Below are 57,671 nucleotides of genomic sequence, written 5' to 3'. Positions count from 1 at the left end.
CATGATGCCCTGCGGCGCCACTGACCGCAGCCCGCGGCCGGGAAGGCGGGGGCGGACGCGCACACCCTCCCTCAGCTCTTGAGGAGCAGGGAGGTACCCCCAAGCCAGGAGACCGGCCACGGCATCTCACGAACTGATCCACGAGGTGCTGGAGCGTGACCGCCGGATGGCCCTGTCCACCGATACCCCGACCACCCCTGCCCCCGGCGCGTTCCGCTGGCGCCGGCAGGACACCCTGCGTACCGCGGGCCTGATGGCCGTCATAGCCGGGCTGCACGTCGTCGCCTTCGGCGTGCTCTTCCTCCTGGTGGTCCCCGAGCACTACACCGTCGGCAGCCGGGCTTTCGGCGTCGGACTGGGCGTCACCGCGTACACCCTCGGCATGCGGCACGCCTTCGACGCCGACCACATCGCCGCCATCGACAACACCACCCGCAAGTTGATGGCCGACGGCAAGCGGCCGGTCTCCGTCGGCTTCTGGTTCGCGCTCGGCCACTCCAGCGTGGTCGTCGCGATGGCCGCGCTCGTGGCGGGCGGCGCCCAGCTCGCCGGCATCCTGCTCAACGACGAGTCCCGCACGCACCAGATCCTGGGCACGGTCGGCACCACCGTCTCGGGGACGTTCCTCTACCTCATCGCCGCCCTCAACCTCATCGCGCTGTCCGGCATGTGGCGGGTCTTCCGCGGGATGCGCAACGGCCGCTACGACGAGGCCGAACTGGAGCGGCAGCTGGACGCGCGCGGCTTCATGAACCGCTTCCTGGGGCGGTTCACCCGCTCCGTCACCCGCCCCGGCCAGATGTTCCCGCTCGGCTTCCTCTTCGGCCTCGGCTTCGACACCGCGACCGAGGTGACCCTGATGGTGATGGCGGGCAGCGGCGCCGCGGCCGGTCTGCCCTGGTACGCGATCCTGTGCCTGCCGCTGCTGTTCGCCGCCGGCATGAGCCTGTTCGACACCCTCGACGGCACGTTCATGAACTTCGCCTACCAGTGGGCGTTCTCCAACCCGGTACGCAAGGTCTACTACAACATCGCCATCACCGGTCTCTCGATCGCCGTCGCCTTCTTCATCGGCACGATCGAGCTGGTGACGGTGCTGCACGACAAGCTCGCCCTCAGCGACCCGCTGACCGGCTGGGTGTCCGGCCTCGACCTGGACAACGTCGGCTTCCTCATCGTCGGCCTGTTCGTCGCGGTGTGGGCCGTGGCGCTGACGTACTGGCGGCTGTCCGGCGTCGAGAAGCGCTGGACGGAGCGAGCCGAGCGCGCCCGATCCCAGCAGGCACAGCGGACACAACAGGAACAGCAGACACCGCCGGAGGGGCGGACCCGGCCGGACGGTCACGCGGGGCCGGACGCGCGGACGGCGCCCGAGAACCTAACGGCACCGGAGAACCGGGCCCCCTCCGACGTCTGAACCGGGCGCCTTCGGACGCCTGAACCGGGCGCCGTCGAACGCCTGAAGCCCTCGGGCGTCCGAACCCCTCGGGCGTCCGAACCCCTCGGACGCCTGAAACCCTCCGACGTCCGAACCGGCGAGGAAGCCCGAGGCGCCGGGGAAGCCCGATCAGGACCGGGCCACCCCGGCGGACAGGCGCAACCCGTCCCCCCACCACCAGGCGCTCACCTCAAGTGGCAGACCCCGCCGCCGCCCCCGTCGCCAGGTCCGGACCCCAGCGGTCCAGTGCCGCCGACAGATCGAGCGGCAGCAGCCGGTCCGGCTGGTCCGGGCCCGGCCAGTCCTCCCGCGGGACCCGCCACATCACCTCGAACTCGTTGCCGTCCGGGTCCTTGGCGTACAGCGACTTCGCCACCAGGTGGTCGCTGGCGCCCAGCACGGCGCCCCGCTCCGCGAGCCGGACCCGTGTGGCGACGAGTTCGCCGAGCGTGCCGACCTCCCAGGCGAGGTGGTAGAGCCCGACCCGTCCCGCTTCGGGTCCGGGAGCCCCGGCGCCCACGGCGAACAGCCCCAGGTCGTGATCGTTGAGCGAGTCCGGGGCGCTGAGGAAAGCGGCCCGCCCCGGCACCTCGACATCCACCGTGAGCCCGAGGGTCTCGGTGTAGAAGGCGACGGACCGCGCCACCTCACGTACGTAGAGCACCGCGTGGTTGAGACGTCGTACCGACATGACCCTGCTCTCCGCTTCTTCCGCCGCGGCACCACCGTGGTGCCGCCCCGCTCCCCGTTCCCGGCCCGGCTCCCGCTGCCCGCCGGCCGGTGTCACTTCCGGACCATGAGCACCACACCCGCCACGACCACCGCCAGCACCAGCGCGGCCACGCCGCGGACCGGCCGGTGGACCCGCAGACCGGGCAGGAAGCGGTCGGCGGCGAAACGGCCGGGGCCGGTCAGCGCGAGCGCCGCCGCGCCGATGGTCAGCAGCAGCTCGTACTCCACACCCTTGGGCGCGAAGAAGCCCCCGCCCCACTTCACGGCCAGGGCGTTGATCATCGTGCCGACGACCGCCGCGGCGGCGAGCGGGGTGAGCAGCCCGACCGCCAGCCCGAGCCCGCCGAGCGTCTCGCTCAGCCCGGCGACGACGGCCATCGTCCGGCCGGCCGGATAGCCGCTCATCGTGAAGAACTGCCCGGTCCCGTCCAGCCCCGGCCCGCCGAACCAGCCCAGCAGCTTCTGGGCGCCGTGGGCCGCCATGGTCAGCCCGAGCGCCAGCCGCAGCACGAGCAGCCCGGCGTCATGGCCGTACGCGGCGGACTGCTCGCGCCTCGGAACGGCGAGGCGGGAGGACTCAAGAGTGCTGAGGGGGGACGTCATGAAGCGCGCTCTTTCCCGGATCGACGACCGGCCCGCGAACCCACGGACCAGTTACTTGAAACTTCAAGTCACCCTCCCGACGATACACAGCACCCCTGCGGCGAACAACAGTCACTCGGCACACCGGGCGGGCGAAGAGGCGTGTCCGCAGCCCGGCGCGTTCGTTGGCCACCGCGCCGGTGGTGGGGGTGTGGAGTACGTCAGGAGCGTGAGGCAGTGGCCCGTTGGTTCGTGAGCAACGTTCCGGCCTGGTTGCTGCTGACCGGGCTCGTCCTCGTGATCAGCGGCGGCACGGCGGCCGTCCAGGTCCTCGTCCGGCGCCGCTTCCCCCACCTCCGGGCGGGCGGCCGCAACGAGGTGGCCCAGTTCGTCTACCCCGTCGTCGGCCTGGTCTACGGGTTCCTCATGGGCTTCATGGTCCTCGCCCTCTGGGGCCAGGTGACCACCGCGGACCAGACGACCCGGGCCGAGGGCGCCGCGGCGGTGCAGCTGGCCAGGAGCGCCGATGCGTTCGGCAAGCCCGAGGCCGCACGGATCCGGCAGAACCTGGTGGAGTACGGACACGCGGCGACGGCCGAGTGGCCGCGCGCCTCGAAGGGCCGCACCACGCCCGCAGCCGAGGACGCACTCCACCGCCTGCACACCACCTACGAGAGCATCACGCCGCGCAACGACTCCCAACGCGCCTTCCTCACCGGCTCCCTCGCCTCCCTGCGCGACCTCACCGCCGCACGCGCCCAGCGCCTCCTCCAGGCACGCACCAACACCGGCCCGCCCTTGGCCCTCTGGCTGGTGATCTTCCTGAACAGCGGCCTGGTCCTCGGCTTCTCCGTCGTCTTCGACGCCCAGCAACCGCGCCTCCACTACGGCATGGTCGCCGCGGTGAGCATCCTCGTGGCCGCCAACCTCTTCCTCATCGCCGAACTCGCCTACCCCTACCTCGGCGAATTCGCCACGTCACCGGCCCCCTTGGGCGCGGACTTCCCGGTCCTGTCGGCGCTCGGCTAGCCGAGGCGGCCGAACGCCGTGAGCCGGGGCCACGGTGCGGTGTTGCGCTTCGTCGGCCGCGGCCAGGCCGCCCCGAGCCGTACGGGAGATCGTGGACCACAGCCGGATGGCGATCATGGTCCGCGGTCGCGAGGAGCGCGTAGCGGCGCGTCGTGCGAGGCACGCGGCGTGAGGCGGGAGCCGGACGGGGCAGCCGGCGGGGCGAAGCCGGGTTCGACGGCTGCGGCCGGTGGTGTCCATTCCGGAGCGAAAAGACCCCCTACCGTGATCGACAGGGGGTCTTTTTACTGGTGGGCACAACAGGATTCGAACCTGTGACATCTGCCCGGTAAGCATCCGGTCAGGCAGCTGACCTGCATAAACACCGCCTACACCACGTCTGGCCTGGAGAAAAACTCCCCCGTAGTTCTCACACGTTCCCGGTGCTTCCCGCCCTCATGTGTACTGAATCCGTTCCGCGAGGCGCCCCGCCTAACCGGCCTTCACCCGCCATTTGAGGCTCGGCCCTACAAGCCGTGCAGATCGAAGCCCCTGGGCCCGTACCGGCAATCGAGGGATCAACACGTGGCACGGTTGAAGCCTGACGGGCGCATAGATTAGGTTCCTCCCGCCCGCCTCGGAAGCGGCCAGTTCTGGATGCCTGACCCGACCACTGGGCACCGGCAGAGAACCTACGGCGCTTGGCTTTGTCATCTCCTCTGTGCTGTTGCTGTGTCGACATGGGCCTTCGCTGCCCGGATCAGGGGGCGGCTTGGAAGGAGCGCGGCTGCGCCTCCGCGCACTTCAACGCTTTGACCAACTGGCCCCTGTCGCTTCTGCGGACCAAGCCATGCTCGACGCCATGCTCCTTTCGAAGCTGGGCGCGGTGGACGGGCAGCCCCTGCCGTTCGGGGTACAGGCGGCCCAGTCCGTGGACAAGGACCTGGTGCTTCGCGTAGAGCGGGCCGAGGACGTGCAGGCGTTTTTGGGCTCCTGCCGTACTGCACGAAGAAGGAGCCATGGCGCAGAGTGCGCGGACTGTTTGCGCAGACAGACGGTGCACGGTGCGGTTCGGGTTCCGCACCTGGCTGTACCAGGCGGTGCTGTCGCACGGAGGCGACGAAACCGGAGCCGAGATCAAGGGCGCAGCATGCCGCTTCCGGAAGGGCATGCCGCTTTGGGGAGACAGGAAGTCCTTCAGTGAGCAGCACTGCGCACGGGCTTGTAATATTCAATCACCGTGATACGAGGGGGAAAGTTGATCGAACTGTCTGAGATGATCCGCGAGTTGAGGCAGCAACTCACCACGGCGCTGGCGGAGGGGGCAACTGAGGCTGTCCGCTTCGAACTCGGCCCCGTGGAGATCGAAGCGACTGTCGCCGTGAGCCGTGAAGCAGGCGCGGACGCCAAGGTCCGACTGTGGGTCGTCGACGCGGGGACGAATGGAAAATACGCGCAGGCGCAGACACAGCGGATCACGGTCACCTTGGCGCCCCAGGTCGTGCCAGCGGAGGGAAGCCCGGCGCGACCGGTCCTGATCGCGGGCGGCGAGGTTGACGGCGAACGCTGATCACAGCCGCCTACACGTCGAGCGTGGGCTGAGGCCGGGGCAGGTAGCGGAGATCATCGCCACCCTTCCCGGCAATGGTTCAGGCCGAAGAGGCTCGGGCTATCGCCTTTCTTCGGGCACGGTGCTGACTGCCGCACACGTCGTCGAGGGCGCGACGAGCGTACGAGTACGGTTTCAGGCGCACCGACCGGGCGAACGAGTCGTCAAGGCAACCGTGGAGTGGCAACACTCTGGCATCGACATCGCCGTCCTCAGGATCCCGGACGATGCGGACACAGGAATCGATCCAGTCTCGTTCGGTCGGGTCGGTGAACAGGACGCGGTGCTGTGTTGCACCGCGCTGGGCTTTCCGCGCTTCAAACTCCGTGCGGACGAGAATGGTTCATGCTTCCGCGACGCGGAGCACATACATGCAACATGTGCCATCCTTTCCAACCGTCGTGAGGGCACCCTCGACCTCGGGGTCACCCCGCCTCCCGCCGCCGTTGCGGATTCCGATACGGATGCCTGGGAAGGGATGTCTGGTGCCGCTGTCTTCAGCAACGGCCACCTCATCGGCGTCGTCACCCGCCACTACCGAGCTGACGGCCCCGGCCGTATCGCGGCGACCCGCGTGGACCGCTGGGTCGAGAAGCTGACCGCGACAGAGCTGGCTGCGCTGGAGCAGACTCTGCGCTGCAGATTGCACCCTGAGGCACTGCATGACGCCGTGCCGGACACCGGACTTGGCCTGCTTCAGGACGCCTATCGCGCTCAGCTTGCCGATATCGCTCCTGAGAAGTTGGAGGACAGGGAGGCCCTGCTCCGTGACCTCGTCGCATTCTGCGGCGGACCAGGCGAGTACCTATGGCTCCAGGGTCCGCCTTGGGCCGGCAAGACGGCAGTCGCGGCGTGGTTCGCGTTGCAGGCGCCCCGCGGCGTTGTTCCCGTCTGGTTCTTCGTTACCGCGCGCTACGCGAGTCAGTCGGACAGCGAGGCGTACACCGGAGCGTTTATAGACCAGCTAGCTGCCGTCGTCGGACGGGAACCAACCAGCCGCAGTTCGCCGCTTGCCCGCGACGGAGAGCGCAGACTGCTCTTGCGAGAAGCTGCCGAGCGCGTGGCGCATAACGGAGGCACACTCCTCCTGATCGTCGACGGACTCGACGAGGACCAGTCTCTACTGCCCAGCGGCAATGGCACGAGCATCGCCTCGCTGCTGCCGGAGCGGCTCCCGTCAAACGTCCGCGTTTTGGTGACCAGCCGTACAAGCCCCGACCTCCCAGCGGACGTCAAGGGTGATCATCCTCTGCGCCACTGCCCCGTTGTGAAGCTGTCCGCCACGGAGGCGGCCAAACACACCGAGTTCGAAGCCAAATTCGACCTGTATCAGGCGCTCTCCGGGGATCAGTTGCAGCGAGACCTTGTCGGTCTGCTCGCCGCCGCGCGTGGCACCCTCACCGTCGATGACCTGCAGGAGCTCACCGGCGAGCAGAGCTATGAGCTGCGTCAACGGCTCGGCAGCGCCTTCGGTCGTATCCTGCGCATGCGCGGTGGATTCGAAGATAGCGGCGGCGATGCGTCACTCTATCTAGCGAGCCGCGGTTACCTATTCGCGCACGAAACCCTACTCGCCACCGCCCAAAACGAACTCGGGCCGGACATAGGCGCTTACTCGGAGCAGCTGCACGTGTGGGCTGCGACGTACAAGCTCCGGGGCTGGCCAGCTAGCACCCCGGCCTACCTTCTCCAGCCGTACGGACGCTTGCTCGCCCTCCTGCGGGACACGTGCCGTTCCACCAACCTCGCGACAGATGCTCAGCGGCGGGACCGACTGCGAGAGGTGACCGGCAGCGATGCCGCGTGCCTCTCCGAGATCGCATCAGCGCGGCAGATCGTTCAGCGTGCGACCCCTGACGACCTAGGCGCGCTGGCGGCACTCGCGGCCGTTGCAGATCTGGTGGCTCGGCGCAACGAGTTGCTCCACCCGGACATCCCGGCCGTCTACGCCCGCCTCGGCCGCACCCGTCACGCCATCGGTCTTGCCCGCAGCGTTTTCCGACCAATGGACCGTGCCCAGGCGTTGGCGGGAGTCTCTCGCGCCCTGGCCGAAGCGGGCGACCCGCGGGCCGTGGGGTTGGCGAGGGAGTCGCTGCAACTGACCGACACGGCCCTGTCGGAGGACCGGGGGATCTACGACGACTCATATGCCCTGGTCGCACTCGGTAGGTTGGCCACCGTCCTGGCTGCTACAGGGAGAGAGAGCGATGCAGTAAGCCTGCTCAGCGAATTGCCCTCACAGGACTACGATCTGGGCATCGAAGTGATCGTTGAGGCGTTTGTTGCGACTGCCGCAGCGGTCCGGGACCCGGTGCGTGCCGCCGACTTGTTGCATCAAGCAGAGGAGTCTGCGCAGAAGATCTCGTTCCTGCCGGATCGTATCCGCACTCTGGCGTCAATCGCCGAGGCGCGGGTGGCTGGCCCCGGCAGTACGGGACGGCTATACGATGCCGTCACCACGCTCGCCCAACAGTACGCGGACGGCCCCACGAACGTCCCCGCAGCCGCCGCGGAGGTCCTCCACCAGATCCGTCCGCACGATGCCACACGCATGGTCCGACTGGCCGTGGCCCATGCGGGCGAGGTCCTGCGTGAACCCCAGAGCCCGACCAATTGGGGTAAGGCGGACGGCGCCGTGCGTGCGCTTGCCGCGACGGGTCAGATGGACGATGCCCAGCTACTCATGGAAGCGCTGCGGGAGGCGGTTCCCTCGGAAATGCAGGGTCCGTGGAACCGGGCGTGGCTGGCGATCGCCGTAGGGTGGGCTCGCGAGGGCCAAGTAGCCGAAGCTTGGGCTGCCCTTGAGGCTTCCTGGGAGGCCGAGGATCACCATGACGAGCGCGACCGCTCCGCAGCCTACGTTGCCAGCCTGCTTGCGGCAGCCGGGGCTGCTGAGCAGTTGGAGACTCTGCTGCTCAACACGCCGAACTCATGGCAATGGGTTGTTGCCGAAGCGTTTGCCGCTCTTGCCCTTCACTTCTGCGCTGACGATCCGGACCAGTCCTTGCGGCTGCTTCACCAGGCCGAGCACGGACGGCACTCGGCAGACGGATCGGTATTCCAGAATGAGCGCCTCGCCGTCTTCGCAGGCGCGCTCGCCACTGCCGGCTGGCCTGATCAGGCCGAGCGTCTCATCGAGGCTATTTCCCAGCCTGACGTGCGTGTCTGGGGGTGCGCTGTCGTATCCGTAGCCGTCGCGCACCACGACAGCCGCCGGGCGCTGGATCTGGCCGAACGAGCAGTCGACGCGGCGCCTGCGATCGACCACTGGCCAACGCTTGTCAATACGCTGACTGTCGCCGTGCAGGCACTCGCATATGCGGGTGCTGTCGACCGTGCTGCGGAGGTCATTGAGCAGCTCTCAGGCAAGGTTCAAGACCGTGAGTCAAGCTGGCGCTACCTCGACTGCGCTCGCACAGAGGCAGCGGCTGGTATATGGCTCCACGCTCCCGAAAGAGCTGGCCAGTTGGCGGATTCCCTGCTCCAGGAGATGCACCGTTCCGTGCTGGGATTCGCGCGCCTGCTCGTCGCTGTGGGCCCCTATGATCAGGTCCGTAGCGCCCGCGTCAGGAAGATGCTTCGTAGCATGGAAACGGCTGCCTTCGCGAATCATGGGTATGACGACCTGGCACTGCTCGGCCTGTTGACTGGGACCACAGACCCGGACGGAGCTCGTCGGCGCATTGACCAAGTTATGTCGGACTACCGGCGGGTATGGCCGTATTCCCAGCCAGGAACCATGATGGCCGTCGCGTATGCCGCACTCGGTGATTTCGAAACGGCTTGTGCCATCGCCCAGCGCATAAGAGACGAGACGGAGCGCTCAGAAACACTCGCCGATCTTGCCGCGTATGTTGCTTGCGTACCTGGCGATCCCACGGCCACCCCGCTATTTGGAGACCACGGATTCTCCCGCTCGACTCTCCGGCGCCTCGTTGCGCTCCTCTTCCCACCCGCGTCCGGCCCGAACCTCCCCCACGCGAGAGTCCTCCTTGCGGACGCCCTCACCCCGGAAGGCTGGCACCATGCCACCCCGGTCCTCGCTTCGGTCGACGCCGCCGCCTTTCTCCGTGTACGGGACGTCGTATTCGCCCACCTGGGCCTGCCCTGACAATCCCCGCCTTGGAAGGCAGTGGACCATCCCTGGCCACGGTGCTGCGCGTGCTGCTGCGGGCGACCGCGTGCGGCTGTAGGTAGTGGATCCGTTGTGCTGTTGCCAGTAGTGTGCGCACACGATCGCCGGTCTTGGGGGGCATGTGATCGAGCTGTCAAATACGGTCCGCGAGTTACATCGTGAATTGACGGCCGAGGTATCCGAAGGAGATGGGGAGCGACTCCGCTTCGAGCTTGGACCAGTGGAGATCGAGGCGTCCGTGACCATCAGCAAGGAGGCCGAGGCAGAAGCCAAGCTGCGCTTTGGACCACGGAAACTGGAGCTGCCAGGAAACTCGCACGTACCGACACCCAACGCATCGCCTTCACGCTGCATCAGCAGCTGACGCACTTCGGCGCCTCACCACTGATCTCCGGCGACGATGTTTCCCACGAGCGCTGAACCGTATGCCGGGTGCGCAGCCGGTCTGGACGCCAGCCGTGTAGCCGGGGTCATCGTCTCCTACGCAGATGAGGCTGGCTGCCATGGGTCGGGACACCTGGTCGCCATGGGCGAGTTCTGACAGCAGCCCACGTCATCACCGGCGCCCGCAGCATCCAGGTGAGGTTCGACGCCGATCCGCCAACAGAACAGACCCACCTCATCGAGGTCGTGTGAGCCGACGCTCAGATCGGCATCGCAGTCCTGCCAGCCTTGGGAGAGCAAAAACGAGTCAGTTGGGCCGACTTCGGCCTTGCCACCGAGCGAGATGCCGTCCTGCAATGCAGCGCCATGGGATTTCCCGACTTCAAGATGCGCAGCGACCACGAGGGCACCAAGTATCGGGATGCCTGCCACGTAGTTGGCACCTGCGCGGTGCTGTCCAACCTTCGAGAAGACACCCTCGATCTCCGAGTCGCACCCCCGCAAGCAGACACTGTTTGCGAACGCTCTCCATGGGAGGAGATGTCCGGCGCTGCCGTGTTCAGCGGCGGAAGCATCATCGGCCTAGTAGCCCGCCACCACCGCTTCGACGGACCTGGCCACCTTGCCGTGCTCCGCGCGGACCGCTGGCACGAGCAGCTCTCTGCCGCTTCTTGCGCACAAGCAGCTAGTCGACAGCGGCCCGCGGCTCACACTGGCTGCCGCGTCAACCGGAGGTCACATCACCCCAGTTCCTCGCCAATGCGCCGGAACTGATCCATCGCTACCAGCAGACGCTCCCTCCAGCACGAGCCGTGGCTTGGGCAGGCATAGACGTCCGACGCTTTGGCCACGGCCCACGTCTACCAAGGCAATTCCTCGAAAGAGCGGCGCCTGCCTACCTCACCAATGACGAATGGGATGCCCTGGATGACGCGTGGTTTGATCAGGCAATGGCGTAGTTGTCCGAATCTTGTCGTGGAACAAGGGGCAGCTCAGCACAATCCGCCCACACCCGGGTACCGGTGCCTCTGACGGTCCGCACTACCGGCTCTCTGACTATCTGGAGCAGCACGGCGCTGCCGAACGACGGCTGATGACGCCACCAGCCGGATTCTGGGAAGTCGGCGTTCATGCCGCAACTGCAGAAGACACCCGGCACCTTGCCGATTCCGCCCGCCTGCGCTGGCGACTGGCCCATGCCGATTATCTCTACGCCCACGCTGCCGGGAAAGAGGATACGCAGGCCCTGCAGGAACTCGTTCAGCTGCGAGACCGCAGGGGCTGGGACCCGAACGCCGACCGACTTCTCGAAGAAGAGGGTGATCATCGGCTGGCGCACGGTCTCGTGCAGCACGTCCAGAACGCGAGACTTGCCGCAGCCGTTCGTCGGACTCACTACCGCCAGGCGGGGCGCGTGCTGCAGAGCAGTCTGGATATGCGTTGCCGCCACCCACAGGGAGACTGGTTCAGCGCCTCCTCGCTGGGCAGCGCCAGACGTGCGCCCGGATTCGCTGTCCAGTCCCGCCGTCTCGCCTTCAACCCAGCGACGGGCGTGCCTCTGCCGGACCTCGGCCCCGCCGACCACGTCTATCTGGACGAGCTGCAGGTCGGGCGCTCGGTGAGGCCGCAGGCGCCTATCGCGCGTTCATCCTCCTACTCGCCTAGACCGGCTTGCGCTGGGGCGAAGCGTCTGCGGTCAAGGTCGGCCGTGTCGACATTGAGACGCGCCGAATCCGCATCGTGGAGGCGTACGGCGAGGACAAGGGCAGTCTGTACCTCGACTCCCCCAAGAACCACGAGCTGCGGACGGTGCCGATCCCCCAGTTCCTCGTCGAGGAGCTACGGCCGTACGTCGACGGCCGCGACGCGGACGCTCTGCTGTTCATCACCCCGCAGGGCGGCGCGCTACGCGCGAACAACTTCCGGCGCCGCGTCTTCGCTCCGGCGGTGAAGGCCGCCGGCCTCGGCACACTCGGCGTGACGCCCCACAAGCTGCGGCACACCGCGGCCTCCATGGCCATCGCCAGCGGCGTCGACGTCCACGTTGTCCAGGCCATCTGGGCCACAAGTCGGCGAAGGTGACGCTCGACATCTACGGAGCCCTCTTCCCCGACCGCTTGGACGAGGTGTCCGAGAAGATGCACAAGCGCCGCGCCCGCGTCCTGGCCAAAGCGAAGGCCAAGGCCAAAAAGGCGGAGAAGAAGGCGCGCAAGGCAGCCAAGGCACTCGCCGAGCTGGAGCAGGAATCGGTGCTGGAAGCGGCGGCCTGACCGCGCCGACGTGTACAGAATGTGTACCGCACACGCAGAGGCCCCTTCGCACATCCGCGCAAAGGGGCCTCTGACCTGCTGCCTTTTGTGGGCACAGACGGATTTGAACCGCCGACATCTGCTTTGTAAGCCTGGTGATAGTCCACCGGCCGCATCCGCTGGTCGATGTCCGTCTCGTCGGCTCCAGCCCGGGCGCGGTGCCGACTCCTCCGAGCGCCCTCATTCGCCCTGGTTGACCGTCCGTTCTGGCATGTATATGGCACGTGCAGCGTGACCACTGACTTGCCAGTTCGATCGCTGATCCGTGGCAGCAGTACCTATCGAGCCCGCAGATGCCGCTCCGGTTCGCTCGATACTGCCACGGTCCATCGGTGTCGATGTCACCCGTGGATGTCAGTGCCACCCTGTTGCGAAGCCACACACGGCTCCGGAGGGGGCTTCAGTCCTGGACGTCCGTACAGGTCGTGTACCTCTAGCCCGCCAAGAGGCCCTTCCTCGTCCACGGATGGTCCACACGTTGCGGCAAACCAAAGGGATGGCGACCCACAGGACGGAGGGGGAGCGTGAGGCTGGACACGGAAGCGAGAAGGCACGTCAACGGCTTCGGCAGACGCCCTGAACCAGCCTCCTCCCGGGAGGCTGGTCCCTTCGTATCGCCCACCCCTCAAAAGGTGAAGTAGGGGTGGTTTAACTGTGAAGATGTTGTAAGATCCACGCACCGTCAGGGAGTAGACATCTTCGATGGCGGTACTGAGGAACGTTCTCTTGGTGGGGGCTGGGGGCGGTGGCAAGAGGCAAGACGTTGCTCCGTAGCGCGTCCACACTGGTCGGTGACAGGTGGCAGAGGCTGCCTGAGTGGGCCGCATGGTTCTCGGAGGTCGGGTACTGGGCAGCAGACCTGCGCGAGGGGGGCTCAAACTCGGTAGTGGCGCTGTCCGTTCCGACGCGTGACTACCTTGCGGTGCTGCTGGCCTATGGGGTGGTGAACCAAGCCTCCCAGGCCGAGATGGTCCCTGCCGAGCCGGAGCAGGACTTCGAGCAGGCCAAGTGCCTGCCTGTCGGCGCCTGCGTCCGGGTCATCCCGGTCAAAGGTCCCGACCACAAACAGCGCGTGTATACGGGAGTGTTCGGCGGGGCGTTTTCGAACCATCACGGGCAGGTCTACGAGCTCGCAGGCAGCAGGAGCCCTGGCAGACGCCCTGGACCGGTCTCGTGGTTCCCGGCGGACGACTACCGGCTCCAGTTGCTGCCCTGGCCGGACCTGCCGGATGCTTACGCGGGCCGACACCGCTTTAGCGAGGCTTTTGAGATCCCCGCTGGTGCCGGGGGGCTGGTGGCCGGTCAGTTGGCCGACTTTTACGGACGCTGCTCTCTCCACAGTGTGGTGATTGGGGCAGTGAACACGGTTCTGGCCGACGCCCAGGTCGTCGTTGCGGCACCCGGTGGAGCGGGACTGACCCTGCAAGGGCTGCTGCGCATGCGCGCAGTCCACTCGCCTGGATCCCACTACCGCAGTGTGGTGCTGTCGAGCCGGGGGGACCCCGAGAAGTACCGCCACGTGGTGCGGTCCTGCCAACCAGTCGCGGTCGTGCTCGACGGCGCGGCGGCGGTTCGGCGGTGGCTTGGAGCCGGCCTCGCGGGCGTGACGGTGGCCGTGGTCGAGCGCACCAGCCCGACCGCTTTGGCGGCCGTGGACGTGCTCTACGAAAACCGGAGGCGCAGCGTAACCGACCTCGGTGTGCCCAGAGACCTCGCCAATCGGATCCCTCCGGGAGTCGAGCTGCTGGCCTGGAGGAGCAGGGGGACGGCGCGGTGAGTTTGTGGGATGCGGGCAGGGTCTACCAGCGTGCGGGCGGCGTCATCGAGGAGCAGCCCGTGCACCACTCAGGGGTGCACTCGTTCATGCGAGCGGCGGCGCAATTTCTGCGTTCAGTGGGCGAGTTGGAGAGTTCTGGCCTGTGGCGCCAGGCCTGCTCCGACATCCGGCGTGTCAGGTGGCTCCTCGGTACCGTGCCGCTGCCCTTCAACAGCTGGCAGTTAAGGATTCAGGAGGCGGCACGCAGTTTGGCGGGTACTAGCGCTTATTTGCAGCAGGCTGCGGATGCCGGCCTGGTGGGCCAGCTGTCCGCCGTCGCACAGGATCTGACCCGCCTGGGGGAGGACCCCTCCAATCCGCTGGCCGCCGGGGCCATGGCATTCCTCTCGTCTGACCGCAGGGGCAGGTCGCTTGTAGCGGTGACCAACCGCTCCTACCAAGATGCTGTTGTCCAGACTTTTGGCGCGATCGGCTACCCGGTCGAGATCGGCCTGGTCAGTGACCTGCTGGGCAACGAGGTCTACGACTCGGCCGTGGTCGTGGGACCCGTCGGCTGGCTTCCGCCGGGTGTGCTGAACGCCCCAAGGGCAGCGCGACTCGGACTAGTCCACCATGACTTCTACCGTGAGCCGCTTGACGTACAACCGCTGTTCGACGAGGGCCCGGTGCTGCGCGGCACCATGCCAACGCGCATACGCCGCCGTGAGACGACGGTAGTCGGATCACCGTTCAAGCTCGCGGATCGTACGACGCCTGAGTCGGCAGAGCCCCTGATGACGGATCTTGACGTCGCTTCCCTGGCACAGGACGCTGTCGCTGGACTCCCTGTCGAAGCCCTGCGGGACGGTGCTTCAGGTGGCCACGAGGGGGTGCAGGCCCGTGCGGCCCTCCTCGCCGATGGCTCTTACGTGTTGCTGCCCGTGGAGTCCAGCGTGCACAAGATCCTGTTGGTCGAGCCGGATCCGGACGATGAACCGTCCGTCGAGGCCGTCGACGGGGCCTCGATTTCGGTCGGCGACTACGTCGTGCTTCGCGGCAGCTCCTACTATCAGAGCCTGGTCGAGCGGGCCGATGCCGTACTGGGCGACGACGCGCCTGTGCTGCGGGCGGTACAGCAGGGGTGGAAGGCGCAGCTGGGCGATCGTATTGACCAGCACCCGGGCGGTCGCCGGGGGGTCGCTAAGGAACTGGTGGCGCGCGGTGCAGTGATGACCAATCTGGACTACTGGACGGGCCCGTGGTGCATCAGGACCCGGCGCAAAGATGACTTCGCTGTCGTCATGAACTACCTGGGCCGCGGTGGGGAGACACGGGACGTCTGGGAGGCGCTCGGCCGGATCGACCACGCACACCGTAGTGCCGGGAGGAGCTACGCCGAGGCTGTGCAGCGTGCTGTCTCCGGGGACTTGTGGCAGCAGCTCTGGGTGGAGCGCTGGTGCGAGATCTCCCTGGACGATACGGACTCCGGCGCGCGAGCGGCCTTGGTCGATGCCGTTCTCCCCAGGCAGCTTCGGGTCCCCCCGCATTACCTCTGCCGGCTCCGTACTTCGGAGGTGCCCTGATGGCGCGCATGATCCCGTCGGCCTTCGACCCGGAATGCACCCCAAGTCCCGGGGAAAGGGAAGTGTTCCGGCGGCTTCGCGACGACCCCGGCACGGAGGGCTGGGTGGTGCTGCACTCGCTGGGTATCGCCAAGCATCCGCGGCAGATCCAGGGTGAGGCCGATTTCGTCATCGTCGTGCCAGGGAAGGGAGTCCTGGTCCTGGAGGTGAAGGCCCACCACCAGGTCAGGCGCCTGCCGAGCGGTGAGTGGCGGCTGGGCGGCCACCCGCCAACCCTGAGGAGCCCTTTCCAGCAGGCCGATGAGGCCATGCACGCGGTCAAGGAGAAGCTGATCGGCCAGGGCAGCGGACTCGGAGCTGTACCCATGACGTCAGCGGTGCTGTTCACGCACAGCCGGTTCGCGGTGTCGGGCCCCATGGAGTGGCACTCATGGCAGGCGATCGACACAGTGGCTCTGCACAGCCGTCCCCTTTCCGCGCTGATCGCCGGGGTCCTGGACGCCCACCGCGCGCACCTCACCTCGACTCCCACAGTAGGCTGGTTCAACCCGGCATCCGCCGCTCCCGACGCCGGCCAGACTGACCGGATCGTGGAGGTGCTGCGGCCCTCATTCGAGTTTGCCGAACCGCCCAAGCTGCGACGGCAGCGGATGGAGCGGGAGACGCAGACCTTCACGCAGCAGCAGTACGAGGTGCTCGACATGATCGCCGCCAACCGGCGGTGCTTGGTCCGCGGTGCCGCAGGGACGGGCAAGACGTTCGTGGCGGTGGAGGCGGCACGGCGGTTCGCCGAAAACGGTCTGAGAGTTTTGCTGTGCTGTTTCAACCGGCAGCTGGGCCACTGGCTCAAAGAAGAGACCGCCAGGGTAGAGGGGATCACGGCGGCTCACCTTCACTCCTACATGGCGGGACTGGTTCCCGCTGCACGCCCCGCGGCAAGCGGAGACGACGGGTTCTTCACCGAGGAACTCCCCGACCTCGCCCTGGAAGCCCTGTTGGAGTGCGACGGCCCGCCGTTCGATGTGCTGGTGATCGACGAGGCACAGGACCTGATGCGCGAGTCCTACCTCAACGTCCTCGACTCCTCCTTGCGCGGAGGTTTGTCTAGCGGTCAGTGGCTGGCCTTCGGCGACTTCACGCGCCAGGCCCTTTACGACTCCGGCGGCGAGGGAATGGAAGCCCTCCATGGGCGCACGGCGGGCGAGCCAGCAGTATTCATACTGCGTCACAACTGCAGGAGCGTCCCCGACATCACCTTCTACGTGGAAGCGACGTCCGACCTTGACCCGGGCTACGCCGGAACGCTGCGGCCCTCCAACGACCGGACCGCAGAGCACCTGTGGTGGACAGACGGCGAGGAACAGCAGCGGCTACTGGCGGACAGGCTCACCCAGCTCACCCGCGAAGGGTTCCGGCCCGAGGACATCGTCGTCCTGTCACCGCTGCGCAATGACCAGAGTGCGGCCGGCAGCTGCCAGGACCCCCGCTGGCGGAACCGGCTCGTGCCCTTCGGCTCCCCGCGACCGGGAGCGGTGCGATACGGGACAGTGCACGCGTTCAAGGGCCTGGACTCCCCAGCGATCATCCTCACGGATATCGCTTCTTTCGGGTCGGCGCGCGAACATACGCTCTTCTATGTGGGCGCCTCCCGCGCCAGGGATGAACTCACGGTGCTGATGGCCCAGGACGCACGCCCCGGCTTCCGCAAGCAGGTCTTCAAGGAGAAGTCAGCATGACTACCACCGACCACCTCGGTCCGCGTGAGGACGTTATCGATGCCCTGAGGGCCGAGCTGCTCGGTCCTGCGCCCACCGGCAAGTACCTCAACCCGGAACCGTTCGGCAACTGGGAGGAAGCGCGCGGCCCTTGGGTGGACCCCGAGTCCGGAGAGGAGATCCTCGACCGGGCCCCGCTGGTGCGGTACGGCGTCGGCGTCCTGTACCCCGCCGAGAGCACTGCTCAGCCCGTGGACGAGGATCGCACGGTCGTCGCCGGTCTCGTGGACGGTGAGCTCGACGGAAAGGTCTTCGAGGGCCTGCAGGAGGCTGCACAGCGCACAGTCGGCGGGCCGCCCGAGGACGACGACTTCGACCTTGCCGGTGCGAACGACCGACGTCCCAGCACCATGGGCCTGTCGTTCATGCTGGCGGGCGGGAGCGGTACGGCTCTCCGCACCGTTTTTACAGGAGGCCGCTACCGGCGCCAGAACGTGTCTGTGGCGGGCGATACGCGGCGGTGGTGGGTACGCAGCCCCGTTACGGCGGTCTGGGAACTGTCCGCGGACGAGATCGCCACGGCCAACCGGGTCCTGCGGAAGCCACAGCCGGACGCGGACGCCTCGCGCGGCATTGACGGGCTCGACCTAGAGCTGATCGTCAACGTGCGCAGCCACCAGGACGGCAGGTTGATCACAGTCGCCCTCGTCAACCGGACGGCCCCCGGAACCCAGCCACTTGATGCTGTGAGCCTGTTCCAGGCCGAGATGACCGTCGAGCCGCAGGGTGGGTGGCTTGCCCCCTACCCGGAGGCGGCCGAAGCCGAGACGCACCCTGACGATGCTTCGTTCAATCTGCTCTACCGGGAAGCACGGACCTTTGCCGTGGGGCACGGCTGCGCCGCAGACTGGGCCGACCCCACAGAGAGCCGGGCTGCCTGGGCCAAGGCCGACCCTCTGCCCTGGTACGAGGCACCCAGCATCACCCCCGACATCCGGCAGAACGGCAGCCCGCTCACCGTCTCTATGGAGCGGCTCTCTGGGGACGGCCCTGGCGGTCCTGAGCGCCTGGAGCAGGTCGTCGGCGCGTACGCGGAGTGGATCGAAGGGCTCGAAGAGAAGGCTGCTGGCCTCGATGAGCGGTTCCGGCCGACCGCCGCGCAGCACATCGAAGGCTGCCGCAAGGCTCTAGGCCGGATGCGGGAAGGGCTCGAACTGGTCCGTGACGCCCGGAGTGACGTGGGCCGCGCCTTCCGGATGGCGAACCGTGCCATGTTGCGCCAGGCGCTGCGCTCCGGGGTCGACCTGCGTCCCACGCGGTCCGTCGACGGGCGGTTCCAGGTGGAGGGAGCCCAGCCGGATGAGAACGCGGCTCGTCGCAAGGGCAAGGGGAACTGGCGTGCCTTCCAGATCGCGTTCCTCCTGGCCGCCGTCCCCTCAAGTGCCGATCCCCTCCATGACGGCCGTGAGGTTGTTGACCTCATCTACTTCCCCACCGGCGGTGGCAAGACGGAGGCCTACCTCGGACTGTCTGCCTTCACGATGCTGCTCCGTCGTCTGCGCAACCCCGGCGACACGAGTGTCACCGTCCTCATGCGCTATACGCTGCGTCTGCTGACCGCTCAGCAGTTCCTGCGCGCCGCCGCTCTCGTTTGCGCGCTTGAGGAGCTGCGCGCAGACGAGCCGGGCCTCGGAAGGGTCCCTTTCTCGATCGGGATCTGGGTGGGTGGCGAGACCACTCCCAACCGACGCGCGGATGCGAAGTCAGCACTTGGCAAGCTCCACCGCGGAGAGCAGGAGAACCCGTTTCTGCTGCTGCGCTGTCCCTGGTGCTCAGCTCAGATGGGCCCCGTCCCCAGCCAGGAGCCAGACACCGCACCCGGGCAGCGCCGCCGCAGGACCGGTCGGCGCACCGGAGCAGCGGCCCGCACACCCGTAGCCGGGTACACGGAGTACCGCGGAACCGTGCGCTTCATCTGCCCGGACAATGAGTGCCGCTTTTCCACGGAGGACTCGCCGCTGCCCGTCTACGTGGTTGACGATGACCTCTACGAGCACCGGCCGACGCTCGTGATCGGAACGGTGGACAAGTTCGCCCTTATTGCCTGGCGGCCCAACGCACGGGCCTTGTTCGGCTTCGGAGCCGATGGCCTGGGCTCGGACGGCTCTCGGGCCTACTCGCCCCCTTCCCTGATCATCCAGGACGAGCTGCACCTCATCGCTGGTCCGCTCGGCTCCCTCACAGGCCTCTACGAGGGCGTTATCGAAGAACTATGCACCGACCGGCGAGGCGGCAAGCGCATCCTCCCTAAGATCGTCGCCTCCACCGCGACGATCCGGCGGCACGAGGAGCAGGTCAAGGCCCTTTACGGCCGTGAGCAGGTACATCTTTTCCCGCCGCACGGCATCGACGCCTCCGATTCCTTCTTCGCCGTCTACGACCGCGACCCGGAGACCGGCACTCTCAAGCCGGGGCGGCGCTACATCGGCGTGCACGCCCCTGCCCTCGGCTCCATGCAGACCACACAGGTCCGCACGTTCGCCGCCCTGCTCCAGGCCGCCAAGGACCTTCCCGAAGGCCTCCGCGACCCCTGGTGGACGCTGCTTGCCTTCTTCAACAGCCTCCGTGAGCTCGGCAACTCACTGTCGCTCATGCAGTCCGACATCCCCGACTACCTGAGGACTATCAGCAACCGTTCAGAGACGGACCGTACCGGGATGCGCTACCTCAACTGGGTCGAGGAGATGACCAGCCGCCTCCGTCAGGATCAGATCCCCGAAGCCATCCAGAAGCTCGAGCGGCAGCTCACGGACGAACAGCGGGCCGTAGACGCCTGCCTGGCCTCCAGCCTGATTGAGGTCGGCATCGACATCCCCCGCCTCTCGCTCATGGCCGTTGTCGGCCAGCCCAAGAACACCTCCCAGTACATCCAGGTCACCGGTCGCGTCGGACGACGCATTCCCGGACTGGTCGTCACCCTGTACGGGGCCGGCAAACCCCGCGACCGCAGCCATTTTGAGCGCTTCCGCAGCTACCACGAGCGCCTGTACGCGCAGGTCGAACCGACCAGCTCCACCCCCTTCGCCCCGCCCGCCCTGGACCGGGCCCTGCGCGCAGTCGCGGTTGCCTACATCCGGCAGACCGGATCGGAGGCGCTTGAGCCTCAGCCGTTCCCCGCCGAAGGCTGGGCAGCGGCCAGAAAGCTTCTCCTCGACCGGGTCGACTTCTGCGACTCCGATGAAGCCGACCGTACAGCCAGCATCCTGGACAGGATGCGCAAGGAGTGGGAGGCGTGGCAGCCCGGCCAGTGGGGCGACTTCGGGCCCATGGTCAGCGGCGACCAGCTCCTGCGCCCCCTTGGCCAGTATGCGGACGAGCAGGCGCAGAGTATGACCTGGGCGATCCCTTCCTCTATGCGCGGCGTCGATGCCGAATGCCAGATCGAGGTCACCTCGGAGTACGCGATCCAGGAAGGACAGTCATGATCCGCGGCAAGGTCCGGCGCTCCCAGATGGTCGCTCCGTTTGGCCCCGGGGCCATGCACGTGCTGTCCGACGGGACGTCGGTCATCACGGCAGGCCTCGACCATTGGTTTCCACGCGGAGACGACCGCAACCAGGAAGAGTTCCGTGTCCACGAGTGGCGCCTGGAACAGCATCTCGGTGTCGACGCGCTTTACTCTCCTCCGGACTACCGCACCCGTTCGGAGAACGGGGCCAACACCGGTCTCACCGTCCCGGTCCTCCGGTTCCCCACCTGGGGCTTCTGCCCGCGGTGCCGCAAGCTGGCAAAGGACAGGCTCCACCAGGAGAACCGTCCGGCCTGCAAGGAACATGAGTCCTCCGGCCGCAAACCCTTCTTCGCCCAGGTGCCCTTCGTCGCGATCTGTGAGCGAGGGCACCTCCAGGACTTTCCCTGGTTCGAATGGGCGCATAAGTCAGTGTCGCCCTCCTGCCGGGGGCACCGCCTCTCACTGCGGTCCTCCGGCGGCGGCACTCTGGCCTCCCAACGCGTTTCCTGTTCCTGCAACGCGACCCGTACCCTGGAAGGCATCACATCAACAAGGAGTAGTGCCGAGAGCGGCCCTTTCACGTTCCTCTCGGAAGAGCTCGAGCCGGGCGGGCCGCCGTACCTGTGCCGCGGCGGGGCGCCCTGGCTGGGGATCGACCGCGAAGGGGAGCCGTGCGGGAGTCCTCTCCGCGGCAGCCTGCGCGGCGCCGCGAACGTCTACTACTCGCTCCTGAAGAGCTCCATCTTCGTGCCAGAGGTGGCCGCGTCGACCGCCGACCCAAAGGTCCTCGCTGTCCTCCAAGACGGGGCGATCGTACAGGCCCGGCAGAGGGCAGCAGTCTTCCTTGACAAGGGAGAGGCTTTGCCTGTCTACATGCTCCGGAAAGCGGCCCAGGGTAACGCATTCCTCCTCGAGAACTTCAGCGACGAGGAGATCTCTCGCGCACTGGCCGTGCTGCAACAGTCCCAACCCGAAGCCTCAGAGACGGGGGTGCCCGGCTCCGCGCAGGATCCAGCTCCGTTCCGCGCCACCGAATACCAGACGCTGCGCGGTGCGATCGAGTCTGAGGAGCTGGTTGTACGCGAGCCCCGAGGACAGTACGCCCCCAGCGTTGACTCTGCCTTCGCCCATGTAAGGCTTGTAGAAAAGCTCCGCGAAACTCGGGTGCTGTGGGGCTTCAACCGCGTTTTCGCGGAATCCCCTTACGATGACGCGTCCCGAAAGGCACTGCTGCGTCGCACATCCGCGCGCCCGGGTGGCAACTGGCTTCCCGCATACGCTGTCAGCGGCGAGGGAATATACCTGGAACTCGACACGGCGCTGCTGGGTGCCTGGGAGGAGCGCCGAGCAGTCCTGGCGCAGGCTGAACTACTCACACAGCGCTTCTCGGACGTGGCCGAACAGCGCGGCCTGGCCAAGCGAGAGTTGTCGCCGCGCTTCATCCTCCTGCACACACTGGCGCACCTGCTCATTAACCAGCTCACCTACGAGTGCGGCTACAGCTCGGCCTCCCTGAGGGAGCGCCTCTATGTGAGCTCCGGCCCGGACGGCATGGCCGGCATACTCATCTACACCGCCGCGGGGGACTCCGAGGGCACCTTGGGCGGCCTGGTTCGAATGGGCGGGCCCGGCCGGCTGGAGGGAGTACTGGAGAACGCCCTGGCTCACGCCGCATGGTGCTCCTCGGACCCGGTGTGCATCGAGAGCAAGGGCCAAGGCCCCGGGTCCTGCAACCTCGCCGCCTGCCACAGCTGCGCGCTGCTTCCTGAGACGGCGTGCGAGGAGTACAACCGCTTCCTTGACCGTGCTTTGGTAGTCGGTGGACTCGGGAAGAGCGAGCTCGGTTTTTTCGCTATGAACTAAGAGCAGGTCGATGGTGTGCGTGAGCATCCTGCTTACGCACACCGTCTTCGTCTGACACTGTGGCTGAGCGGTTCCGGAGGGCCTTGCGTTCTCCGACGTTCACGCAGTTCACGGGTCTATAAGCGATAGACGGCGCGCTCTCCGTCCACGTTTGGTCCACGGGCATCTGTACTCCGCAAAGCGTAAGGGCGCCGAAGTCAGCAGCGCTGAGTACGGTTCCGCCGAAGCCTTTGCCGACCGATGGTCTTCACTGAGTCTTGAGAATCCTGTAGTCCAGCGCACGCGCACTAGCGGCCATATCCCACCCGTTCGAGTCTGCCGAACGAACAGGTGACGTCTGACCTGGCGTGCCCTGTCGGGCAGGTGGGAAGCATGTCGCTGCGCCCAAGCCCTATCCGGAGGAGACTCGCGAGGACGTCGTGCGGAACGTGAGGACCCTGGCCCAGAGGTGACGGTCGAGCAGGCGTCTCAGTGTCATCCGTGCCGAATGGCCGCGTGCAGTTCTCGGCGAAGAAGGCGGGCAGCAGGGCGCCGCCGACGCTATGCGCCAGTGGTTGGTGAATCCCCTCTGCGGCACGCTGAACTACACCGTTGGCAACATGCTGGCGCCGTTGCTGACTTGCTCGCACCAGGCGCGGCAGACGTCGACCAGGTCGGTGAAACTCGTCCGTACGGGCGGCGCTGATCTACCAGCACCTTGTCAACGATCGTGATCAAGCGATTGCCGATCACGTGGACGAGCAGATCCGGCGGGCGAAGCCGAGCCGGGGCGGTTCGGACAGGTCATCTGGCACGTAAGTGGCACGGGCCCCTCCGGATCGCGTCCCCAACAGAAAACGATCAAGGCCCAGGAATCCGCATTCACGCCGGATGACCTGGGCCTTTGTCGTTCTGCACAAAGAGTGGGCACAACAGGATTCGAACCTGTGACATCTGCCTTGTAAGTTCACTCGACTGACTGCTGCGCCGCAGGGGCTAGGCTCCGCCCACGACGCTGGAGACCGTCCAGATCTGTCTCGGTGCGTTGCCGTTGATGTCAGCTGCAGATGTCATCCCCCTTACCCGTTATGGCTTGGGGAAGCCCTGCTCCAGCCACTGGCGCACGGCGCTGACGGTAGCCCGCCCATGTTCGCGCAGGGTATCGACTATGTCGCGGCCACAGATGAGGGCAATCGGGTGGCCGTCCTCGTGGACCTCTTCCTGGACTTGCTTGTGGAAGTGCGACGTCGTGACGAGTACCCCGAAGTTGCGGTGCCGCAGTCGGGAAATCAGTCGCGATACCTCCTTCACCCCGACAGAGCTGGTCGCCCCATAGCACTTCGCCTCCAGGGCGAAGTCGATGGCGATTGGATTGGCCTTCGGCCCGAGCATATAGATCCCGACAGCATCCCGCCCGCCGTCACGACTAGGGCGAGTGACGTCAACGCTGCTCGTATTCGGTGCGATCAGGCGCCAGATCGCCACCGCGCAGCTTTCGAAGTCATGCTCGCGGTCGCGGAAGTGCTCTCGGATCAGGCTGAGGATGGCCTGCCCCTCGGCGTCTTCGGGCAGCTGGCCAGCCTTAGACCTGACGACGGTGGTAGACGGCGCCAGCAGGGGACTGTAGGTGCGGCCGGCAACCCAGCGGCGCCACGCCGGAGGACAGTCGCCCACCAGCGGATCACCGCCGGCCAGCACATGCTGAAGCCACTTCCTGGAGACCCGGTCGTGATCGAGCACAGTGAAGCGGGCCCGGTAATTCTGGAAGCGCTGATCATCGGTGGTGCGCCAGATCGCTGCCAGTTCATCATCAGACGTGAGCGTGGGGCCGCCGGGAGCAAGTAGTCCGCGGAATCGTACTGACCGGCCGGAAGTCCCGGCCTTCTCGAAAAGCAGGAAGGGCGGTACACCGGCAGCCCTCTCGGCAACAGTGCCGTGCGAGGCGGCGAAGGCGTCACGTAGCAGCTGGTTGCCAGCCCGCGGAGTGTTGTGCAGGTCCCTTCCCGGCGTCCTGTTGTCCCCGTAGTAGGTGAACGCTCCTGTCTGCGTATCGAGATGGTCAGGCCAGTCCACCTCCCCGCCGTTGGTGTACAGGACAGAGAGGCGGACCGTGCCCTTGGCCGGGGAGCCCTTGTGACGGAACCCGCCCTGGTTGCCCACACCGGGGACCAGCTTGGCAATGGGGTCGTCACCGCTGTTTCCACTGCTGCCGCCGGCATAGAGCGAGTCCACCACCAGGTCGGCGGTGCCCAAGTCTGTGAACGGAACGTGCGGCTCAGGAGCAACAGGAAGAGTCATGCCGCAACATCTACCAGCCCTCTCTGACACTCCCGATTACGCTTCGCATCAGCGGAGTTGTCCGTGCCGGGTAGCTCCTGGGCAGCTAGTGGGACACGCGTTGTCAGTGGCGCGCCATAGGATTTACATATGATGCCTGGTGACGTTCCACGACAACACAGCACGCCCTGGCGGGTGATGGACCTCTTCGCCGGCTGCGGCGGGTTCACAGAGGGCTTCCGGTCGTATGCGAACGCGGACGGAACTACCCCGCACTTCCGCTCCGTTGTTGCCGTGGAGTTCGACCGAGCCGCGGCGGCCACGTATGAGGCGAACCACCAGCCTGACAAGCTCATCTGCGACGACATCGCCGACTTCGACCCGCAGCCGTTCTCCGATGACGTCGACGTCATCACTGGCGGTCCACCCTGCCAGGGCTACTCGGGGCTTGGGCAGGGAAACCCCAACGATCCGCGCAACGCCCTATGGGAGGAGTACCTGAGGGTCGTTGCCGGCGTCTGGCCGAAGATCTTCGTCATGGAGAACGTCGACCGGTTCCTCAAGTCCCGGGAGTATGACCGCCTGCAAGATGCCACGCGACCAGGCGGCCTCCTGGAGGAATACGCCCTGTCGACAAAGACGCTCAACGCGGCCGACTACGGCGTCCCCCAGGCACGCAAGCGTGTGATCGTTCTTGCCACCCGCCGGGATCTCGGCGCCCCGCTACGCCACCCTGTCCCGACACACACCAGGTTTCCCTTGATCAAGAATGACTTCGTGCTCTTTGATGGAACAGCCGATCTGCCGCAGCGGGTGCCAGTGGACGTGGTGTTCGATCAATCAGCACGGCTGGCGATCACCGGTACAGAGCTTCCGGACCGGCGCACACCGGAGGGCTTGCCTGGCCCGTATCGGACTGCCGAGCTGCACTTCGGCCGCACCCCAACGCCGCTCTCTATCGCTCGCTACGCCGCAATCCCCCCTGGAGGAAACCGCCACGACCTGACAGGGAAGTGGGCTGAGATCGAGGGGCGGTCGACCTATCTCAGCACGCAAGCCTGGGACCAGCACCGCAGTGGCTCAGCAGACGTGATGGGGCGGCTCCGCTGGGGCGCGCCCTCCGTAACGATCCGGACCGAGTTCTACAAGCCCGAAAAGGGCCGCTACCTCCATCCTCACGAGAACCGCCCCATCACCCACTACGAGGCGGCCCTCATTCAAGGGTTCCCTGAGGACTACCGTTGGCACGGCACCAAAAGCAGCATCGCTAAGCAGATCGGTAACGCCGTACCCGTGGGCCTCGCCCGAGCCCTCGCCGGCGCCATCCACCAACGGCTTAGCGCCTGAGGGAACGTGGGGGCAGGCCGGCGTTCAGCCATGCCTGCCTCGTTGGATGCTATCAAGCACAGCTTTCTCAGTTCGCGGCTGACCGCGTGCCGCACCATGCTCCCCAGGCCTTCGACTGCCGTGCTGGGCCATGCAGGGAGGCAGAGTGCTGCGACGGCGAAGGAATCGCACCGGGTTCTTCGTTCCGGCCTGTCGGCCGCGTGCCGGGAAGAGCTGATCACCCGCAACGTGGCCAAGCTGGTGGAGGCTCCGAAGGTCGACACGTACGAAGGGCAACTGTGGACGCTGGAGCAGACTCTCGCCTTCACCCTTGTCGCCAGGCGCGACCCCCTGTATGCGGGCTTCATGCTCGCTGTGGGCCTCGGTCTGCGGCGGGGAGAGATCGTCGGGTTGCGGTGGCGAGACATCGACCTCGACAGCCGTACGGTCCAGATCCGCAAGCAGCGTCAGCGGGTCCGCGGTGAGTACTACGAGGACGACACGAAGAACCGCCGCAAGCGGACGCTGCCGCTGCCCCTGCTCTGCGTGGCACCGCTTCGCTGGCAACGGCTGCGGCAGGAGGCGATGCGCGTCAGTGCGGGCGCCGACTGGCACAAGAGCGATCTTGTCTTCACCACACGCACGGGCCGGGCGATCGAGGGGAGCAATGTTCTTCGTTCGTTCCACCGGCTGACGGCCAAGGCCGGGATCCCCCGCATCCGGGTCCACGATGCCCGGCACGGAGCGGCGACCCTGCTCGCGGCCGGCAACGTGCATCCCCGGGTCGCGATGGAAATCCTTGGCCATAGCAAGATCAGCGTGACCATGGACATCTACACCCACGTCCCCGACACCCTGAAGCGGGAGGCCGTGGCGCACATGGACCGGATGCTCGGGCCACGTCGTCGCTGAACGCCCCCGTTGATGTCAAACCCGGATGTCAAAGACCCCCTACCATGATCAGTAGGGGGTCTTTTGACTGGTGGGCACAACAGGATTCGAACCTGTGACATCTGCTTTGTAAGAGCAGCGCTCTACCGCTGAGCTATGCGCCCGGGCCGAGCGGACAGACTACCTTGCCTTCGGGCCTGAACTGCAAACGCGTGGGCGAAGGGCGAACTTACCGGTCGGGGTGTTCGTTCCGGTGAGTGGGACAATGACATTCGGCCTGGGGCGACGCGATCGGGAGAGGGAAGTGACGGCGACAGAGACGCAGCCGCATGAGCAGCGAGGACGCCGTCGCGCCCGTGGGGGTGTCCGGGATGTGGTGGCGCTCGCGCTGCTGCCGCTGCCGTTGCTGGCGGCCATGGCGCCGCTGGCGTTCGCGGGCGGGGGGACCCGGCGCTGGTTCGGGCGCGGGGAGGGCCAGCGGGCCGATGCGCAGGCCGCGAAGGACGCCGCGGCGGAGGCGTTCTACGAGCTGGACACCGCGCAGCGGGACCTGCGGATCTCCATAGAGGCGATCACCGCCGCCGACAACTCGCCGGCCGCGCGGAAGGCCGCGGCGGACTACGAGGGCCTCGGCCGGCGGATCGACGAGGTCAGCGAGGGGTACATCACCGCTGTCGACGCGCACGATCTCGACCGTGACGATCTCGACGGCGCCACCATGGCGCGGGCGCGGGCCGATCTGACGCGGGCCAAGGAGGAGCTGAACCGCGTCAAGGCCGAGCTGGACCGGTTCGCGCAGGGGCTGGGGCCGCTGCTGCGGTCCGCCGAGACGCAGCTGGCACGGCTGGCCCCGGCCGTGGAGCGGGCCAGGCAGGCGCTGCTGGCGGCGAGCAACGGGCTGGACGCGGTGCGTGCGCAGGGCCTGCGGGCCGATGACCTCGCGGGCCGGCTGGCGGCGCTCGGGCCGGAGCTGACCAAGCTCAACCAGGGCGCCGGGCAGCACGGCGTGCAGGAGACGATCCGGCGGGCCGACGAGGTGCTGCGCCAGGCCGAGGCCGTACGGGCCGAGGCCGAGCGGCTGCCGGGCCGGGCCGCGGAGATCGACAAGCGGCTGGTGTCCCTGCGGACCAGGGCGCAGGCGATCACCACGCGTGCGGGGCAGGTCGACCCGGTGCTCAGCGAGCTGCGGCGGCGGTACAGCGCGGCGTGCTGGCAGGACCTCCAGCAGGTGCCGGAGCAGGCCGCGCAGTCCGTCCGGCGGGCCGAGACCACACTGCGGGAGGCGCAGCAGGCGCGGGAGGAGCAGCGCTGGGAGGATGCCACGAGCGGGCTGGCGGCCGTACGGGGGCTGCTGGACAGCACCGACGAGGCGGTGTCGGCGGCCGGTGACCGGCTGCGGCGGCTCGATGCGGTCTCGTTCGACCGGCAGAAGGAGATCGACCGGACCCGCTTCGCGATCCGTGACGCACAGCGGCTGGCGATGACCGGCCGCAACACCCCCGACCCGCGGCACGCCGGCCCCCTGGACGAGGCGGTGGCGCGGCTGGAGCGTGCGGTCGCCGGGCTGGAGGGGCGGCATCCGGACTGGTGGCACTTCCTGATGGAGACCGAGGCCGTCCGGCAGACCGCGGCCGGGGTGGTGCAGGAGATCAGGGACGCCAGGGGCGGGACGGGCAGCGGCGGCCGCGGCTGACCCGGCGGACGCCGCGCGCGGCAGCCCCGGCATGCGGCCCTCCGGCCCGGTGGCGCTGAGGGCCGCACACACCGGGGCCTGCCGCGGCTCGGCTCCGGCACGTGCACGGTGCACCCCGCCCGGGCGCGATGGCGCGATGTACCGCGTGGGCGGATCCTTAAGAGAGGTACGGCCCAGGCGGCACCCCTGCGCGAAGGAGGCCGGACATGGCTACTGGGGTTACTGGCCATCCCCTGCACGGGCCCACGCAACGGTTCCACCGGACGAAGGCCCGGCACACCCGCCTCGACGAGCACCTGCCCATGGACCACCGGCTCAGCAAGGTCTACCGCATCGGCGCGGGGCTGATGGGCCTGGTACTGATCGCCTTCGGCATCCTCGGACTGACGCACCACATCGGCTACTTCGACACCGGCGGCGACACCGTGGCCGGGCTGAACACCAACGGCACCCTGAGCGTGCTGTCGATCGTGGTCGGCGCGATCCTCGTCCTCGGCATGGTGATCGGCGGGAACTTCGCCTCGACCCTCAACATCGTGTTCGGCGGGCTGTTCCTGCTGAGCGGGTTCGTGAACCTGGCGCTGCTCCAGACCGACGCGAACTTCCTCGCCTTCCAGCTCCAGAACGTCCTCTTCAGCTTCCTGGTGGGGCTGTTGCTGCTGATCTTCGGGATGTACGGACGGGTCAGCGGCGGCCTCTCGCACGACAATCCGTACTGGCGGGCCCGGCACCCGGACGAGGCGGAACGGTTCGACCGCGGGCAGCTGCACCCCGTCTCCGGCATGACGGCCGCGAGGCAGGCGGCACGGGTCTCGATGCAGGGCGCCTCGCACGCCGGACGCGGTTCGTTCGGTGCCGGCACCAGCGGGAGCAGACGGCTCAGCCGGACGGCGTCCGCGTCCGCCGGGACGTCCACATCCACCGGCACGGGCGCGCTCGACAGCGGCCAGGACACCGGCAAGACCAGGGGCTGGGGCAGGAGCAGGAGCAAGGACTCCGGCACCGGCACCCGCACCGGCGGCAAGAAGTCCTGAGCCGGGGCGCGAAGCCAAAGCCCCCTGCCGTAGCGAGGCCGGGGCCGTGCGCGGGGCTGTCGGCGGCAGGGCAGCGGAAGCAGGGCGCGGGAAGCAGGGAGCAGCACGATGAGCCGTTCCGGGCATGCCACCTCCGCCGCGGGGCACGGGGTGCACACCATGGCCGTGGAGGCGCTCGCCACGCGGATCCTCAAGGGCACCTACCGGGAGGGCGACAGCCTGTCCGTGCCCGAGGTGATGGCGGAGCTGGACGTGAGCCAGACCGTGGCACGTGCGGCGATCAAGGCGCTGGCCGCCAAGGGGATCCTCGGCGCCGACACCGAACACGGCACGTTCGTGCGCCCCCGGGAGGACTGGAATCTGCTGGACACAGACGTGCTGCGGTGGAAGCTCGCGGCCGGCGTCTCGTCCGACTTCTTCGCCGACGTGCTCGAACTGCGCCGCTCCATCGAGCCGGCGGCGGCCGCGCTCGCCGCAGAGCGCCGTACCGAGGACGATCTGGCGGCGCTGGACGCCGCGCTGCGCGCGATGGCCGCGAGCACCGGCGACCCGGTGATGCTGGTACGCGCCGACGCGTCCTTCCACACGGCCATGCTGGTCGCGTCGAACAACCGCTTCTACGCGCAGCTGCACCGGGTGATCGTGCCGGTGCTCGTCCAGCGTGACCGGGAGGTGCTCGCCGCGGCCGGAGCGCTCACGCCGCCGCACGCGGCCCATGCCGCGGTCGTCGACGCCGTACGGAGCAGGGACATCGACGGCGCCTACATGGCGATGCTCGAACTGCTCGACCTGTCCGCGCGGGAGCATCCGTAGAACGGCGGGGGATTCTGCCGCGCGCCGCGCCGCGGCCCGGTGCGAAGTCCTCGACGGTGAAAGGGACTTCGACCTCGACTTCACGGGGACGTGCACCGAGACGCCCGCGGGCCGGGGCGGCCCGTGGCGGACCCGGCGCGGGACCGGCGGCCGATGGCCCATGACAGTACGGCCGGAGTACGGCTGGTGACGGTGTGGAAGGGGCAGGTGAGGGCGAGGCGGAGGAGATGGGCGGGTGGTGGCAGAGAGCCGTGACGGCTGTGGCGGTCGGGCACGCGAAGGGCCTGCCCGACCGGAATAATCAACCGTGTCACCCGCGCGCCGAACGACCCGGTCGCGCAGCACACACGCGGCGGGGTGCAGCAGAAAGCAGGAAACGCCATGGACCTCAGCGAAGCGCTCCGGACCGAGCGGCTGGTAGCGATCATCCGGGGCAGGGACGCGGAAGCGTCCTTCCGCACGGTCATGGCGCTTGCGGAGGCAGGCCTTCCGCTGATCGAGATCTCGCTCAGCGGGCACGACGCCCTCACCGTCATCCGACGGGCCCGCGCCGAGCTCGGCGACGCGGCCTGGCTCGGCGCCGGCACCGTCCAGACCGCCGCCGACGCCCGGCGCGCCGCCGAAGCCGGGGCGAACCTCATCGTCACCCCCGGTCTCGGGGCCGGCCTGGAGGAGTCCGTCCGCCAGGGCCTGCCGACGCTCGCCGGAGTGCTGACGCCGTCCGAGGTCATCGCGGCCGATGCGATGGGCGTCTCCGCCCTCAAGCTGTTCCCCGCGTCGATGGGCGGACCGGCCTATCTGGAGGCGCTCCGCGGACCCTTCCCCGACCCTGCGTTCGTGCCGGTCGGCGGGGTGGACGCGGCCACCGCTCAGCGGTATTTCGACGCGGGGGCGGTGGCGGTGGGCGTCGGCTCCCCGCTGATCGGGGACGCGGCGGACGGCGGCGACCTCGACGAGCTGCGCAAGCGCGCGGCGGAGTTCCAGGCGGTGTGCGCGGGGTGACGCGGCTAATCTGTGCGCATGCCTCGTTATGAATACCGGTGCCGCCCCTGCGACAGCACCTTCGAGCTGAACCGGCCGATGGCCGAGTCCTCCGCCCCGGCGGTCTGCCCCCGCGGCCACGAGGACACCGTGAAGCTGCTCTCCACGGTCTCCGTCGGCGGTTCCGCCGCCGCGCCCGCGGCCGCCCCCGCCCCGCGCGGTGGTGGCGGCTGCTGCGGAGGCGGCGCCTGCGGCTAGAGGTTGTGCTGTCGCGGCACTTGGGCCGGGCCCGGCGGGCTCAGCGCTTGCGTGCCAGCGTCAGCCCGTCCGCCACGGTCAGCAGTACCGCTTCCATGCGCGCGTCCGCGGCGACATGGTCGTTGAAGGCCCGGATCGCCAGGGCCGAGCCGGTGGCCGCCCGGTCGACGACCTGGCCGCCGTAGAGGACGTTGTCCACGGCGATCAGGCCACCCGGCCGCATGCGGGGCACCAGCTCTTCCCAGTAGGCGATGTAGCCGCCCTTGTCCGCGTCGAGGTAGGCGAGGTCGAACTGCGGGCCGTCGGGCAGCGCGCGCAGGGTCTCCAGTGCGGGGGCGATGCGCAGCTGGATGCGGTCCGCGACCCCGGCGCGCTCCCAGCACTCCCGGGCGTACGCCGTCCACTCCTCCGACACGTCGCAGGCGAGCAGCGTGCCGTCCGCGGGCAGGGCCTGCGCCATCGACAGGGCCGAGAAGCCGGTGAACGTGCCCACCTCGACGATCTGCCGGGCCCCGGTCAGCCGCACCAGGAACGCCAGCAGCGGCCCCTGTTCCTGTGCCGACTGCATGCCCGCCGCGTCCGGGAACACGCGATGGGTGAGGTCGACGATGTCGCGCTGCGCGTCGTTCAGCGGCGGGTTGTGCGCGAGGACGTAGTCGTATGTCTCCGCGGTGATCGGCGTGCTCTTGGACTCGGCCACGAACTCTCCTCCTGCTCAAGGACTGCGGTCGCGGCCGGTCACCGGACGAGGGCGGCCGACCGCCCCGGCGAGACTAGCCGAGGCCGCCGAGCCCGCCGAGGAAGGCGCGGACGATCTCCTCGCCGGCGGCCACCCCGCGTGCCTCCAGCGCCGTGACATGGGGAGCACACCAGCCGGCGTCCGCCAGTTCGCCGTGTCCGGGCCGCCATCCGCGGTCGGCGGCCAGCAGCAGATCGGCGTCGAGCAGGGAGTCACCGGCCGCGAGAATCTCGGCGGCGCCCGTGCGGCGGGCCACCTCCGCGACGGCGGCGCTCTTGGTCAGCGGCTGCGGCACGGCATAGATCTTGCGACCCTGGAGCGACACCGTCCAGCCGCGCTCGGCCGCCCAGCCGGTGAGGTCCTTCACCCAGGTGTCCGGCAGCAGCGGCCGCTCCACGACGAGGTAGACGAAGAGGTCCTCGGCCACCCGCTCCTTGCGCAGCCAGGCCGGGTCGGCGGTGCCGGTGAGACGGTCGCGGACCTCGGCCAGCGGCGCGCAGTGCGCGGCGATCCGCTCGGCGACGGTGCGCTGCCAGTCCGGGTCCGACACTCCCCGTACGAGCAGATGGCCGCCGTTGGCGCAGACGGCGAACTCCGGTTCCGGGCCCGGGAGGTGGATGCGGCCGTACTGCGCGCGGGTGCGGGTGGTGGCCGGCACGAAGGTGGTGCGGGCGGCGAGTTCGGCGAGCAGCCCGGCGGCCGTCTCGGTCAGATAGGACTGCGGTGCGCGCTCGTATGTCTCGACGCACAGCAGCCGGGGGGCCTCGGCGTCGGGCACGGTGAGGCCCAGCGCGGCGGCCGAGTAGATCAGGGTGCGGTCGAGGTCGCTGGCGACGAGGGTGCGCATCAGGAGGCCACCGCCGTGCCGTCGGCTCCGGTGGCGCCGCGGGTGAAGCGGGGGTGGATCAACCCCACGCAGGTGTAGGGCAGCTGGTCGACCTCTTCGACGGGGACGCCGCGCTGCTCCGCCAGGAGGCGCACATGGGCGAGGTCGGCCCCGGCGCCGCGCCGGGCCAGGATCTTCCAGGGGACCCGGCGCAGCAGGACCCGGGTGGTCTCCCCGACACCGGGTTTGACCAGGTTGACGTCGTGGATGCCGTACTCCTCGCTGATCCGCCGGACGGCCTCCCAGCCCTCCCAGGTGGGTGTCCGGTCCGCGGCGGCCAGCTCCTTCACCTCCGCGGCGACCTCCCCGGCGACCTCGTCGAAGCGCGCGGTGACCGCGCCCAGGAAGGTGCCCGACAGATCGGCGCCGGCCAGCTCGCGGTAGAACTTCGCGCCGTGGAAGTCGTCCGGGCCCACCAGGTCGGCGCGCAGGACGGTGCGCGATATGAGGCCGGAGACGGTGGAGTTGAGGCAGGCGGAGGGGATGAGGAAGTCGTCGCGGGTGCCGTACGTCTCGACGCAGCCGCCGGGGTCGGCGAGCACCACGATCCGGGGGTCGAAGCCGGGGAAGTCGGCCAGTGCCTCGGCGAGTTCGCGGGTGATGGCGCCCTTGCCGGTCCAGCCGTCGACGAAGACGACATCGGCCGGGTCGTGCCGGTCGGCCAGCCAGCGCAGTGCCGTGGTGTCGATGCCGCGGCCGCGGACGATCGAGACGGCGTAGTGCGGCAGCTCCAGCCCGTGGGCGTGCCGGGCCCAGCGGCGCATCAGCACCCCGACGGGGGTGCCGGCGCGGGCCAGCGAGACCAGGACGGGGCGCGGGCCGCGTTCGGCGAGCACGGTCTCGGTGACGGTCCCGACGGCCCGCGCGATCCGGCCCGCCGAGGCGTCGAGCGCGCTGTGGAACAGCGCCTGGTACTCCTCGCTCGGCTGGTACTCGACGGGCAGCGACTCGGCGTAGTGGGCGCCGCCGCGCTGGATCGCCTCCTCGCGTTCCTCGGTCGGCGCCTCCAGGGTGAGGCCGGAGAGGTCCTGGAGCAGCCAGCCGACCTCGTCGGGCCCGTAGGAGGAGAAGGCGGGGCCGCGCAGCGGCTCGGGGAGGGGCATGGTTCCGGCCTCCGGTCGGGGCGCGTACGAGGGGACGACGGCGAGCAGCAGCCGGTCGGTGTGCGCGGCGAGGCGGTGCAGCAGACCGCCGTCGGCGTGCAGTTCGGGGCGGTCGCCGGACGAGTCCACGACGGCGACGATCGCGTCGAAGCGGCGCTGCGGTGCGGCGCCGGGCGCCACGTTGTAGGCGTGGCGCTCCCCCGGCCCGTCGGCGGGCCCGTCGTGGGCGGGGAAGGACAGCCGGGTGCGGATCGCGTACCCGGGGTCGTCGACGGCGAGCACCGGCGAGCGGGTGGTGGTGGAGAAGAAGACGCCCGCGCCGCCGCCGTCGGCGGGTGCGGCGTCGCCGTCCCGCGCGGTGACCAGCGCGTCCAGCGCCCCGGCGATCCGCAGCGGCGCGTACATCAGCTCCTCGTTGCCGAGGACGAGGATGCGGCGTGCACCGTCCAGCCGCCGCGCGAGCCGCTCCGCCATGGCGGGCAGTCCGGCCTCCAGCCGCGCGCGGTGCGCGGGGGTGAAGCCGTGCCGCCCGCCGTCCGGCAGACCTGCGGGCCAGCCGAGGTCGATCCGTACGGCGGGGCCGGCACCGGGCGCCGGGTCCGGGCCGCCCGCCGGGGTCCGGGCCGCGAGGGCCTCGTGCCGGGCGACGAGTTCCTGGCCGCGGGCGAGCACCTCGTCGGGGAGGCGGACGCCGCCCGCGGCCAGCGCCACCAGGTCGACGCGCGCGCCCAGCTCCGCCGCGCACCTCTCCAGCCGGTCGCGGTCCTCGCCGGAGCGCATGTCGACCAGGGCGACGACCACGTACCGCTCGCGCGGGAAGCGCGCGTGCAGCGCCCTGATGGTGTTCAGCACGGTCGTGCCGGTGGAGAACTCGTCGTCGACGAGGACCAGCGGTCCGTCCCCGGCCAGCAGCGCGTGGTCCTCGGGCAGCAGCAGGTGCGAGGTGGCGTGGCTGTGCTCCTCCTCGAAGCCGCCCACCGGCGCGACGCCCGCCACCGGCCGCCGGGTGGAGTGCAGATACGGCGCCGACTCCAAGCCGTCGGCCACCGAGTGCCCCAGGCCGGTGGCGGTCTCGGCGTAGCCCAGGACGACGGCGCGGGCGGCGGCCTCGGCGCCCAGCAGCTGCCGCACCCGCCGCCCCAGACCGACGCCGGCCCCGTGGACCACGTCCGGCCGCTGCGGCACATGCTTGCCGAGCACGTTCGACACGAGCAGATGAGCCCGCTTGGGGTTGCGCCGCAGCGCCAGCCCCAGCAGCTCGGGCAGCTCGTCCCCGCCGCTCAGCGAGACCCCGAGCCGCCCGGCGACCCATTCCCCTGTCCAGACCACGTGCCGTGTCTCCTTCGTCGTACCGTCGTGCCGTTCGCCCGTGCCGTTCGCCGCGGTCATGTCTGCGGCACGCTCGCCGTCAGCAGTTCCACGAACCCGACGCCCTCCGCCGCGACCCCGAACGCCTCGGCGCGCAGCAGGGTCCGCTCCGCCCAGGCGCGGTGCGGTTTCACCTCGTTCATCTTGTTCGTGTAGGCCGAGCGCAGGACCCCGCCGTCGCCCCGCTCGGGCCGGAGGATGTCGACCGCGTCGCTGAACTCCTCGTGGCTGACGACCGAGAGGGCGTGCACGGGGGCGACGTGCGAGGGGTGGATGCAGGTCTTGCCCTGGAGGCCGTTGGCGCGGTCGAGTTCGATCTCGCGCAGCAGCCCGTCCATGTCGTGCTCGATCAGGGCGGTCCGCAGCTCCTCGGCGTGCCCGAGGAACGGGCTGCGCCGCAGCTGCGGCTTGAACATCCGCTCGTGCAGCCGGAAGTACTCCCACACCGGGCCGGTGACCGTGAAGCCGCTGCCGTCCGCCCGGCCCAGCACATTGACCACATCGGAGATCACGGACGCGACGATCCGGACGTCGTAGGCGGTCATGTCGGGCGCCCGGCGCAGCCCGTAGGCGGAGCAGAAGTCGGTGACGCCGAGGCGCAGGGCGAGCACCCGGTCACGGTATTTGTCGACGGTCCGGGCGATGCCGCACAGCGTCTCGGTGCGGCTCTCCAGATGCAGCAGCTGCGGGGATTCCAGCACCGGCATCGCGAACAGCCGCCGGTCGCTCGCGGACTCGGCCGCGGTCAGCGCCTCCAGGAACGGGACGCCGCTTTCCTCGGTGAATTTCGGAAGTACAAATCCAGACAGCCTGTGTACGGCGGCTCCCATCCGCCGTACCAGGTCCGGTATCTGTGCGGGGGTGCGGACCCGTATGAACAGCAGCGGAAGGCACTCGCCCGCGGCGGCCGCGGCGTCGAGCAGCGCGAGCTGGCGGACCAGGTTCTCCTCGCCGGCCTCGACGTCCGCGTCCCCTATGGAGTCCTCCAGGCACAGCACCATGGACAGCACGCCGCGCCCGGCCTGCTTGAGGACGTCGGCGGCGAGCTGCGGGCGGGTGGCGGGGCTGTAGAGGGTGGCGCCCAGGGCGACCGCGAGCGTGCGGGCCGGGGAATCGGCGGTGAACTCCACCGGCTCCTGATGGAACAGCGCCTTCCGGATGTCGGGCGCAAGGTACCCAAAATGCTGCATATGACTCCCCGTATACCTGCGGGATCCGGGCCCCCCGCGTGTCTCGCTGTCTGGATCCAGCCGGTAATCGTACGTGCGTGGGGGTGTGGATGGTTCCCGCGTGCGTGAAAATCACGTAACCCCCGCGGGGCGCCCAAGTGTCCGCCGCCCGTGCCGGTGCGCGGCTCGCGGGGCCCCCGCGTTGTCCCCGCGAGCTGAGGGAAGGCAGGATTGCGGCATGACGCACGCGATGCTGAAAGGGTCGAACGTACCCCTCGATGCCACGGCGGTCCGGGCCGTCCTGCGCTGGACGCCCGGCGCCGGTGTGCCCGATGTCGATGCCTCGGCCCTGCTGGTGGGCCCCGGCGGACGCGTGCGCTCCGACGAGGACTTCGTGTTCTACAACCAGCCCCGCCACCCCAGCGGCCTGGTGCGGCATCTGCCCAAGACGCAGGTCGACGAGGCGCTGACCGACACCCTCGAAGCGGATCTGGCCGCGCTGGACCCCTCGGTGGACCGGGTCGTCCTGGCCGCGTCCTCGGACGGCGGACCGTTCGCGGGCGTGACGGATCTGCGGGTCCTGCTGTACGACGCGGCGGCGGCCGACGGCGAGCCGATCGCGGTCTTCGACGTGGTGCCCGAGACCGGCGACGAGACGGCCCTGATCTGCGGGGAGTTGTACCGCCGCGGCGAGGCCTGGAAGTTCCGCGCCCTGGGGCAGGGGTACGCCAGCGGGCTGGTCGGCCTGGCGACCGAGTTCGGGATCTCGGTGGAGGACGGCGAGCCGGACGGCATGGACTCCGGTGCGCCGGAGGCGTCGCAGCCGCCCGGCGCGAAGCCCGCGGCCGAGGACCCGGCCCCCGCGGACGGCCCCGCCGCCTCGCCCGTGACCCCGCCGCCCAGCACCTGGCCCGAGCAGTCCTCGGGCGGGCCGTCCGCGGCGGATCCGCAGGGCGGCGCGGCGGCCGACCCCGATGCGGTCACCCAGCATGTACCGGACGGCATGCCGGAGCCGTTCTCGTCCGCACCGCTGCCGCCGGCCGGCGCCCCGGCGGCCGCTGCCGCACCCACGGGCGGCGGCCACGGCTACCCGCAGAACGTGCCGCCCCCGCCGGCCCAGCCCCCGGCCCAACCCGCGTACGGCTACCCGGGTCCGCCGCCGCAGTACCAGCCGCAGGCGCCGACCGGCTACGGCTTCCCGCCCGCGCCGCCGGCCGGGACGTACGGCTATCCGGTGCCGCCGCAGCAGCAGCCCTTCGTGCCGGACCCGTCCTTCGTCCTGCCGCCGCAGGGCCCGCAGTTCCAGCGCCGTTAGCGGCGGCGCGGCGGGCCGCCGCACCGCGGTGGGCCCGCCGCGCCTCGCTCCGCGGGGGCGGCTCACACCTTCGACTTGTAGCCCCGTCCCCACTGCAGGCCCCAGCCGTACAGCCGGTCGAGCTCCGCCTGGAAGCCGTAGACGTACTTCACCTCGCGGCGCACCGTCAGCTCGCCCTTGACGTTCTCCAGCATGAAGACGGCGCAGGAGCGGGCCTGCGGCGCGCGCTCGTCCAGCTTGAGTTCCACCCGTGGTCCGCTGCTCGGGTAGAGCGTCACGACGGCGTGCGTACGGTCGAACGCCGGGGTGCCGTCGTAGATGTAGACGAAGATCAGCATCCGCTTGATCTCGTCGCGGTGGTCCAGGTTGATGTAGAGCGTCTCGCCGGACCCCGAACCGAAGCGGTCGTCGCCGCTGAGCTTCACGAAGGGCGCGCCGTTGAGGTCGCCGAGGAAGTTGCCCAGCGGCTGCACCACGCCCTTGGTGCCGTCCTGGAGCTCGTAGAGACAGGCCAGGTCCAGGTCGACGTTGACCACGGCCGGCCCCTGCGCCTGCACGACCTCCGGCTTGAACAGCTTCCCCGGATGCCGCAGCAGCCCGCCCCTGCCGTGCCCGCTCCGCTCGTGCAGATCGGAGGTGCGCATCTGCCAGTGCAGATTGACCCGCAGATGCCCGCTGGCCGCCCCCTGCTTGGTCAGTGAGACGACCGGATTCCGCTTCGTCAGCTCGACGACATACGACGCGCCGCCGCTGTCGAAGTCGAACTTCGCAGCGCCACCGCGCCGCAGATTCTCCAGGAACGACACGTTGCCCCACCCCATTGCTCGGCCCCGACGAACGGGGCGGCCCGAGGTCTGCACCCCAGGCCGCCCCGCAGAGAGCGTTCCTCAATCAGCGCCGCGTCACACTCCGGAGGTGACTTCCGACGACTTTCCCGAGGAGTCCCCCGGCTTGCCCTCCCGCCGGTTGCGGACCACGGACGAGGCGAACGAGAGGCCGATCAGCACGATGCCCACCAGGCCGGTGATGACCTCGTTGATCTCGTACTTGATCGTGATGAGCAGGATGACGGCCAGCGCGCCGATGGCGTAGTGCGCCCCGTGCTCCAGGTAGACGTAGTCGTCCAGGGTCCCCTTGCGGACCAGGAAGACCGTCAGCGAGCGGATGTACATCGCCCCGATGCCCAGGCCCAGCGCCATCATGAAGATGTCGTTGGTGATGGCGAAGGCGCCGATGACGCCGTCGAAGGAGAAGGACGCGTCGATGACCTCGAGGTAGAGGAACATGAAGAACGCTGCCTTGCCGGCCAGCCCCACGGCCGCGCCGGTCCCGTTCCGCGCGGGCGCCGCCGGCTGACCGTCCTCTTCGTCGTCGTCCTCCTCCAGCTTGTCCTCGAAGTATCCGGAGATCCCGGCGACGACGAGATACGTGAGGAGGCCCGCGACGCCCGCCAGCAGGACCGTGGCGCTCTTGTCACCGGCGCCGTGCGCCGCGGCGGTGGCCACGGTCATCGAGGTCACCAGCAGGACGACCAGGGCGATGATGACGGACAGCATGTCGAGCTTGCCCATCTTGGCCATGGGCTTTTCGATCCAGGACAGCCATTTGTAGTCGCGCTCCTCGAATATGAAGTCGAGGAAGATCATCAGCAGGAAGATCCCGCCGAAGGCCGCGATGGCCGGATGGGCGCTGGTGACCAGGTGTTCGTAGCGCGTCTTGTCATTGATGGCGAGATTGACCGCCTCGATCGGCCCCAGCTTCGCGGTGATCGCGACAATGACGACCGGGAACACCAGCCGCATGCCGAACACCGCGATGAGGATGCCGACGGTAAGGAAGATCTTCTGCCAGAACGCGTTCATCTTGCGCAGGATGCCCGCGTTGATGACGGCGTTGTCGAACGAGAGCGAGATCTCCAGGATGGACAGGATCCCGACGATCGCGAGCCCCTGCCACCCCCAGAGCACGCCGGCCAAGGCGAGGCCGGCCGCCGTGATGGCGAACGACCAGCCAAAGGTTTTCAGGAGCACTGCCTACCCAATCCTTCGCTGTGTGGGTCCCCCGCGCGCAGTGCGCGGCGCTTTACGAAACGTTGACCCCGAAGTCTAGAGCGATGCCCCGCAGACCCGACGCGTACCCCTGACCCACTGCCCGGAACTTCCATTCGCCGTTGTAGCGATACACCTCGCCGAAGATCATCGCCGTTTCGCCGGAGGCGTCTTCACTGAGGTCGTAGCGGGCGAGTTCGCTGCCGTCGGACTGATTGACGACGCGAATGAAAGCGTTGCTGACTTGGCCGAAACTCTGGCCGCGCGCCTCGGCGTCATGGATCGAGACCGGAAAAACGATCTTGTCGACCCGCTCGGGCACCTGCGTGAGATCGACCAGGACCGACTCGTCGTCGCCTTCACCGTCGCCGGTGAGGTTGTCCCCCGTGTGTTCGACGGAGCCTTCGGGGCTCTTGAGGTTGTTGTAGAAGACGAAGTATTCGTCCCCCAGCACCCGGCCCGACTGGCACAGCAGTGCGCTGGCGTCGAGATCGAAGGGTGCTCCGGTCGTGGACCGCGCGTCCCAGCCCAGGCCGACCATGATCTGCGTGAGATCCGGCGCGGCCTTGGACAGCGAGACATTGCCCCCCTTGGCAAGCGTGACGCTCATCGTTCGCTTCCTCCCCGATGTCGGTGCGGCCGCGCCCGGGCGCGGCCGCATCCCTTTCCTGCCCTTCGAGCGCGTCCGGCGCCGCACTCCCCGGACGGGGGTGTACGGCGCCGGAGGCGGTCATTCCTGTCCCGGGCGGCCACCGCGCGGGCGCCGCCCTGCCGGACGTCGGCGATCAGCTCGCGGCCGCCGCCGCTCAGACGTTGACGCCGAAGTCCTGCGCGATGCCGCGCAGACCCGAGGCATAGCCCTGCCCGATGGCCCGGAACTTCCACTCCGCGCCGTTGCGGTACAGCTCGCCGAAGACCATGGCGGTCTCGGTCGAGGCGTCCTCGCTCAGGTCGTAGCGCGCCAGCTCGTTGTTGTCGGCCTGGTTGACCACCCGGATGAAGGCGTTGCGGACCTGGCCGAAGCTCTGCTGGCGGGTCTCGGCGTCGTAGATCGACACCGGGAAGACGATCTTGTCGACATCGGCGGGGACGGCGGCCAGATTCACCTTGATCTGCTCGTCGTCGCCCTCACCCTCACCGGTGATGTTGTCGCCGGTGTGCTCGACCGAACCGTCCGGGCTCTTCAGGTTGTTGAAGAACACGAAGTTCTGGTCGTTGCCGACCTTGCCCTGGTCGTTCGTCAGCAGGGCGCTGGCGTCCAGGTCGAAGTCCGTACCGGTGGTGGTACGCGCGTCCCAGCCCAGACCGACGACGACGGCGGTCAGATTGGGGGCTTCCTTCGTCAGCGAGACGTTGCCGCCCTTGCTGAGGCTGACTCCCACGAGTCCTCCCAAAGATTCGAGGGGTACGTAAAGATTTGCGCCCCCATCGTGCATGGCATCGGATCAACGAATTGATCCTAGTGACCGGTTCCCGCCGATTGCAGATATCGCACCCGGATCCGTGCGGATGTCCGCCCGGTGGGCGCACCGGCGCCGTGGGAGAGGCGGCTCAGAGGGTGCCGAGCGCCTTGACGTAGTCGTTGAGGTCACGGGCGTCGGGCAGGCCGTTGACGACCGTCCAGCGCACCACGCCCTCCTTGTCGATGATGAACGTGCCGCGCACCGCGCAGCCCTTCTCCTCGTCGAAGACGCCGTATGCCCGCGAGGCCTCGCCGTGCGGCCAGAAGTCCGACAGCAGCGGGTACTCCAGCCCCTCCTGCTCCGCGAAGACGCGCAGCGAGAACGGGGAGTCGTTGGAGACGGCCAGCAGCTGGACGTCGTCGTTGACGAACGTCGGCAGCTCGTCGCGGAGCGCGCACAGCTCACCGGTGCACACGCCGGTGAAGGCGAAGGGGTAGAAGAGGAGGACGACGGCCTTCTCGCCGCGGAAGTCGGAGAGCCTGACCAGCTCGCCGTGCTGGTTCTTCAGCTCGAAATCCGGAGCCTTCGTGCCGACCTCGATCGCCATGGGTGCTTCCCTTCCGCTCACTGTCAACAGGACGCGACCAACCCTACGCGCCGTGGTTCACCACCGGGGAACACGCCGTGAACAGGGCCGAGCCCCCTCCGCAACAGGCGGAGGGGGCTCGGCGGGGACGTCGGGGCGGTGCGGCTCAGCGCTTGCCGGCCTTGGGTGTCACCAGTCGGCTGCCGGCCCAGTCCTTGCCCGCGTTGATGCTCTTGGTCTGGGACAGACCCGCGGTCTGCGCGGCCTCATTGATGTCGCTCGGCTCGACGTAGCCGTCCCGGCCGGTCTTCGGGGTCAGCAGCCAGATCTGCCCGCCCTCGTCGATCAGCCCGATGGCGTCCACCAGCGCGTCCGTGAGGTCGCCGTCCTCGTCGCGGAACCACAGCAGCACGACGTCGCAGACGTCGTCGTAGTCCTCGTCGACGAGATCCTGGCCGATCACGGTCTCAATGCCTTCGCGGAGATCCTGATCGACGTCGTCGTCGTATCCGATCTCCTGGACCACCTGTCCGGGCTCGAACCCCAGCCTGGCGGCAGGGTTGGTCCGCTCCTCCGCGTGGTCCGCGGTCGCGCTCACGGATTGCCTCCTGTCATGTTTCGGAAATGCTCGGGGACCCCGCGCGTGCGCGGAGCATTGGGCGTAGTCCACACGGGCCGGGCGGATCGCGCAAGTACCCGGCGATCCAGACCGCCGAAACGGTGACGTTTGGCGGCGTCTCGCCGCAACCACGACCCCGGCGGGACAAGCCGAAGTGATTCACACCACAGCATTCTGCCGGGTTTGTCGGGTACTCGCGCGAGACTGGTCCCTTCGGGGGGCTCCGGCCGGCTGTGGATCTCATTTCGGGGTCCGGACGTCCGTACGCGAAGCACTTTCGACATGAGCGTATGGTTGCGATTTGGCCGACCCGAGAAATCGGCCTTTTCAGCGCCATCTCTCTACGGATGGGTTACCCATCAGTAGAGGTGACGTATCCCTGTGGCTCGGTACACGATGGAGACGGCGCGACACCAAGGCAGAGACAGCATTCGTCCCGTGCACAGCATCCACATCCTGCACAGCGCGGCACGAACCGAACACGAAGGAACAGCGTGGCTTCCGGATCCGATCGAAACCCGATCATCATTGGCGGCCTTCCCAGCCAGGTCCCGGACTTCGATCCCGAAGAGACCCAGGAATGGCTCGACTCGCTCGACGCAGCCGTCGACGAGCGCGGCCGGGAACGTGCCCGCTACCTCATGCTCCGCCTGATCGAGCGCGCCCGCGAGAAGCGTGTGGCCGTGCCCGAGATGCGCAGCACGGACTACGTGAACACCATCGCGACCAAGGACGAGCCGTTCTTCCCCGGCAACGAGGAGATCGAGCGCAAGGTCCTGAACGCGACCCGGTGGAACGCCGCCGTCATGGTCTCGCGCGCCCAGCGTCCGGGCATCGGCGTCGGCGGCCACATCGCCACCTTCGCCTCCTCCGCTTCCCTCTACGACGTGGGCTTCAACCACTTCTTCCGGGGCAAGGACGAGGGCGACGGCGGCGACCAGATCTTCTTCCAGGGCCACGCCTCGCCCGGTGTCTACGCCCGTGCGTTCCTCCTGGACCGACTGTCCGAGGCGCAGCTCGACGCCTTCCGGCAGGAGAAGTCCAAGGCCCCCCACGGCCTGTCCAGCTACCCGCACCCGCGGCTGATGCCGGACTTCTGGGAGTTCCCGACCGTCTCGATGGGCCTGGGCCCGCTCGGCGCGATCTACCAGGCGCGGATGAATCGCTACATGGAGGCCCGCGGCATCGCCGACACCTCCAAGTCGCACGTCTGGGCCTACCTCGGCGACGGCGAGATGGACGAGCCCGAGTCGCTCGGCCAGCTGTCCATCGCCGCCCGTGAGGGCCTGGACAACCTGACCTTCGTCGTCAACTGCAACCTCCAACGCCTCGACGGCCCGGTCCGCGGCAACGGCAAGATCATGCAGGAGCTGGAGTCGCAGTTCCGCGGCGCCGGCTGGAACGTCATCAAGCTGGTGTGGGACCGCAGCTGGGACCCGCTGCTCGCGCAGGACCGCGACGGCATCCTGGTCAACCGGCTCAACAGCACGCCCGACGGTCAGTTCCAGACGTACGCCACCGAGACCGGTGCGTACATCCGCGAGCACTTCTTCGGCGACGACCAGCGGCTGCGCGCCATGGTCGAGAGCATGACCGACGACCAGATCCTGCACCTGGGCCGCGGCGGTCACGACCACAAGAAGATCTACGCGGCGTATGCGGCGGCCAAGGCCCACAAGGGCCAGCCGACGGTGATCCTCGCGCAGACCGTCAAGGGCTGGACGCTCGGCCCGAACTTCGAGGGGCGCAACGCGACCCACCAGATGAAGAAGCTGACGGTCGAGGACCTCAAGGGCTTCCGTGACCGGCTGCACCTGCCGATCCCGGACAAGGCTCTGGAGGACGGCGCGCCGCCGTACTACCACCCGGGCCGGGACTCCGAAGAGATCCAGTACATGCACGACCGCCGCAAGGGCCTGGGCGGGTATGTCCCCACCCGCGTCGTGCGGGCCGAGCCGCTGCCGCTGCCGGACGACAAGGCCTACGCGGGTGCCATGAAGGGCTCGGGCCAGCAGAAGATCGCCACGACGATGGCGTTCGTGCGGGTCCTGAAGGACCTGATGCGGGACAAGGAGATCGGCAAGCGGTTCGTGCCGATCGCGCCCGACGAGTACCGCACCTTCGGCATGGACGCGTTCTTCCCGTCGGCCAAGATCTACAACCCGCTGGGCCAGCAGTACGAGTCGGTCGACCGCGAGCTGCTCCTCGCCTACAAGGAGTCGCCGACCGGGCAGATGCTGCACGACGGCATCACCGAGGCGGGCTGCACGGCCTCGCTGATCGCGGCGGGCTCCGCCTATGCCACGCACGGCGAGCCGCTGATCCCGGTCTACGTCTTCTACTCGATGTTCGGGTTCCAGCGCACCGGTGACCAGTTCTGGCAGATGGCCGACCAGCTCGCGCGCGGCTTCGTGCTCGGCGCCACCGCCGGCCGTACGACGCTGACCGGTGAGGGTCTCCAGCACGCCGACGGCCACTCCCAGCTGCTGGCCTCGACGAACCCGGCCTGTGTCGCCTACGACCCGGCCTACGGCTACGAGATCGCGCACATCGTCAAGGACGGTCTGCGCCGGATGTACGGCGAGAACGCCGAGGACATCTTCTACTACCTCACCGTCTACAACGAGCCGATCCAGCACCCGGCGGAGCCGGCCGACGTCGATGTCGAAGGCATCCTCAAGGGCCTGCACCGCGTCAAGGCGGCCGAGAAGGGTCAGCACGCCGCCCGGATCCTCGCCTCGGGTGTCGCCGTGCCGTGGGCGATCGAGGCACAGCAGATCCTCGCGGACGAGTGGGACGTCAGGGCCGATGTCTGGTCGGCGACGTCCTGGAACGAGCTGCGCCGCGACGCGGTGGAGATCGAGGAGCACAACCTCCTGCACCCGGAGGAGGAGCAGCGCGTCCCGTACGTGACGCAGAAGCTCCAGGGCGCCGACGGTCCCACCCTCGCGGTCTCGGACTGGATGCGTGCGGTGCCCGACCAGATCGCGCGCTGGGTTCCCGGCACGTACCAGTCGCTGGGCGCCGACGGCTTCGGCTTCGCGGACACCCGCGGCGCGGCCCGTCGCTTCTTCCACATCGACGCGCAGTCCATCGTCCTGGGTGTGCTCACCGAGCTCGCCAAGGAGGGCAAGGTCGACCGGTCGCTGCTGAAGCAGGCGATCGACCGCTACCAGCTCCTGGACGTCTCGGCCGCCGACGCGGGTGAGGCCGGCGGCGACGCCTGACCTCACCGCGGCAGGCCGCCGCAGCGTGCTCCCCGCGCCCCCCGACCGGCGTCCTTCGCCGGTCGGGGGGCGCGGTGCCGTACGGCGGGCGGTGAGGGTGCGCGGGGGCTGCCCGGGCAGGCGGTTCAGCGCTCCCATACCTTGAACGCCCTTACCTGATAAGGGGATCGGGGCACCCAGGTGCCGCCGCCCGGATAGGTGTTGTATTCGCCGGTCTCGTCGCACTTCGCGCTCTGGTAGGTGGTGACCGGCCGCCCGGTGCGGTTGGCGAGCGCCGCGGCGGTGCTGCCCTCGGGCAGCGGGACGCAGCTCTCGATGTCGATGTCGGACAGCTCGTAGGTCCGCCGCTTGCCGCGGAAGTCGGCTGCCGGCCAGACGCAGAACTGGCCGGCGGCGCAGTCCCCCGAGGCGGCGCCCCGGCCGGCGGTGGCCGCTCGCGCGGCCGGGGTGCCGGCGGCGGGCGGCAGGGCGAGCACGGCGGCCAGCGCGGTGAGGCCGGTCAGCAGAGCGGTGGTGCGGGACGTGCGCAGACGCGGTCGCATTGGGAATCTCCCCCGTGGAGTAGGCGATGTGCAGGGTCGCGGCGGGCCGGATGCCCGCGGCGGGTTCTTCGGCATCGAGCTTCGCGAGGCGGCGGCGCGGCTGCCAAGGCCGTGGCGGCCGTCCCACCCGGATCAGGTATGTGGACGAGCGGATCGGTCCGGAGCGGGCCGCCGGTGCGCGGTGTTGACGCGGGACGGGGCGGCGGACGCCGATCGCGGAAACCGTTCTCCCCGGTGCGCACCGGGCGCCCGCGCGGACATGCGCCACCAGGAGGACCGCAGGCGGGGCGCGGGTTCCCACGCCGGCTCATCCGGATGAGGGATTCCGCGCCACGGCCGGGGCCAACTCCCGCAGGCGGTACGGCGGAAGGGGCGGACGGCGGCCCCGTACGGCGGGTTGACGCGGACTGCTGACGTCCGGCGGGTGCGCGGGGCCCGGGCCCGTCGGCCACCGCGCCCGGCAACCGCCCGGCCGCCGCGCCCGACGGCCACCGCGCCGGCGCGCTCCGGATCCGGCTCCGTCGACTCCCTCACCCCGCCCCGCCCCACCCCACCCCACACCGCTCGCTCTCCCCCTCCCCCGGCACGCAAAAGGCGCGCGTCCGGTCCGGGAAGATCCCGGACCGGACGCGCGCCGGAGTGCTGCGGGGGCGGTCAGGTGCCGCCGGGCCGTGCGACCGGTCGTCGCAGGGCCGGGCGGGCGTCAGATGTGGCCGACGCCGGCACCCGCCTCGGCATTGGCGCCGCGCTTGGTGAAGAAGGCGACGAAGGCCGCGACGACGGCCACCCCGCAGGCGACCGTGAAGGCCAGGCCCATGCCGGAGACGAAGGTGTCGTGGGCGACGGAGGTGATCTTCTCGGCGAGCTGCGGCGGGGTGCCCTTGGGGACCGGCGCGTACCCGGCCGAGACCGCGTCGGACAGCTGGGACGCCTGGGCGGGCGGCGCCGGCGGAAGGCCCGCCGCATGCCACGCGCCGGGGAGCTTGTCGTCCACCCGGGAGGACATGACCGCGCCGAGCACGGCCGTGCCGAGGCTGCCGCCGACCTGCATCGCGGCCTGCTGGAGGCCGCCGGCGACACCGGAGAGCTCCAGCGGGGCGTTGCCGACGATGACCTCGGTGGCACCGACCATGACGGGCGCGAGGCCCAGGCCCAGCAGCGCGAACCAGAGGGACATCGGGCCGGTGCCGCTGTCGGTGTCCAGGCCGGACATGCCGTACATCGCGACGGCGGTGAGGACCATGCCGCCGACCAGCGGCAGGCGCGGGCCGAGCTTGGTGATCAGGGCACCGGCGAGCGGCGAGCCGACGATCATCATGCCGGTGAGCGGCAGGAGGTGCAGACCGCTGTCCACCGGGGTCATGCCGTGCACGTTCTGGAGGTAGAACGTCACGAAGAACAGGCCGCCCATGAAGGCGAAGGCCATGAGCACCATCAGGACCGTGCCGGCGGTCAGCGGCAGCGAGCGGAACATCCGCAGCGGGATGAGCGGTTCGCGGACCCTGGTCTCCAGAACGGCGAACAGGGTGAAGAGGACCACGGAGCCGATCAGGAAGCCCCAGGTCTTCATGTCGCCCCAGCCCCATTCCGACGCCTTGATCAGCGGCCAGATGAGGCAGAACATCGCGCCGGAGAGCAGCACGATGCCCGGGACGTCGAACGAGCGCGGGGCGTTCTCGGCGCGGTGGTCCTTGAGGATCACCAGGCCCAGGACCAGGGCCAGCACGCCGACCGGGACGTTGATGAAGAAGACGGACTGCCAGTTGACGTGCTCGACCAGCAGTCCGCCGACTATCGGGCCGCCGGCGGTGGAGGCGCCGATGACCATGCCCCAGATGCCGATGGCCATGTTGAGCTTCTCGGCCGGGAAGGTGGCGCGCAGCAGGCCCAGCGCGGCGGGCATGAGCAGGGCGCCGAACAGGCCCTGCAGCACGCGGAAGGTGATGACCAGCGAGACCTCGTGGGAGAACCCGATGGCACCGGAGGCGGCGGCGAAGCCGAGGATGCCGATGAGGAAGGTCTGGCGGTGGCCGAAGCGGTCACCGAGCTTGCCCGCGGTGATCAGCGAGACGGCCAGGGCGAGCATGTAGCCGTTGGTGATCCACTGGACGTCGGCCAGCGAGGCGCCGAGGTCCTGCTTGATGGCCGGGTTGGCGATGGCGACGATGGTGCCGTCGAGGGCGACCATCATGACGCCGATGGCCACGGAGAAGAGGGTCAGCCACGGATGGCCTCGCAGCCCCTTGGGGGGCTCCGGTACGGGAAGTTCCGGCGCGGCGTGGGCAACCGGGGTCTGAGAGCTCATACCGAGGAGGCTAATGTCAGCCACTGACAGTTGACAAAGCAATTCATCAGTCGGTGACTGTCACCTCGCTCACAGGTACCCTGAGCAGCGAGAACACCAGAGAAAGGCGGCGCTTGGATGGCCACCTCGACGCCGCATCCGGCACCCGCGGGCGGCCTGCGGGAACGCAAGAAGCAGCGCACCCACGACGCCCTGATCCGGGCGGCGCTGGAGCTGTTCACCGAGCAGGGGTACGAGGCGACGACCGTCGACGAGATCGCGGAGGCGGTGGACGTCTCCCAGCGGACGTTCTTCCGCTACTTCGCGAACAAGGAGGACGTCACCTTCGCCGTCCAGGGGATGGTCGAGGCCCGCTTCCTCGACGAGCTGAGGGCCCGGCCCGCGGCGGAGGCCCCGCTCACCGCCCTGCGCCACACGGTGGCGGTCGCCTGGGACGGCATCGGCACCGCCATCGCGTCGGTGATCCCGGTGGAGCTGTACATGCGCACCTACCGGATGATCGAGTCGACGCCGGCGCTGGTCGCCGTCCTGCTGCGGCGCTCCGCGGAGCTGGAGGAGCAGATGGCGCGCCTGGTCGCCCGGCGCGAGGGCCTGGACGTGGACGCCGATCCGCGGCCGCGGGTGCTGGTGGCCATGTTCAGCGGGGTGATGCGGGCCGCGGGCAAGGTCTGGAGCGTGGGCGAGGACTGCAGCGTCGACGCGATCCGCGAGTTGACCATGTCCTATCTGGATCACATCGGGCCGGCGATCGAGGGGAACTGGCGGACGCGGTGAGCGCGGCCGGCAGCGACTGGAGTCCCCCGGGCGAACACCGCGACCCCGCCCACTCCCCGTAACTGCCGTCCCGCGCTGCGCGATCGGTGGCGGTGCCCCCTGAGACCACCCCTGCACGACTGAGCACCGAAAACGGACGACGGGTGTCCGGTTTGGTCGAAATACCCACCGTGAAACGTGAGATCACTCACGGCCACCACAGGCATGCTTCCGCTTCTCCTAGGGTGGCTCGCGGTGACTTCCTTCCCGGGCCTCGGCCCCTCCTCCGGTTTCCTTCAGTCCACCGCCTTGCGCACCGCACTCGCCCTGGTGGTGGTGTTCGTGATGCTTGCGATGACCGGCTGGACCGCCGTGAGAGGCACCAAGGACGACGCCAACCCCCTGGCCACCGCCAAGGCCGCCTGGAAGCACGCCACCTTCCTGGGGCGCCCGCTGCCCGACCCCAACGGCTCGCCGTCCGCGGTCCGGGCCTTCTTCGCCCCGCTCAGCCGGGCCGAGAAGCAGCAGCTCGCCACCCGCTATCCGCTGGTCGTCGGCAATATGGGCGGCGCCCCCGCGCAGCTGCGCTACCGCGCCAACCGGATGGCCATCGACGACGCCCGCGCGGTCGAGAAACGCCGGATGGGCGACCACCGGCTCACCCCCGTCGGCCGCCAGGAGGCGGGCCGGCTGATGCACCGCCTCGAATCGCTGATGACCCCCGGCCGGCAGATCCTGGCCTTCGACCCGGCCGACGGCGGACGGGCCGCCGAGGTCTTCGGAAACCTCACGAAGGCGGACCGGGTCTCGGTCGTGGTGCCCGGCGTGGACACCAACCTGTCGACCTTCGAGCGCACCGCGCGGGCCACCGCCGCCCCCGTCGGCATGGCGCGCGCCCTCTACGGCGCCGAGCGGTCGGCCCGCCCGAGCGCCCGTACGGCCGTGATCGCCTGGGCCGACTACACCTCGCCGTCCGGCCTCGGGGTCGAGGCCGCCACCGGGCAGCTGGCCGAGGCCGGCGCGGTGCGGCTGCGCGCCCTGGTGGACGCGCTGCCGTCGGCCGACTCGGTCTCGCTGTTCTGCCACAGCTACGGCTCCGTGGTGTGCGGTGTCGCGGCCCGCACCCTGCCCTCGAACGTCAAGGACATCGCGGTGGCGGGCAGCCCGGGCATGCGGGCCGGCAGCCTCGCCGGGCTGGGCACCCGGGCCCGGGTCTGGGCGATGCGGGACTCCGACGACTGGATCCAGGACGTGCCGAACCTGGAGGTCGGCGGGCTCGGCCACGGCGCGGACCCGGTCGATCCGGCCTTCGGCGCGCGGGTCCTGTCGGCCGACGGGGCCGTCGGGCACGCCGGCTACTTCGCGCCCGGCACCCGCAGCCTGAAGAACTTCGCACTGGTCGGTGTCGGCGACACCGGCACCGTCGACTGCGCGTCCGCCGACCCGCAGTGCGCCACCGCCACGGCCTGAGCGGGCCACGGCAGCACGGACCGGCGGCCGCGGGTACGGCCCGGCGCCCGGGGACGGGCCGTACCCGCGGGAACCGCGCCCGGCGCGGGCCACGTCCATGAGGCGGGCAGGAGCGGGCGGGGTGACGCGCGTAGCTCCGGTGGCACCCTTGAGCTGTCGGGAAGGGGGACGGGCGGGCAACCGCCCGCATACGATGAGCCACATGGGTGATGTGCTGGCCGGTTTTCACGCCGTCTGGGAGTTCGACGCGGACTCCGTACTCATCCGCTTCGAACGGGGGATCCGCAGGCCGAAGCTGTTCCAGGCGCTCGGCGAGCGACGCATTCCGTACGAGGCGCTGAGCGCTGTCGAGGTGAGCGAGGGCAGACGGGGCACGGTGGTGCTGCACGCCGTGCCGCGGCAGGGCGCCGATCCGCTGATGGAGGCGGCGGACGGGCAGCTCAAGGAGGACTGCGATCCGTACCGGCTGGTGCTGCCGGCCGGGCGCGCGACCCTGGCCGAGTTCTACGCCGACGAGCTGCGCACGGTGCTCGGGCCCGATGCGAAGGAGCCCGCCGACCGCCATCTGGTGGCCGCGCCGGAGCCGCCGCTGCACTTCAAGGCCTATGACGGCAAGGCCTCCTTCGACGGCCGCTCGGTCGCCTTCCGCTGGTTCTGGACCGGCGCCTCCTCCGCGAAGTGGAAGAGCGGCGACCAGACCTTCCCCGTAGGGGAGTTGGCCGGTGTCGAGTGGCGGTCGCCGGAGATCCTCCACGGCTATCTGCGGCTGCTGGCGCGCGGTGCCCGCGACGCCGCGGCCGACGAGGCGGACCAGGATCCGGCCGCCGTGGTGTTCGGGCCGGGCTACGGCCCGGTGCACGAGTCGCTGCCGTTCGCGGCCTCGGTGCTGCAGGCCGTGCGCGCCGCCGATCCGGCGCTGGAGACGCCGGACGGCGAGCCGGTGCGCCGCCGGACCGGGGACGCCCGGCGGGATCCGGCGGACATCGCGGACCGCATCCGGCACCTCGGTGAGCTGCACGGGGCCGGTCTGCTGACCGACGACGAGTTCAGCACGAAGAAGGCCGAGCTGCTGGCGGAGCTCTAGGGCTGCCCGCCGGTCTGCCCCGCGCCCTTCCGGAGCGCGGGCTCCTCCCTGGGTACTGCCGCAAGTCCGGCCCCAGGGAGGACGCCGGGGCCGCCGCGGTCCGCTTACCGTGAGGGCGCCATGACCGAAACCCCTCCCCCACCGCCTCCCGCCTCCCCTCGCCGCTCCGCGCCCGCGCGGGCCGGGTACCGGGCGCTGCGTGCCGTACGCCAGGCGCGGCGGCTGCTCGCCGTCGAACTCGGCACCCCGACCGCGCCCGGCACCCCGCTGCTCGGCACGGTCCGCAACCTCTGGCTGCGCCGGCTGCCGTACGGCGTCGCGTTCGCGTTCGCGGTGTCCCTGCTGCCCGTGACCATCGCCGTCCTCTCCCACGACTACGACATGGCCGGCGGCATGGCCGGCGCGCTGGCCACCGCGCAGGCCGCCCCCCTGCTCCTCGCGGTGACCCGGCCGCTCCAGGCCTGGTGGGTGATCTTCGCGGCGGATCTGATCTGCGCGCAGGCGCTCTCGCTGCTCGACGGCACGGTGGGCCGCCCCTGGCCCTGGCCGCCCCCGGTGATCGTCGGCTACCTGGCGCTGATGCTGGCGCTGTCGCTGCGTGAGCGCCGCCGCACCCTGATCGCCGTGTGGCTGGCGACCGGTGCGGCCGGGGTCGTCTCCGACATCGCCGCGCCCGACGGGATCCAGAGCACCTGGGTGCTGCTGTTCGTCCTGTCCGGTGTGGTGCTGATGATGGGCGCCATACTGCGGGAACGGGGCGACGCGCAGCGGAAGTTGATCGAGCAGGAGACCATCAGCGAGGCCGAGCGGGCCCGTCGCACCCTGCTGGAGGAACGCGCCCGGATCGCCCGTGAGCTGCACGATGTCGTCGCCCACCACATGTCGGTGATCACGGTCCAGGCCGACAGCGCCCCGTACCGCATCGGCGGCCTCCCCGCGGCGGCCGCCGACGAGTTCGGGGCGATCGCGGCGAGCGCCCGTGAGTCGCTGGCCGAGATGCGCCGGCTGCTCGGGGTGCTGCGCAGCGAGGAGTCGGAGCGCCACGGCGGCCCGGAGAAGGCCCCGCAGCCCGGGATCGGGATGCTGGAGAAGCTGGTCGAGGCGACCGTACGGGCCGGCGTGCCGGTCGAGTTGGCGCTGCCCGGGGAGCCGACGGCGCTGGAGCCGGCGGTGGACCTGTCGGCGTACCGCATCGTCCAGGAGGCGCTGGCCAATGTCGTACGGCACGCGCCGGGCGCGCCGACCCGGGTGTCGCTGCGGACCACGTCGGACGGCGCCCGGCTGACCGTGCTGATCGTCAACTCCCCGCCGCCCGCGCCCGCCACGCCGTCCGCCCCGCTGGAGACCGGCGGCACCGGCCACGGCCTGGTCGGGATGCGGGAGCGGGTGCGGCTGGTGGACGGCTCGCTCGACACCGGGCCGCTGCCCGACGGCGGCTTCCGGGTCGCCGCACAGCTTCCGCTCGCGCCGCCGGCCGCCCCGGTGTCGTCCCCGCCCACGAAGGATTCCGGTGCCCTGTGACCACCCGCGTGATCATCGTCGACGACCAGGCCATGGTGCGTGCGGGCTTCGCCGCGCTGCTCGCCGCGCAGAGCGACATCGAGGTGGTAGGTGACGCGCCGGACGGTGTGCGGGGCGTGGCACTGAGCCGCCGGGCGCACCCCGATGTGGTGCTGATGGACGTCCGGATGCCGGAGATGGACGGGCTGGAGGCGGCCCGGCAGCTGCTCGCTCCGCCGCCCGGGGTCACCCACCGGCCGAAGGTGCTGATGCTGACCACCTTCGATGTCGACGACTACGTCTACGAGGCGCTGCGCGCGGGCGCGTCCGGGTTCCTGCTCAAGGACGCGCCGCCGGCCGATCTGATCTCCGCGGTCCGGGTGGTGGCGGCCGGTGAGGCGCTGCTCGCGCCGTCCGTGACCCGGCGGCTGATCGCCGACTTCGCCCGGCAGCGGCCCGCGCCCCGGGCGGACCGCACCGCGTTGCGGCTGAACGGGCTGACCCCGCGCGAGACCGAGGTCCTGGAGCTGATCGCCCGCGGGCTGTCCAACCAGGAGATCGCCGAGGCGCTGATCCTCGCGGAGCAGACCGTGAAGACCCATATCGGGCGGGTGCTGGCGAAGTTGGCGCTGCGCGACCGTGCGCAGGCCGTGATCTTCGCGTACGAGTCGGGGCTGGTCGCGCCCGGCGAGCGCTAGCGGGCGGCCTGCCCGCAATCCGTCCCTCCTCCTTCCGGACGAGGGGCGGGGCGGACCCCCTACCCCGGTATCACCCGGGAGTTGGCTCCGCGGTGTGACGCCGCGTCACCCACCCCCTTCCTACGTTTCCTCCCGTCGCACCAACGGGAGGGAGACCCACCATGTCCAGGCTGCGCAGCGCCCTGGGACGCAGCAGGCGCACGCTCGTCGGGGCCGCGCTGGCGCTGGCCGTGGCCGCCGGCACCGGCGGCTGGGCGGCCGGTACCGCGCAGACCGCGGTCACCGGCCCGCCGCCGGGCGCCGCCGCCTGGCGGGCCGACCACTCGCTCGGCCTCCGGCTGCCGGACCCGGCGACCGCGGCCCCCGCCGAGGTCGCCCGCTTCTTCGCCACGCTGACCGGGCGCCAGCAGCAGGCGCTGGCGGCCCGGCACCCGCTGACCGTCGGCAATCTCGACGGCGCCCCCCTCGCGCTGCGCTACCGGGCCAACTCCCTGGCCCTGCGCGCGGAACGGGACGACCGGCTGGCCCGCGCCACCGACCCGGCCGGCACCCTCCAGGACCACCGGCAGGCGCGGGCCGCGGCCCGCCGCTACACCGCGCTGCTCGCGCCCGGGCGCCGGATCCTGGCCTTCGACCCGCGCGGCCGGGGCCAGGTCGCCGAGGTCCACGGCGATCTGGCCGCCGCCGCGCACACCGCGGTGATCGTGCCGGGCTCGGACATCGATCTGGCGTCCTTCGACCGGGCGCGGGACCCCTACGGCACCCCCTCCGGGATGGCCCGGTCGCTGCGCGCCGAGCTGGCCGCCGAGGCGCCTGGAACCCCTACGGCGGTCATCGCCTGGGCGGGGTACACCACGCCGGTCGGGCTCGGTCCGGACGCCGCGACCGGGCGGCTCGCCGAGGCCGGGGCGCCGCGGCTGGCCCGTCTGCTGTCGGGCCTGGCCGCGGTCGGCGCCCGGCCCCCGGCGGTGCTGTGCCACAGCTACGGCTCGGTGGTCTGCGGGCTGGCCGTGCCGCGGCTGGGCGGTGGCGGCCTCGCCGATCTGATCGTTCTCGGCTCCCCCGGTATGCGCCGGGACAGCGTGGCGGAGCTGCACACCCGGGCCCGGGTGTGGGCCGGGCGGGACGCCTCCGACTGGATCGGGAACCTCCCGCACGTCGAACTGCTCGGACTGGGCCACGGCACCGACCCCACCGATCCCGCCTTCGGCGCCCGCCGGCTGCCCGCCGTCCGGGCAAAGGGCCACACCGGCTACCTCGCCCCCGGCACGGACTCACTGCGGAACGTCGCCTCCGTCGTCCTGGGCCGCTACGGCGCGGTGCGCTGACGCCGCCCCCTCGCTCGCTTCAACGCCCCCTTGCCCACTTCAACGCGCCCTCATCGCAAGGCCGTTCAGGCACGGCACCCACACCGCACACCCGCCGCCCCGAGGACCCGACGCCCCGGCGACGCCGCGACACCACAGACATCACGAAGCCAGACGCCAGACGCCACGACGGAAGAACCCAAGGACGCTCATGGACACCGCCTTCCTCGTCCCCCACCGACTCGTCCCGCTCCGATCCGCCGCCCGGCGCACGGTCCGCAGGATCGAGGAGCGCACGCCCGCGGACCGCGACCGTGCGATCGACGGTCTGCGCGCGCTGGCGCTGCTCGCCGTGCCGACCGGCCACTGGCTGCTGGGCGGCTTCACCCTGGACGCCGGGGGCGCCCTGCACAACGCCAGCCCGCTGAGCACCTTCGGCGCGCTCGCACCCGCCAGCTGGGTGCTCCAGATGCTCGGCATCTTCTTCCTGGTCGGCGGCCGGGCGTCGGTGCTCTCCTACCGGCGCGCCCTGGCGCGCGGCACCGGCACCGGCGCCTGGCTGAGCGGCCGGCTCCTGCGGCTGGGCCGCCCGGTCGTCGGGGTGACCGCCGTATGGGCGGCGCTGGTACTGCTCCTGTCCGGGCTGGGGGTGCCGGAGGCGACGCTGCGGACCGGGGCGACGCTGGTGATCCAGCCGCTGTGGTTCGTCGCGGTGTACGCGGGGACGACCGCGCTGACGCCGTACTGCGTGCGGGCGGCGCGGCGGATGGGCGGCTGGGCGGCGGCACCGCTGGCGGCGGCGGTGGCCGTGGTGGACTTCCTGCGCTACGGGCCGTTCGCCGATGCCGTGCCGTCCTGGCTGAGTCTGCTCAACCTCCTGCCCGGCTGGCTGTTCGCCTATCAGCTCGGGGTCTGCTGGGGTGAGCGGCGGCTCGAGCGGCGCGCCGCCCGGTGGCTGCTGCTCGGCGGCGCCGCGCTGTTCGCCGCGCTGCTGCTGTGCTTCGGCTACCCGGCGAGCATGGTGGGCGTCCCCGGGGTGGCCCGTACGAACTCCCACCCGCCGTCGCTGCTGGTCCTGGCGCTGGCCGCCGCCCAGTCGGGCGCCGCGGTACTGCTGCGGGACCGGCTCGCCCGGCTGCTGCGCCGGCCCGCCCTGTGGGCGCCCGTGGTGGTCGTCAACCTCTCCGCGATGACGATCCTGTGCTGGCACCAGACGGCGATGCTGGCGGCGGCGGTGCCCGCGTCCTTCCTGGGGCCGGTGCCCGGGCTGACCACGGCGCCCGACACCGTCGGCTGGCTGCTCGCCCGGCTCGCCTGGCTGCCGGTGTTCGCCGCCGTACTGCTCCTGATCGCCCGCACCACCCGCCGCTTCGAGGCCCCCTGGACCGGTGTCACGCGCGCCCGCCGGGCCGCGGCGGCCCTCCTGGCGGCCGGGTTCGCGGCCTTCGCGCTGGGACTCGCCTGAGCCGCCGCGCCCCGGCCGGGGCCGGAGACCCGCTCCGGCCCCGCGGTCCGGCTACTCCCGGACCGCCGAGGTGTGCGACATGTCCGCGTAGCGCGCCCCCGCGACCTTCCCGGCGATCGGCTCCAGCAGCGCCAGCTCCTCCCCGGTCAGCCGGATCGCGGTCGCCGCGGCGTTCTCCTCGACGCGGCTGCGCTTACGGGTGCCGGG

43 protein-coding genes, 1 tRNA gene, 4 pseudogenes and 1 riboswitch (2 of these 49 cut by a window edge) are annotated in these 57,671 nt (G+C 69.8%); of the genes and pseudogenes, 29 read left to right on the top strand and 19 right to left on the bottom strand.

The features are described from left to right. Window positions 1–135: riboswitch (cobalamin riboswitch) on the top strand; it begins 111 nt to the left of the window's first position. Between the two features lie 31 nt (window positions 136–166). Beyond that, a complete protein-coding gene (gene nicT, locus IEY78_RS11550; protein WP_229699869.1) occupies window positions 167–1,417 on the top strand; it encodes a Nickel transporter NicT in 1,251 nt (416 codons plus the stop codon). Window positions 1,418–1,628: 211 nt separating this feature from the next. On the opposite strand, the gene IEY78_RS11545 is transcribed toward nicT, so the two are convergent. Then, the gene (locus IEY78_RS11545; protein WP_189097565.1) at window positions 1,629–2,129 is read right to left on the bottom strand and encodes a VOC family protein; all 501 of its coding nucleotides are present in this window, start codon (window positions 2,127–2,129) and stop codon (window positions 1,629–1,631) included. 92 nt (window positions 2,130–2,221) lie between these two features. After that, window positions 2,222–2,773, bottom strand: coding sequence for a DoxX family protein (locus IEY78_RS11540; protein WP_189097564.1), 552 nt, complete (start codon window positions 2,771–2,773; stop codon window positions 2,222–2,224). A 231-nt stretch (window positions 2,774–3,004) separates the two neighbouring features. On the opposite strand from IEY78_RS11540, the gene IEY78_RS11535 reads away from it, so the two are divergent. The 4 genes from IEY78_RS11535 (at window position 3,005) to IEY78_RS35125 (ending at window position 9,868) form a co-directional block, all read left to right on the top strand. Beyond that, a complete protein-coding gene (locus tag IEY78_RS11535) occupies window positions 3,005–3,781 on the top strand; it encodes a bestrophin-like domain (RefSeq protein WP_229699861.1) in 777 nt (258 codons plus the stop codon). 1,237 nt (window positions 3,782–5,018) lie between these two features. Continuing rightward, a complete protein-coding gene (locus IEY78_RS11530; RefSeq protein WP_189097562.1) occupies window positions 5,019–5,330 on the top strand; it encodes a trypco2 family protein in 312 nt (103 codons plus the stop codon). Next, complete coding sequence (locus IEY78_RS11525; RefSeq protein WP_268240264.1) at window positions 5,314–9,480, top strand: trypsin-like peptidase domain-containing protein; 4,167 nt, start codon at window positions 5,314–5,316, stop codon at window positions 9,478–9,480. The genes IEY78_RS11530 and IEY78_RS11525 overlap by 17 nt, the downstream gene beginning before the upstream one ends. Before the next feature lie 145 nt (window positions 9,481–9,625). After that, window positions 9,626–9,868 (top strand): trypco2 family protein, encoded by a 243-nt coding sequence (locus IEY78_RS35125; RefSeq protein WP_373294118.1) that lies wholly within the window; start codon window positions 9,626–9,628, stop codon window positions 9,866–9,868. Window positions 9,869–9,984: 116 nt separating this feature from the next. On the opposite strand, the gene IEY78_RS11520 is transcribed toward IEY78_RS35125, so the two are convergent. Continuing rightward, a complete protein-coding gene (locus tag IEY78_RS11520; RefSeq protein ID WP_189097560.1) occupies window positions 9,985–10,320 on the bottom strand; it encodes a hypothetical protein in 336 nt (111 codons plus the stop codon). Window positions 10,321–11,173: 853 nt separating this feature from the next. Continuing rightward, a pseudogene (locus tag IEY78_RS34325) lies at window positions 11,174–11,427 on the bottom strand (DUF3631 domain-containing protein); the annotation flags it as partial. Between the two features lie 132 nt (window positions 11,428–11,559). Between IEY78_RS34325 and IEY78_RS34320 the strand changes: the two are divergent. The 8 genes and pseudogenes from IEY78_RS34320 to IEY78_RS34310 form a co-directional block, all read left to right on the top strand. Continuing rightward, on the top strand, window positions 11,560–11,970 hold the full coding sequence (locus IEY78_RS34320) for a tyrosine-type recombinase/integrase (RefSeq protein ID WP_229699860.1): 411 nt from the start codon (window positions 11,560–11,562) through the stop codon (window positions 11,968–11,970). Beyond that, window positions 11,967–12,158 carry a hypothetical protein gene (locus IEY78_RS34315; RefSeq protein WP_229699859.1) on the top strand — a complete coding sequence of 64 codons (192 nt, stop codon included), beginning with the start codon at window positions 11,967–11,969 and terminating at the stop codon, window positions 12,156–12,158. Before IEY78_RS34320 ends, IEY78_RS34315 begins: the two co-directional genes overlap by 4 nt. A 925-nt stretch (window positions 12,159–13,083) precedes the next feature. Then, the gene (locus IEY78_RS11505) at window positions 13,084–13,974 is read left to right on the top strand and encodes a hypothetical protein (RefSeq protein ID WP_189097559.1); all 891 of its coding nucleotides are present in this window, start codon (window positions 13,084–13,086) and stop codon (window positions 13,972–13,974) included. Window positions 13,975–14,033: 59 nt separating this feature from the next. Beyond that, window positions 14,034–15,536, top strand: a complete 1,503-nt coding sequence (locus IEY78_RS11500) for a DISARM anti-phage system protein DrmE domain-containing protein (protein WP_189097558.1) — start codon at window positions 14,034–14,036, stop codon at window positions 15,534–15,536. After that, on the top strand, window positions 15,536–17,272 hold the full coding sequence (locus IEY78_RS11495; RefSeq protein WP_189097557.1) for a nuclease-related domain-containing DEAD/DEAH box helicase: 1,737 nt from the start codon (window positions 15,536–15,538) through the stop codon (window positions 17,270–17,272). Before IEY78_RS11500 ends, IEY78_RS11495 begins: the two co-directional genes overlap by 1 nt. After that, a complete protein-coding gene (locus IEY78_RS11490) occupies window positions 17,269–20,736 on the top strand; it encodes a helicase-related protein (RefSeq protein WP_189097556.1) in 3,468 nt (1,155 codons plus the stop codon). Before IEY78_RS11495 ends, IEY78_RS11490 begins: the two co-directional genes overlap by 4 nt. Next, window positions 20,733–22,625, top strand: coding sequence for an MrfA Zn-binding domain-containing protein (gene drmB / locus IEY78_RS11485; protein WP_189097555.1), 1,893 nt, complete (start codon window positions 20,733–20,735; stop codon window positions 22,623–22,625). The genes IEY78_RS11490 and drmB overlap by 4 nt, the downstream gene beginning before the upstream one ends. A gap of 467 nt (window positions 22,626–23,092) precedes the next feature. Beyond that, a pseudogene (locus IEY78_RS34310) lies at window positions 23,093–23,230 on the top strand (inositol monophosphatase family protein); the annotation flags it as partial. Window positions 23,231–23,690: 460 nt separating this feature from the next. Here IEY78_RS34310 and IEY78_RS11480 read toward each other — a convergent pair. Continuing rightward, window positions 23,691–24,857 (bottom strand): restriction endonuclease, encoded by a 1,167-nt coding sequence (locus tag IEY78_RS11480; protein WP_229699858.1) that lies wholly within the window; start codon window positions 24,855–24,857, stop codon window positions 23,691–23,693. Between the two features lie 174 nt (window positions 24,858–25,031). On the opposite strand from IEY78_RS11480, the gene IEY78_RS11475 reads away from it, so the two are divergent. Together IEY78_RS11475 and IEY78_RS11470 are read left to right on the top strand one after the other, a co-directional pair. Then, window positions 25,032–26,228, top strand: coding sequence for a DNA cytosine methyltransferase (locus IEY78_RS11475; RefSeq protein WP_229699857.1), 1,197 nt, complete (start codon window positions 25,032–25,034; stop codon window positions 26,226–26,228). Between the two features lie 144 nt (window positions 26,229–26,372). Continuing rightward, window positions 26,373–27,119 (top strand): annotated as a pseudogene (locus tag IEY78_RS11470) (tyrosine-type recombinase/integrase); the annotation flags it as partial. A 68-nt stretch (window positions 27,120–27,187) separates the two neighbouring features. Here the strand turns inward: IEY78_RS11470 and IEY78_RS11465 are convergent. Next, window positions 27,188–27,262 (bottom strand) — tRNA-Val (locus IEY78_RS11465). Window positions 27,263–27,402: 140 nt separating this feature from the next. Here IEY78_RS11465 and IEY78_RS11460 point away from each other — a divergent pair. The 5 genes and pseudogenes from IEY78_RS11460 (at window position 27,403) to IEY78_RS11440 (ending at window position 31,877) form a co-directional block, all read left to right on the top strand. Next, complete coding sequence (locus IEY78_RS11460) at window positions 27,403–28,791, top strand: coiled-coil domain-containing protein (RefSeq protein ID WP_373294115.1); 1,389 nt, start codon at window positions 27,403–27,405, stop codon at window positions 28,789–28,791. A gap of 206 nt (window positions 28,792–28,997) precedes the next feature. Continuing rightward, a pseudogene (locus IEY78_RS34305) lies at window positions 28,998–29,529 on the top strand (DUF4383 domain-containing protein); the annotation flags it as partial. Window positions 29,530–29,933: 404 nt separating this feature from the next. Beyond that, on the top strand, window positions 29,934–30,638 hold the full coding sequence (locus IEY78_RS11450) for a FadR/GntR family transcriptional regulator (RefSeq protein WP_189097552.1): 705 nt from the start codon (window positions 29,934–29,936) through the stop codon (window positions 30,636–30,638). Between the two features lie 381 nt (window positions 30,639–31,019). Further along, window positions 31,020–31,640 (top strand): bifunctional 4-hydroxy-2-oxoglutarate aldolase/2-dehydro-3-deoxy-phosphogluconate aldolase, encoded by a 621-nt coding sequence (locus tag IEY78_RS11445; protein WP_189097551.1) that lies wholly within the window; start codon window positions 31,020–31,022, stop codon window positions 31,638–31,640. An 18-nt stretch (window positions 31,641–31,658) separates the two neighbouring features. Further along, window positions 31,659–31,877, top strand: a complete 219-nt coding sequence (locus IEY78_RS11440; RefSeq protein WP_189097550.1) for an FmdB family zinc ribbon protein — start codon at window positions 31,659–31,661, stop codon at window positions 31,875–31,877. A 40-nt stretch (window positions 31,878–31,917) separates the two neighbouring features. On the opposite strand, the gene IEY78_RS11435 is transcribed toward IEY78_RS11440, so the two are convergent. The 4 genes from IEY78_RS11435 to IEY78_RS11420 form a co-directional block, all read right to left on the bottom strand. Further along, a complete protein-coding gene (locus IEY78_RS11435) occupies window positions 31,918–32,577 on the bottom strand; it encodes an O-methyltransferase (RefSeq protein ID WP_189097549.1) in 660 nt (219 codons plus the stop codon). A gap of 73 nt (window positions 32,578–32,650) precedes the next feature. After that, window positions 32,651–33,463, bottom strand: coding sequence for an HAD family hydrolase (locus IEY78_RS11430; RefSeq protein ID WP_189097548.1), 813 nt, complete (start codon window positions 33,461–33,463; stop codon window positions 32,651–32,653). Next, the gene (locus IEY78_RS11425) at window positions 33,463–35,994 is read right to left on the bottom strand and encodes a phosphoribosyltransferase (protein ID WP_189097547.1); all 2,532 of its coding nucleotides are present in this window, start codon (window positions 35,992–35,994) and stop codon (window positions 33,463–33,465) included. The genes IEY78_RS11430 and IEY78_RS11425 overlap by 1 nt, the downstream gene beginning before the upstream one ends. Next, window positions 35,991–37,163 (bottom strand): HpcH/HpaI aldolase/citrate lyase family protein, encoded by a 1,173-nt coding sequence (locus tag IEY78_RS11420; protein WP_189097546.1) that lies wholly within the window; start codon window positions 37,161–37,163, stop codon window positions 35,991–35,993. The genes IEY78_RS11425 and IEY78_RS11420 overlap by 4 nt, the downstream gene beginning before the upstream one ends. Before the next feature lie 217 nt (window positions 37,164–37,380). Between IEY78_RS11420 and IEY78_RS11415 the strand changes: the two genes are divergently transcribed. Next, window positions 37,381–38,457: a TerD family protein gene (locus IEY78_RS11415; protein ID WP_189097545.1), complete on the top strand. Its 1,077-nt coding sequence runs from the start codon at window positions 37,381–37,383 to the stop codon at window positions 38,455–38,457. Window positions 38,458–38,519: 62 nt separating this feature from the next. On the opposite strand, the gene IEY78_RS11410 is transcribed toward IEY78_RS11415, so the two are convergent. From IEY78_RS11410 to IEY78_RS11385, 6 genes are all read right to left on the bottom strand, one after another. Next, complete coding sequence (locus IEY78_RS11410) at window positions 38,520–39,278, bottom strand: TerD family protein (RefSeq protein WP_189097544.1); 759 nt, start codon at window positions 39,276–39,278, stop codon at window positions 38,520–38,522. Window positions 39,279–39,359: 81 nt separating this feature from the next. Continuing rightward, window positions 39,360–40,487, bottom strand: a complete 1,128-nt coding sequence (locus IEY78_RS11405; RefSeq protein ID WP_189097543.1) for a DUF475 domain-containing protein — start codon at window positions 40,485–40,487, stop codon at window positions 39,360–39,362. Window positions 40,488–40,539: 52 nt separating this feature from the next. Next, a complete protein-coding gene (locus tag IEY78_RS11400) occupies window positions 40,540–41,115 on the bottom strand; it encodes a TerD family protein (protein ID WP_189097542.1) in 576 nt (191 codons plus the stop codon). A 196-nt stretch (window positions 41,116–41,311) separates the two neighbouring features. Beyond that, window positions 41,312–41,887 carry a TerD family protein gene (locus IEY78_RS11395; RefSeq protein WP_189097541.1) on the bottom strand — a complete coding sequence of 192 codons (576 nt, stop codon included), beginning with the start codon at window positions 41,885–41,887 and terminating at the stop codon, window positions 41,312–41,314. A gap of 169 nt (window positions 41,888–42,056) precedes the next feature. Continuing rightward, the gene (locus IEY78_RS11390; RefSeq protein ID WP_189097540.1) at window positions 42,057–42,515 is read right to left on the bottom strand and encodes a peroxiredoxin; all 459 of its coding nucleotides are present in this window, start codon (window positions 42,513–42,515) and stop codon (window positions 42,057–42,059) included. Between the two features lie 145 nt (window positions 42,516–42,660). Continuing rightward, window positions 42,661–43,092, bottom strand: a complete 432-nt coding sequence (locus tag IEY78_RS11385; protein WP_030081424.1) for a DUF3052 domain-containing protein — start codon at window positions 43,090–43,092, stop codon at window positions 42,661–42,663. A 515-nt stretch (window positions 43,093–43,607) separates the two neighbouring features. Between IEY78_RS11385 and aceE the strand changes: the two genes are divergently transcribed. Beyond that, window positions 43,608–46,340, top strand: a complete 2,733-nt coding sequence (gene aceE, locus IEY78_RS11380) for a pyruvate dehydrogenase (acetyl-transferring), homodimeric type (RefSeq protein WP_189097539.1) — start codon at window positions 43,608–43,610, stop codon at window positions 46,338–46,340. 125 nt (window positions 46,341–46,465) lie between these two features. On the opposite strand, the gene IEY78_RS11375 is transcribed toward aceE, so the two are convergent. Continuing rightward, entirely contained in the window at window positions 46,466–46,882 is a 417-nt protein-coding gene (locus IEY78_RS11375) for a peptidase inhibitor family I36 protein (protein WP_189097538.1), read from the bottom strand. 703 nt (window positions 46,883–47,585) lie between these two features. Continuing rightward, window positions 47,586–49,187: an MFS transporter gene (locus IEY78_RS11370; protein ID WP_189097537.1), complete on the bottom strand. Its 1,602-nt coding sequence runs from the start codon at window positions 49,185–49,187 to the stop codon at window positions 47,586–47,588. Between the two features lie 117 nt (window positions 49,188–49,304). Between IEY78_RS11370 and IEY78_RS11365 the strand changes: the two genes are divergently transcribed. The 7 genes from IEY78_RS11365 (at window position 49,305) to IEY78_RS11335 (ending at window position 57,464) form a co-directional block, all read left to right on the top strand. After that, window positions 49,305–49,961 (top strand): TetR family transcriptional regulator, encoded by a 657-nt coding sequence (locus IEY78_RS11365; RefSeq protein WP_189097536.1) that lies wholly within the window; start codon window positions 49,305–49,307, stop codon window positions 49,959–49,961. Window positions 49,962–50,195: 234 nt separating this feature from the next. Beyond that, window positions 50,196–51,410, top strand: a complete 1,215-nt coding sequence (locus IEY78_RS11360; RefSeq protein ID WP_189097535.1) for an alpha/beta hydrolase — start codon at window positions 50,196–50,198, stop codon at window positions 51,408–51,410. A gap of 202 nt (window positions 51,411–51,612) precedes the next feature. After that, complete coding sequence (locus IEY78_RS11355) at window positions 51,613–52,494, top strand: DUF4429 domain-containing protein (protein WP_189097534.1); 882 nt, start codon at window positions 51,613–51,615, stop codon at window positions 52,492–52,494. Between the two features lie 120 nt (window positions 52,495–52,614). Then, a complete protein-coding gene (locus tag IEY78_RS11350; protein ID WP_189097533.1) occupies window positions 52,615–54,015 on the top strand; it encodes a sensor histidine kinase in 1,401 nt (466 codons plus the stop codon). Then, complete coding sequence (locus IEY78_RS11345) at window positions 54,012–54,692, top strand: response regulator (RefSeq protein WP_189097532.1); 681 nt, start codon at window positions 54,012–54,014, stop codon at window positions 54,690–54,692. Before IEY78_RS11350 ends, IEY78_RS11345 begins: the two co-directional genes overlap by 4 nt. A gap of 161 nt (window positions 54,693–54,853) precedes the next feature. Then, on the top strand, window positions 54,854–56,020 hold the full coding sequence (locus tag IEY78_RS11340; RefSeq protein WP_189097531.1) for an alpha/beta hydrolase: 1,167 nt from the start codon (window positions 54,854–54,856) through the stop codon (window positions 56,018–56,020). Between the two features lie 190 nt (window positions 56,021–56,210). Further along, complete coding sequence (locus IEY78_RS11335) at window positions 56,211–57,464, top strand: acyltransferase family protein (RefSeq protein WP_189097530.1); 1,254 nt, start codon at window positions 56,211–56,213, stop codon at window positions 57,462–57,464. A gap of 51 nt (window positions 57,465–57,515) precedes the next feature. On the opposite strand, the gene IEY78_RS11330 is transcribed toward IEY78_RS11335, so the two are convergent. Beyond that, window positions 57,516–57,671 carry the 3' end of an aldo/keto reductase gene (locus tag IEY78_RS11330; protein WP_189097529.1) on the bottom strand. 861 nt of this gene lie beyond the right edge of the window, so 156 of the gene's 1,017 nt are visible here — the last part of the coding sequence; its start codon lies off the right edge, out of view — the gene reads right to left on this strand; the stop codon is at window positions 57,516–57,518.

Origin of the sequence: Streptomyces kronopolitis, assembly GCF_014646275.1 — a bacterium.
Lineage (GTDB): Bacteria > Actinomycetota > Actinomycetes > Streptomycetales > Streptomycetaceae > Streptomyces > Streptomyces kronopolitis.
Note: the sequence above shows the minus strand (reverse complement) of the source record. Positions and strands in the feature narration are given on the sequence as shown.

What these genes read in the sequence shown, in the direction of transcription:
- nicT (WP_229699869.1), top strand. Translation starts at nt 167, where the DNA reads ATGGCCCTGTCCACCGATACCCCGACCACCCCTGCCCCCGGCGCGTTC.
- IEY78_RS11340 (WP_189097531.1), top strand. Translation starts at nt 54,854, where the DNA reads ATGTCCAGGCTGCGCAGCGCCCTGGGACGCAGCAGGCGCACGCTCGTC.
- IEY78_RS11355 (WP_189097534.1), top strand. Translation starts at nt 51,613, where the DNA reads ATGGGTGATGTGCTGGCCGGTTTTCACGCCGTCTGGGAGTTCGACGCG.
- IEY78_RS11335 (WP_189097530.1), top strand. Translation starts at nt 56,211, where the DNA reads ATGGACACCGCCTTCCTCGTCCCCCACCGACTCGTCCCGCTCCGATCC.
- IEY78_RS11440 (WP_189097550.1), top strand. Translation starts at nt 31,659, where the DNA reads ATGCCTCGTTATGAATACCGGTGCCGCCCCTGCGACAGCACCTTCGAG.
- IEY78_RS11350 (WP_189097533.1), top strand. Translation starts at nt 52,615, where the DNA reads ATGACCGAAACCCCTCCCCCACCGCCTCCCGCCTCCCCTCGCCGCTCC.
- IEY78_RS11420 (WP_189097546.1), bottom strand. Translation starts at nt 37,163, where the DNA reads ATGCAGCATTTTGGGTACCTTGCGCCCGACATCCGGAAGGCGCTGTTC.
- IEY78_RS11415 (WP_189097545.1), top strand. Translation starts at nt 37,381, where the DNA reads ATGACGCACGCGATGCTGAAAGGGTCGAACGTACCCCTCGATGCCACG.
- drmB (WP_189097555.1), top strand. Translation starts at nt 20,733, where the DNA reads ATGATCCGCGGCAAGGTCCGGCGCTCCCAGATGGTCGCTCCGTTTGGC.
- IEY78_RS11495 (WP_189097557.1), top strand. Translation starts at nt 15,536, where the DNA reads ATGGCGCGCATGATCCCGTCGGCCTTCGACCCGGAATGCACCCCAAGT.
- IEY78_RS11545 (WP_189097565.1), bottom strand. Translation starts at nt 2,129, where the DNA reads ATGTCGGTACGACGTCTCAACCACGCGGTGCTCTACGTACGTGAGGTG.
- IEY78_RS11370 (WP_189097537.1), bottom strand. Translation starts at nt 49,187, where the DNA reads ATGAGCTCTCAGACCCCGGTTGCCCACGCCGCGCCGGAACTTCCCGTA.
- IEY78_RS11445 (WP_189097551.1), top strand. Translation starts at nt 31,020, where the DNA reads ATGGACCTCAGCGAAGCGCTCCGGACCGAGCGGCTGGTAGCGATCATC.
- IEY78_RS11475 (WP_229699857.1), top strand. Translation starts at nt 25,032, where the DNA reads ATGATGCCTGGTGACGTTCCACGACAACACAGCACGCCCTGGCGGGTG.
- IEY78_RS11400 (WP_189097542.1), bottom strand. Translation starts at nt 41,115, where the DNA reads ATGAGCGTCACGCTTGCCAAGGGGGGCAATGTCTCGCTGTCCAAGGCC.
- IEY78_RS11390 (WP_189097540.1), bottom strand. Translation starts at nt 42,515, where the DNA reads ATGGCGATCGAGGTCGGCACGAAGGCTCCGGATTTCGAGCTGAAGAAC.
- IEY78_RS11450 (WP_189097552.1), top strand. Translation starts at nt 29,934, where the DNA reads ATGAGCCGTTCCGGGCATGCCACCTCCGCCGCGGGGCACGGGGTGCAC.
- IEY78_RS11540 (WP_189097564.1), bottom strand. Translation starts at nt 2,773, where the DNA reads ATGACGTCCCCCCTCAGCACTCTTGAGTCCTCCCGCCTCGCCGTTCCG.
- IEY78_RS11375 (WP_189097538.1), bottom strand. Translation starts at nt 46,882, where the DNA reads ATGCGACCGCGTCTGCGCACGTCCCGCACCACCGCTCTGCTGACCGGC.
- IEY78_RS11365 (WP_189097536.1), top strand. Translation starts at nt 49,305, where the DNA reads ATGGCCACCTCGACGCCGCATCCGGCACCCGCGGGCGGCCTGCGGGAA.
- IEY78_RS11430 (WP_189097548.1), bottom strand. Translation starts at nt 33,463, where the DNA reads ATGCGCACCCTCGTCGCCAGCGACCTCGACCGCACCCTGATCTACTCG.
- IEY78_RS11410 (WP_189097544.1), bottom strand. Translation starts at nt 39,278, where the DNA reads ATGGGGTGGGGCAACGTGTCGTTCCTGGAGAATCTGCGGCGCGGTGGC.
- IEY78_RS11490 (WP_189097556.1), top strand. Translation starts at nt 17,269, where the DNA reads ATGACTACCACCGACCACCTCGGTCCGCGTGAGGACGTTATCGATGCC.
- IEY78_RS11425 (WP_189097547.1), bottom strand. Translation starts at nt 35,994, where the DNA reads ATGACCGCGGCGAACGGCACGGGCGAACGGCACGACGGTACGACGAAG.